General features: G+C 68.1%; 56 protein-coding genes, 1 tRNA gene and 1 pseudogene (1 of these 58 running past the window's edge). 26 read left to right on the top strand and 32 right to left on the bottom strand.

The annotated features are described in order from the left end of the window. Nucleotides 1-927, top strand: the end of a protein-coding gene (locus tag EAO27_RS17485) for a PBP1A family penicillin-binding protein (RefSeq protein WP_242780636.1). 1,179 nt of this gene lie to the left of the window's left edge; only the last 927 of its 2,106 coding nucleotides appear in the window; its start codon lies beyond the left edge, outside the window; it ends in the stop codon at nt 925-927. Here the strand turns inward: EAO27_RS17485 and EAO27_RS17480 are convergent. The 4 genes from EAO27_RS17480 to EAO27_RS17465 form a co-directional block, all read right to left on the bottom strand. Continuing rightward, a complete protein-coding gene (locus EAO27_RS17480; RefSeq protein WP_242772400.1) occupies nt 909-2,603 on the bottom strand; it encodes a sulfatase-like hydrolase/transferase in 1,695 nt (564 codons plus the stop codon). The genes EAO27_RS17485 and EAO27_RS17480 overlap by 19 nt on opposite strands. 81 nt (nt 2,604-2,684) lie before the next feature. Then, nucleotides 2,685-3,416 carry a M48 family metallopeptidase gene (locus EAO27_RS17475; RefSeq protein WP_242772397.1) on the bottom strand — a complete coding sequence of 244 codons (732 nt, stop codon included), beginning with the start codon at nt 3,414-3,416 and terminating at the stop codon, nt 2,685-2,687. Then, complete coding sequence (locus tag EAO27_RS17470; RefSeq protein ID WP_242772395.1) at nt 3,397-3,843, bottom strand: YcgN family cysteine cluster protein; 447 nt, start codon at nt 3,841-3,843, stop codon at nt 3,397-3,399. The genes EAO27_RS17475 and EAO27_RS17470 overlap by 20 nt, the downstream gene beginning before the upstream one ends. Continuing rightward, complete coding sequence (locus tag EAO27_RS17465) at nt 3,831-4,481, bottom strand: SCO family protein (RefSeq protein ID WP_242772391.1); 651 nt, start codon at nt 4,479-4,481, stop codon at nt 3,831-3,833. The genes EAO27_RS17470 and EAO27_RS17465 overlap by 13 nt, the downstream gene beginning before the upstream one ends. Before the next feature lie 91 nt (nt 4,482-4,572). Between EAO27_RS17465 and EAO27_RS17460 the strand changes: the two genes are divergently transcribed. The 4 genes from EAO27_RS17460 (at nt 4,573) to EAO27_RS17445 (ending at nt 7,566) form a co-directional block, all read left to right on the top strand. Next, a complete protein-coding gene (locus EAO27_RS17460; RefSeq protein ID WP_242772388.1) occupies nt 4,573-5,178 on the top strand; it encodes an ankyrin repeat domain-containing protein in 606 nt (201 codons plus the stop codon). A 66-nt stretch (nt 5,179-5,244) separates the two neighbouring features. After that, on the top strand, nt 5,245-6,522 hold the full coding sequence (ribB, locus tag EAO27_RS17455) for a 3,4-dihydroxy-2-butanone-4-phosphate synthase (protein WP_242772385.1): 1,278 nt from the start codon (nt 5,245-5,247) through the stop codon (nt 6,520-6,522). After that, nucleotides 6,522-6,947, top strand: coding sequence for a 6,7-dimethyl-8-ribityllumazine synthase (gene ribH / locus EAO27_RS17450; protein ID WP_242772382.1), 426 nt, complete (start codon nt 6,522-6,524; stop codon nt 6,945-6,947). The genes ribB and ribH overlap by 1 nt, the downstream gene beginning before the upstream one ends. Continuing rightward, nucleotides 6,940-7,566, top strand: coding sequence for a hypothetical protein (locus EAO27_RS17445; protein WP_242772379.1), 627 nt, complete (start codon nt 6,940-6,942; stop codon nt 7,564-7,566). The genes ribH and EAO27_RS17445 overlap by 8 nt, the downstream gene beginning before the upstream one ends. A 245-nt stretch (nt 7,567-7,811) precedes the next feature. On the opposite strand, the gene EAO27_RS17440 is transcribed toward EAO27_RS17445, so the two are convergent. After that, nucleotides 7,812-8,897, bottom strand: coding sequence for an alkene reductase (locus EAO27_RS17440; protein WP_242772376.1), 1,086 nt, complete (start codon nt 8,895-8,897; stop codon nt 7,812-7,814). A gap of 128 nt (nt 8,898-9,025) precedes the next feature. Between EAO27_RS17440 and EAO27_RS17435 the strand changes: the two genes are divergently transcribed. The 6 genes from EAO27_RS17435 (at nt 9,026) to EAO27_RS17410 (ending at nt 13,952) form a co-directional block, all read left to right on the top strand. After that, the gene (locus EAO27_RS17435; RefSeq protein WP_242772373.1) at nt 9,026-9,910 is read left to right on the top strand and encodes a DMT family transporter; all 885 of its coding nucleotides are present in this window, start codon (nt 9,026-9,028) and stop codon (nt 9,908-9,910) included. 5 nt (nt 9,911-9,915) lie between these two features. Further along, complete coding sequence (locus EAO27_RS17430; protein WP_242772371.1) at nt 9,916-10,581, top strand: COQ9 family protein; 666 nt, start codon at nt 9,916-9,918, stop codon at nt 10,579-10,581. A 57-nt stretch (nt 10,582-10,638) separates the two neighbouring features. Continuing rightward, the gene (locus tag EAO27_RS17425; RefSeq protein ID WP_242772369.1) at nt 10,639-10,899 is read left to right on the top strand and encodes a ferrous iron transport protein A; all 261 of its coding nucleotides are present in this window, start codon (nt 10,639-10,641) and stop codon (nt 10,897-10,899) included. After that, nucleotides 10,896-12,758, top strand: coding sequence for a ferrous iron transporter B (locus EAO27_RS17420; RefSeq protein WP_242772367.1), 1,863 nt, complete (start codon nt 10,896-10,898; stop codon nt 12,756-12,758). Before EAO27_RS17425 ends, EAO27_RS17420 begins: the two co-directional genes overlap by 4 nt. A gap of 32 nt (nt 12,759-12,790) precedes the next feature. Continuing rightward, the gene (ssb, locus tag EAO27_RS17415; protein ID WP_242772365.1) at nt 12,791-13,351 is read left to right on the top strand and encodes a single-stranded DNA-binding protein; all 561 of its coding nucleotides are present in this window, start codon (nt 12,791-12,793) and stop codon (nt 13,349-13,351) included. A 130-nt stretch (nt 13,352-13,481) separates the two neighbouring features. Further along, a complete protein-coding gene (locus tag EAO27_RS17410; RefSeq protein ID WP_242772363.1) occupies nt 13,482-13,952 on the top strand; it encodes an MmcB family DNA repair protein in 471 nt (156 codons plus the stop codon). Here the strand turns inward: EAO27_RS17410 and EAO27_RS17405 are convergent. The 6 genes from EAO27_RS17405 to EAO27_RS17380 form a co-directional block, all read right to left on the bottom strand. Further along, entirely contained in the window at nt 13,949-14,383 is a 435-nt protein-coding gene (locus EAO27_RS17405) for a GFA family protein (protein ID WP_242772361.1), read from the bottom strand. The genes EAO27_RS17410 and EAO27_RS17405 overlap by 4 nt on opposite strands. Before the next feature lie 29 nt (nt 14,384-14,412). Continuing rightward, nucleotides 14,413-15,039, bottom strand: coding sequence for a riboflavin synthase (locus EAO27_RS17400; RefSeq protein ID WP_242772356.1), 627 nt, complete (start codon nt 15,037-15,039; stop codon nt 14,413-14,415). A 6-nt stretch (nt 15,040-15,045) separates the two neighbouring features. Continuing rightward, nucleotides 15,046-15,990 (bottom strand): bifunctional diaminohydroxyphosphoribosylaminopyrimidine deaminase/5-amino-6-(5-phosphoribosylamino)uracil reductase RibD, encoded by a 945-nt coding sequence (gene ribD / locus EAO27_RS17395; RefSeq protein ID WP_242780634.1) that lies wholly within the window; start codon nt 15,988-15,990, stop codon nt 15,046-15,048. 38 nt (nt 15,991-16,028) lie between these two features. Beyond that, nucleotides 16,029-16,505 carry a hypothetical protein gene (locus tag EAO27_RS17390; RefSeq protein ID WP_242772353.1) on the bottom strand — a complete coding sequence of 159 codons (477 nt, stop codon included), beginning with the start codon at nt 16,503-16,505 and terminating at the stop codon, nt 16,029-16,031. Nucleotides 16,506-16,789: 284 nt separating this feature from the next. Next, the gene (locus tag EAO27_RS17385) at nt 16,790-17,251 is read right to left on the bottom strand and encodes a thioesterase family protein (RefSeq protein ID WP_242772351.1); all 462 of its coding nucleotides are present in this window, start codon (nt 17,249-17,251) and stop codon (nt 16,790-16,792) included. Nucleotides 17,252-17,258: 7 nt separating this feature from the next. Then, nucleotides 17,259-19,085 carry an aminopeptidase P family protein gene (locus EAO27_RS17380; protein ID WP_242772346.1) on the bottom strand — a complete coding sequence of 609 codons (1,827 nt, stop codon included), beginning with the start codon at nt 19,083-19,085 and terminating at the stop codon, nt 17,259-17,261. Nucleotides 19,086-19,300: 215 nt separating this feature from the next. Between EAO27_RS17380 and EAO27_RS17375 the strand changes: the two genes are divergently transcribed. Both EAO27_RS17375 and EAO27_RS17370 read left to right on the top strand, forming a co-directional pair. Continuing rightward, a complete protein-coding gene (locus EAO27_RS17375; RefSeq protein ID WP_242780631.1) occupies nt 19,301-21,322 on the top strand; it encodes a S9 family peptidase in 2,022 nt (673 codons plus the stop codon). 11 nt (nt 21,323-21,333) lie between these two features. After that, nucleotides 21,334-21,705, top strand: a complete 372-nt coding sequence (locus EAO27_RS17370) for a hypothetical protein (RefSeq protein WP_242772343.1) — start codon at nt 21,334-21,336, stop codon at nt 21,703-21,705. A gap of 191 nt (nt 21,706-21,896) precedes the next feature. On the opposite strand, the gene EAO27_RS17365 is transcribed toward EAO27_RS17370, so the two are convergent. The 8 genes from EAO27_RS17365 to EAO27_RS17330 all read right to left on the bottom strand — a co-directional run bounded on the left by EAO27_RS17365 (nt 21,897) and on the right by EAO27_RS17330 (nt 28,984). Then, complete coding sequence (locus EAO27_RS17365) at nt 21,897-22,238, bottom strand: hypothetical protein (RefSeq protein ID WP_242772340.1); 342 nt, start codon at nt 22,236-22,238, stop codon at nt 21,897-21,899. Beyond that, a complete protein-coding gene (locus EAO27_RS17360) occupies nt 22,235-22,849 on the bottom strand; it encodes an HAD family phosphatase (protein WP_242772337.1) in 615 nt (204 codons plus the stop codon). Before EAO27_RS17360 ends, EAO27_RS17365 begins: the two co-directional genes overlap by 4 nt. A 97-nt stretch (nt 22,850-22,946) precedes the next feature. Then, a complete protein-coding gene (ykgO, locus tag EAO27_RS17355) occupies nt 22,947-23,072 on the bottom strand; it encodes a type B 50S ribosomal protein L36 (RefSeq protein WP_003046794.1) in 126 nt (41 codons plus the stop codon). Between the two features lie 116 nt (nt 23,073-23,188). Then, nucleotides 23,189-24,211 (bottom strand): UDP-glucose 4-epimerase GalE, encoded by a 1,023-nt coding sequence (galE, locus tag EAO27_RS17350; protein WP_242772334.1) that lies wholly within the window; start codon nt 24,209-24,211, stop codon nt 23,189-23,191. A gap of 93 nt (nt 24,212-24,304) precedes the next feature. Then, nucleotides 24,305-25,762, bottom strand: coding sequence for an RNA polymerase factor sigma-54 (gene rpoN / locus EAO27_RS17345; protein ID WP_242772331.1), 1,458 nt, complete (start codon nt 25,760-25,762; stop codon nt 24,305-24,307). A gap of 15 nt (nt 25,763-25,777) precedes the next feature. Then, a complete protein-coding gene (gene lptB, locus EAO27_RS17340) occupies nt 25,778-26,593 on the bottom strand; it encodes an LPS export ABC transporter ATP-binding protein (protein WP_242772323.1) in 816 nt (271 codons plus the stop codon). Between the two features lie 135 nt (nt 26,594-26,728). After that, nucleotides 26,729-28,123 carry a phosphomannomutase/phosphoglucomutase gene (locus tag EAO27_RS17335; RefSeq protein ID WP_242772306.1) on the bottom strand — a complete coding sequence of 465 codons (1,395 nt, stop codon included), beginning with the start codon at nt 28,121-28,123 and terminating at the stop codon, nt 26,729-26,731. A gap of 39 nt (nt 28,124-28,162) precedes the next feature. Further along, on the bottom strand, nt 28,163-28,984 hold the full coding sequence (locus EAO27_RS17330) for a division plane positioning ATPase MipZ (RefSeq protein ID WP_242772304.1): 822 nt from the start codon (nt 28,982-28,984) through the stop codon (nt 28,163-28,165). 83 nt (nt 28,985-29,067) lie between these two features. Here EAO27_RS17330 and panC point away from each other — a divergent pair, with 83 nt between their 5' ends. Together panC and EAO27_RS17320 are read left to right on the top strand one after the other, a co-directional pair. Continuing rightward, entirely contained in the window at nt 29,068-29,907 is an 840-nt protein-coding gene (gene panC, locus EAO27_RS17325) for a pantoate--beta-alanine ligase (RefSeq protein WP_242772301.1), read from the top strand. Nucleotides 29,908-30,048: 141 nt separating this feature from the next. Further along, complete coding sequence (locus tag EAO27_RS17320) at nt 30,049-30,363, top strand: hypothetical protein (RefSeq protein WP_242772294.1); 315 nt, start codon at nt 30,049-30,051, stop codon at nt 30,361-30,363. A 144-nt stretch (nt 30,364-30,507) separates the two neighbouring features. Here the strand turns inward: EAO27_RS17320 and EAO27_RS17315 are convergent, their stop codons facing one another. Genes EAO27_RS17315 through EAO27_RS17300 form a run of 4 tightly spaced genes read right to left on the bottom strand, consistent with a single transcriptional unit; the run spans nt 30,508 to nt 33,053 of the window. After that, nucleotides 30,508-31,659, bottom strand: a complete 1,152-nt coding sequence (locus EAO27_RS17315; protein ID WP_242772291.1) for a GNAT family N-acetyltransferase — start codon at nt 31,657-31,659, stop codon at nt 30,508-30,510. Between the two features lie 7 nt (nt 31,660-31,666). Continuing rightward, nucleotides 31,667-32,131, bottom strand: a complete 465-nt coding sequence (locus tag EAO27_RS17310) for a RidA family protein (protein WP_242772288.1) — start codon at nt 32,129-32,131, stop codon at nt 31,667-31,669. A gap of 14 nt (nt 32,132-32,145) precedes the next feature. Further along, a complete protein-coding gene (locus tag EAO27_RS17305) occupies nt 32,146-32,784 on the bottom strand; it encodes an HAD family hydrolase (protein ID WP_242772278.1) in 639 nt (212 codons plus the stop codon). Next, nucleotides 32,781-33,053 carry a DUF3572 family protein gene (locus EAO27_RS17300; RefSeq protein ID WP_242772275.1) on the bottom strand — a complete coding sequence of 91 codons (273 nt, stop codon included), beginning with the start codon at nt 33,051-33,053 and terminating at the stop codon, nt 32,781-32,783. Before EAO27_RS17300 ends, EAO27_RS17305 begins: the two co-directional genes overlap by 4 nt. 90 nt (nt 33,054-33,143) lie before the next feature. Between EAO27_RS17300 and EAO27_RS17295 the strand changes: the two genes are divergently transcribed. Continuing rightward, nucleotides 33,144-33,506: a response regulator gene (locus EAO27_RS17295; RefSeq protein WP_242772272.1), complete on the top strand. Its 363-nt coding sequence runs from the start codon at nt 33,144-33,146 to the stop codon at nt 33,504-33,506. Between the two features lie 16 nt (nt 33,507-33,522). Here EAO27_RS17295 and EAO27_RS17290 read toward each other — a convergent pair whose 3' ends face one another. Further along, nucleotides 33,523-34,896, bottom strand: coding sequence for a glutamate--cysteine ligase (locus tag EAO27_RS17290; RefSeq protein WP_242772269.1), 1,374 nt, complete (start codon nt 34,894-34,896; stop codon nt 33,523-33,525). 87 nt (nt 34,897-34,983) lie between these two features. Here EAO27_RS17290 and EAO27_RS17285 point away from each other — a divergent pair, with 87 nt between their 5' ends. Beyond that, complete coding sequence (locus tag EAO27_RS17285; protein WP_242772259.1) at nt 34,984-36,915, top strand: CshA/CshB family fibrillar adhesin-related protein; 1,932 nt, start codon at nt 34,984-34,986, stop codon at nt 36,913-36,915. A 27-nt stretch (nt 36,916-36,942) separates the two neighbouring features. Here EAO27_RS17285 and EAO27_RS17280 read toward each other — a convergent pair whose 3' ends face one another. Beyond that, nucleotides 36,943-37,692: a 16S rRNA (uracil(1498)-N(3))-methyltransferase gene (locus EAO27_RS17280; protein ID WP_242772257.1), complete on the bottom strand. Its 750-nt coding sequence runs from the start codon at nt 37,690-37,692 to the stop codon at nt 36,943-36,945. Between the two features lie 202 nt (nt 37,693-37,894). Between EAO27_RS17280 and EAO27_RS17275 the strand changes: the two genes are divergently transcribed. From EAO27_RS17275 to ubiA, 4 genes are all read left to right on the top strand, one after another. Further along, nucleotides 37,895-39,814, top strand: a complete 1,920-nt coding sequence (locus tag EAO27_RS17275; RefSeq protein WP_242772254.1) for a pilus assembly protein — start codon at nt 37,895-37,897, stop codon at nt 39,812-39,814. Next, nucleotides 39,811-40,407, top strand: coding sequence for a TadE family protein (locus EAO27_RS17270; RefSeq protein WP_242772251.1), 597 nt, complete (start codon nt 39,811-39,813; stop codon nt 40,405-40,407). Before EAO27_RS17275 ends, EAO27_RS17270 begins: the two co-directional genes overlap by 4 nt. Beyond that, nucleotides 40,404-41,063 (top strand): hypothetical protein, encoded by a 660-nt coding sequence (locus EAO27_RS17265; RefSeq protein ID WP_242772248.1) that lies wholly within the window; start codon nt 40,404-40,406, stop codon nt 41,061-41,063. Before EAO27_RS17270 ends, EAO27_RS17265 begins: the two co-directional genes overlap by 4 nt. Before the next feature lie 72 nt (nt 41,064-41,135). Further along, a complete protein-coding gene (gene ubiA / locus EAO27_RS17260; RefSeq protein WP_242772245.1) occupies nt 41,136-42,044 on the top strand; it encodes a 4-hydroxybenzoate octaprenyltransferase in 909 nt (302 codons plus the stop codon). Nucleotides 42,045-42,075: 31 nt separating this feature from the next. Here the strand turns inward: ubiA and smc are convergent, their stop codons facing one another. The 4 genes from smc to EAO27_RS17240 all read right to left on the bottom strand — a co-directional run bounded on the left by smc (nt 42,076) and on the right by EAO27_RS17240 (nt 47,780). Continuing rightward, nucleotides 42,076-45,519, bottom strand: coding sequence for a chromosome segregation protein SMC (gene smc / locus EAO27_RS17255; RefSeq protein WP_242772242.1), 3,444 nt, complete (start codon nt 45,517-45,519; stop codon nt 42,076-42,078). Nucleotides 45,520-45,683: 164 nt separating this feature from the next. After that, complete coding sequence (locus tag EAO27_RS17250) at nt 45,684-46,424, bottom strand: thioredoxin domain-containing protein (protein ID WP_242772239.1); 741 nt, start codon at nt 46,422-46,424, stop codon at nt 45,684-45,686. 49 nt (nt 46,425-46,473) lie between these two features. Further along, a complete protein-coding gene (locus EAO27_RS17245; RefSeq protein WP_242772236.1) occupies nt 46,474-47,205 on the bottom strand; it encodes a thioredoxin domain-containing protein in 732 nt (243 codons plus the stop codon). Nucleotides 47,206-47,213: 8 nt separating this feature from the next. Further along, complete coding sequence (locus EAO27_RS17240; RefSeq protein WP_242772234.1) at nt 47,214-47,780, bottom strand: DciA family protein; 567 nt, start codon at nt 47,778-47,780, stop codon at nt 47,214-47,216. A gap of 26 nt (nt 47,781-47,806) precedes the next feature. On the opposite strand from EAO27_RS17240, the gene EAO27_RS17235 reads away from it, so the two are divergent. The 4 genes from EAO27_RS17235 (at nt 47,807) to EAO27_RS17220 (ending at nt 51,329) form a co-directional block, all read left to right on the top strand. After that, on the top strand, nt 47,807-48,871 hold the full coding sequence (locus tag EAO27_RS17235; protein WP_242772230.1) for an A/G-specific adenine glycosylase: 1,065 nt from the start codon (nt 47,807-47,809) through the stop codon (nt 48,869-48,871). Further along, nucleotides 48,868-50,154 (top strand): serine hydrolase domain-containing protein, encoded by a 1,287-nt coding sequence (locus tag EAO27_RS17230; RefSeq protein WP_242772227.1) that lies wholly within the window; start codon nt 48,868-48,870, stop codon nt 50,152-50,154. Before EAO27_RS17235 ends, EAO27_RS17230 begins: the two co-directional genes overlap by 4 nt. After that, on the top strand, nt 50,154-51,023 hold the full coding sequence (gene nudC, locus EAO27_RS17225; protein ID WP_242772216.1) for an NAD(+) diphosphatase: 870 nt from the start codon (nt 50,154-50,156) through the stop codon (nt 51,021-51,023). The genes EAO27_RS17230 and nudC overlap by 1 nt, the downstream gene beginning before the upstream one ends. A gap of 72 nt (nt 51,024-51,095) precedes the next feature. Next, on the top strand, nt 51,096-51,329 hold the full coding sequence (locus tag EAO27_RS17220) for a hypothetical protein (protein ID WP_242772214.1): 234 nt from the start codon (nt 51,096-51,098) through the stop codon (nt 51,327-51,329). Between the two features lie 342 nt (nt 51,330-51,671). On the opposite strand, the gene EAO27_RS17215 is transcribed toward EAO27_RS17220, so the two are convergent. From EAO27_RS17215 to EAO27_RS17205, 3 genes and pseudogenes are all read right to left on the bottom strand, one after another. After that, complete coding sequence (locus EAO27_RS17215; RefSeq protein ID WP_242772211.1) at nt 51,672-52,094, bottom strand: DUF2497 domain-containing protein; 423 nt, start codon at nt 52,092-52,094, stop codon at nt 51,672-51,674. Nucleotides 52,095-52,172: 78 nt separating this feature from the next. Next, nucleotides 52,173-53,652: pseudogene (locus tag EAO27_RS17210) on the bottom strand (TolC family outer membrane protein). Nucleotides 53,653-53,701: 49 nt separating this feature from the next. Next, nucleotides 53,702-54,364 carry a protein-L-isoaspartate O-methyltransferase gene (locus EAO27_RS17205; protein WP_242772208.1) on the bottom strand — a complete coding sequence of 221 codons (663 nt, stop codon included), beginning with the start codon at nt 54,362-54,364 and terminating at the stop codon, nt 53,702-53,704. Nucleotides 54,365-54,587: 223 nt separating this feature from the next. On the opposite strand from EAO27_RS17205, the gene EAO27_RS17200 reads away from it, so the two are divergent. Further along, a tRNA-Cys gene (locus tag EAO27_RS17200) sits at nt 54,588-54,661 on the top strand. The last annotated feature ends 535 nt before the right edge of the window (nt 54,662-55,196 follow it).

The following is a 55,196-nucleotide window of genomic DNA, read 5'->3' as shown; positions in this document are numbered from 1 at the left end:
CTGCGCAGCGCCTTTGCCTATTCGGTGAACACCGTCGCGGCCAAGCTGGGCGACGAGGTCGGCTATTCGACCGTTGCCAATATGGCGCGGCGTTTCGGCATCACCACCCCGATCAACACCCAGCCGTCGATGGTGCTCGGCACCTCCGACGTCCGCGTGATCGACATGACCGCCGCCTTTGCCGCGATCGCGCGCAAGGGCGTGTCGGCGGTGCCCTATGGCATCACCAAGGTGACCACCGCCGACGGGCGCCTGCTCTACCAGCGTCCCGCCGAGCGCGGCACCGTGCTGGTCGACAATTGGGTCGCCGCGGGGATCACCGACCTGATGCAGAGCGCGGTCGCCACGGGCACCGGGCGCGCCGCGCAGATCGGCCGGCCGGTCGCGGGCAAGACGGGAACGACGTCGAGCAACAAGGATGGATGGTTCCTCGGCTTTTCGAGCGGGCTGACCACCGGCGTGTGGATGGGGCGCGACGATGCCAAGGCGGTCGGCGGATTGCAGGGGGGGCGCGCCCCGGCCAAGGCCTTTGCCGACTTCATGCGCGTCGCGGTGGCGCGGCGCCCGGTCGAGCAGTTCGACACCGACGTAAAGCTGCCCGACTGGCAGCTCGAGGACGAAGAGGACGCCTATCTCGGCGAGCCCGGCGAAGGCGGGATGGTCGACGAGAATGGCATGCCGATCGAGCTGCCCTATGACAGCCGTCCGCCGGTCGAGGGCGATCCCGCGCCCGAGACGGTCGAGCCCCCCGTGCTCGACCAGCGCTGGCTCGACGAGCAGACCGGGCGGCGCTCGTCCGATGCCAATGGCGCAGCCAAGGCGCCGGCCCCGGCGCCGCGCAATCCGCCGGCGGTCAAGGTCGCGCCGCCGAAGATGGTGCCGCCGCGTGACGGCACGGGCGAAGCGAATCAGGGGGCGGCGGCGTAATCGCCGCGCGGGGGACGCGCCACCAATGCGCGGCGCACCGGGACCCATTGCGGCTGGCGTCCGAGCCGTGCGTTGAACAGCGCGTTGAAGGTCGCCGGGTCGGGGTGCGGCGAATCGAGCCCCTCGCCATAGCGCGCCCGGACCGCGCGCGGATCATAGCCCATCGCCGCGAGCAGGGTCGGAAAGATGCGGTAGTGGCTCGATGCGTCGAAGCCCCGTTTCGCCGCGGCCGTCCAGCGGCCTGACCCGCCGATGACGACCAGCGGTACGGCGCCCTCCTCGGCGGCGGGTGACGAGCTGCAATGGGTCGTCGTTCCGCGATCGCCGCGCTCGTGCAAATTTTGGCCGTGGTCGGCGGTGTAGACGATCAGCGCCCCGTCGAGCCGCGCGCGGGCGAACAGGCGGTCGAAGAAGCCGCCGACGGTCCACGCCACGGTGTTGCGATAGGCGTTGCGATAGAGGCGCCAGCGTTCGGCGCCGCTGTAGAGATTTTCGGGCAATCGCATTTCGGTCACGAGCGCGGTTTCGTCGCGCGGCAGTGCCGGTGCATAGATTTGCGCGTCGGCGGGATATTTGCCGGCGACCGGAAAATGCGCTCCCATCTTGTTGATCAGGATGAAATCGCGGCGCGCGTTGCCGAGCAGCGCGATCAGCGCATCGGCGGCGGCCATGTCGCGCTCGACGACGGGGGTGTCGCCGAACTGGACGAAATGGTCGATATCGCGCCGTTCGGCGTCGTCCATCCCGTTCTGATATTCGCCGCCGACGCGCTGCGCATCGATATAGGTCGTGCTGTATCCCGCCTGTCTGGCATAGGCGAAGATCGACGGCATCACCGCATTGACCTGTTGATAGGCGTCGCGCGTGCCGCCGTAACGCAGCGTCAGATTGCTGCCATAGCTGCAGTGGGTGATCGATGCGGCGATCCCGAAATTGCCGACCGCAACCCCCGGCGGCGGCGCGGCGAGGCCCGATCGCACCCCGGCGGGGTCGTTGATGTCGAGATAGCGGCCCGCGATGCTTTCATCGACGATCAGCACGATGTCGCCGTCGTCGGCCGGGCGGCCCGGATCGAGGCGGACCGGCTGGCGCGACAGCGCGGGCAGCGCGGCCGCCTCGATCGAATAGAGCGCGGCATAGGCGGTTCCGGTCCAGGCGACGGGCAGCCCGCGCGCGCCTTCGCCGCCGCGCACGAACAGCATGGCCGACAGGATGGCGAGACCGGCAAGCGGCGCGGCGAGGGTCGCGGCCCGCGGGACGGGGCGCCGCGGCCCGGGTTTCAGGCCGATGCCGACGAACAGCAGCAGCGCGCCCGCGGCCGCCCGCGCGATCGAGCGACCATGTTGCGCCATGGCGTCGCCCGCGAACCCCGCCGAATGGATCATGGTGATGAAGGCGTCATAGCTCATCGCGTCGGCAGTGGCGGCCTGGAAGCTGCCCACCAGCAGCGCCGCGAGCGCGAGGATCGACGCCCATCCCCATCGCAGCAGCGGCGACCGCACGAAAGCCGCGCACCACAGGGCGGCGGCGAGCAGGGCATAGAGGCCGGCGTAGATCAGGAGCTGCGGCGACGGGCCGAGCGCCGCGACGCGCGCGCCGATCTCGGGATAATCGAACGCAAGGCCGAGCAGCAGCAGGACCGACTTGACCGGGGTTCGCGCTTCAGTCGCTCTCATCGTTCCCGTTCACCGCCGCCGCCTGCATGAGCGCGCCTCGATAGCGCCCACCTCTTGCGATTTGGTTTCGCGCGCGCCGCGTCAGCCGAAGCGGTAGCGATGCAGGCCACGGCCTTCGCGACGCAGCCAGTCGCGCGCCGCGGCGACGTCGCCGTCGTGCAGTTCGTCGACGAGCGCGTGGAAGGCGCGGCCATGGTCCATATGCCTGAGGTGCGCGACCTCGTGCGCGACGGTCGCGCGCCGGACGTGGTCGGGCGCCATCACCAGCCGCCAGCTGTAGCGCAGATCGCCGCCGTGGGTGCAGCTGCCCCAGCGGCTGCGCGGATCGCCGACGCCGACGCGCCCGACGACCAGCCCGGCGCGCGCCGCGATCGCGCGGCTCTCGCGCTCCATCAGGTCGAGCGCCTGCGCCTTGAGCCAGCGCTCGACGCGGCGCCCGACGCTTTCGGCGGGGCCGCCGAGGCTCAGCCGGTCCTCCTCGATGCGCAGCGTGCGCGGCAGCGCCGGGTCCCACCCGACCAGCCGGCCGATGCCGAACAGCGGCACGGTCGTGCCGGGGCCGACCATCACCGGGAGCACGGCCTTGCCGACCTGCTGCGCCAGCCAGTCCTGCTGCTCGCTTGCCCAGCGCAGCGCCTTGGCCGCATTGCCGCGGTGCGGCAGCGTCAGCCGCAATTCGGCGCGCGCGGCGTCGAAGACGAGCCGGTAGCGGCGCGACCGGGCGTGGCGGACGATGCGCACCGGCCACGGATCGTCGCCGACGAAGATCTGCGGTCCCTCGGCGGCGGCGAGGTCAGACGACGCGTTCGACAAGGTGATTTTCCAGGGGGCCGGCAACCTGTTCGCCGACCGTCCAGCCGACGATCGATTCGCCGGCGCGGTGCACCGCGTCGCGGTCCCCCGAGATCAGATAGTGCCAGCCCGGCAGCGGCCGCCCTTCGGCGCGCAGGCGATAGGCGCAGCTTTGCGGCAGCCATTCGATTTCGGGCGCGCTCGCCTTGGTGAGCGTCAGGCAGTCGGGAACGTGGCGGCGGCGATGCTTGTAATCGCCGCAGCGCGCGGTGCCGAGGTCGAGCAGGCGGCAGGCGACATTGGTCGGGTAGATGCGTCCCGTGTCCTCGTCCTCGATCTTGTGCAGGCAGCATTTGCCGCAGCCGTCGCACAGCGCTTCCCACTCGCCGGCGTCGAGGCTGGCGAGCGGTGCTTCCCAGAATTTGCGCGCGGTGGTCACTTCACCCATCTGGCAAGGTCGGCGGCGACCTTGTCGGGGGCGCCCTCGTCGACGTCGGTCGAGGGATCGTCGAGCGGCACCAGCGCGAGCGGCTTGCCCGCCGGGTCCATCAGGAAGGCGAGCTGGCTGTGCGCCATCAGATAGCGGTCGGGGGCCGACCCCTCGACTTTGTGATAGGTCACGACAAAGGCCTTGGCGACCGCCGCGATCTGTTCGGGGGTGCCGGTCAGCCCGAGCAGCCGCGGGTGATAGCGCGCGACGAAGGGCTTGAGCGCTTCGGGGGTGTCGCGCGCCGGATCGACGGTGATGAAGAGCGGCTGGATCCTGGCGCCGCGCGCCGGGTCGCTCTTTTCGAACTGCGACAGCCCGCGCATCAGTTTCTGGAGGTCGACGGGACAGATGTCGGGGCAGAAGCTGTAGCCGAAATAGACGAGGCGATACTGACCGGCGAAGTCGGTATCGCTGACCGTCCTGCCATTCTGGTCGGTGAGGGTGAACGGGCCGCCGATGCGCGCGCCGGCGAGCGGCGGCTGGCTATTCTGCGCTGGGGCGGCCGGTCCGGCGTCGCACGCGGCGAGCGCGGCGGCGGTCGTGAGGATCAGGCTTGCGCGAAACGCCTTTTGGCCGATAATTGCGATGTTCATCATGGGGCCAGCCTTGCGGGGCCAGGCGCCGAAAATCAACCTTTGTCGTTGCCCCGGGGGGAGGCGCCGGCCGTTTCTGCAAGGTTCCGTTACCATGGTCCGTCGTGCCCTCTTTCGTCTTGCCGCGCTGTCGCTGCTCGCCACCTCGCTGTCGCCGGCGCAGGCGCAGTTCCGCGGCGGCTATGCCTTTTTGCAGGCGGTCGAGAGCCGCGACGGAACCAAGGCGACCGATGCGCTGAAGGGCGACGCCGCGCTGGTCAACACGCGCCACCCCGAGACCGGCGAAACCGCGCTGGCGATCGTCGTGAAGCGGCGCGACACGACCTGGCTGGCCTTCCTGCTCGGCAAGGGCGCCGATCCGTCGATCGCCGATCGCCAGGGGGTGACCCCGCTGATGCACGCCGCGCTGCTCAATTCGACCGAGATGGCGGAGGAGCTGCTCGACGGCAAGGCGCCCGTCGACCAGACCAACCGGCGCGGCGAAACCGCGCTGATCCTCGCGGTGCAGGCGAAGAACAGCGGTGTGGTGCGCCTGCTCGTGCGGCGCGGCGCCAATCCCGACAAGGCCGATCATATCGCGGGCATGTCGGCGCGCGACTATGCGAAGCGCGACGACCGCAGCGGCCAGCTGCTCGCGATGCTCGACGCCAGGGCCGACGCGCCGGTGCGCGAACTGGGGACGACCTTCGGCCCGAAATGAGCCGCGCCGTGCGTTCAATGTGATTTGTTGATTGACAATCACATCTCAATGTGAAAACTGCGGTGCATGTCCACGCAACTCATCGAGCGCATCCGCGCCATCGTCGATGACGGCGCCATGTCCCGTTCGGGACTCGCGCGCGCCGCCGGTCTTCACGCCAACAGCCTGCGCGACCTCGATTCGCCGGGTTGGAACCCCACGGCCGATACGCTGCGCAAGCTTGAAAACTGGCTTGCCCACGGCAGCGACCTGTCGCCGATGGCGACCCCCGAAGACATCATCGCCGAGGCGCGCAACGGCCGCATGTTCATCCTCGTCGACGACGAGGATCGCGAAAATGAGGGCGACCTGGTTATCCCGGCGCAGATGGCGACCCCCGACGCGATCAACTTCATGGCGACGCACGGCCGCGGGCTCGTCTGCCTGACGCTGACCAGGGCGCGCGTCGACGTGCTCGGGCTCGAATTGATGAGCCGCCAGAACGGCACCCGGCACGAAACCGCCTTCACCACCTCGATCGAGGCGCGCGAGGGGGTGACGACGGGAATTTCGGCGGGCGACCGCGCGCGCACCGTGTCGGTGGCGATCGACGGCGCCAAGGGCCGCGACGACATCGTCACGCCGGGCCATGTCTTTCCGCTGATCGCGCGCGACGGCGGGGTGCTCGTCCGCGCCGGCCATACCGAGGCGTCGGTCGACATCGCGCGGCTCGCGGGACTGAACCCCTCGGGGGTGATCTGCGAGATCATGAACGACGACGGATCGATGGCGCGGCTCGACGACCTGATCCCCTTCGCGCGGCGTCACGGGCTCAAGATCGGCACCATCGCCGACCTGATCGCCTATCGCAGCCGCACCGACCGGCTGGTCGAATGCGTGTCCGACGAACCCTTCGAATCGGACTATGGCGGCGACTGGCGGCTCAAATCCTATCGCAACAAGATCGACGGAACGGTCAATCTGGTGCTCCAGAAGGGCGCGGTCGATCCCGGGGGCGTGACGCTGGTGCGCATGCATCCGGTGTCGCTGTTCGACGATCTGATGGGGCGTCCGGGCGCGCGCAAGCGCCGCCTGCAGCGCTCGATGGAAGCGATCGGCGAGGCCGGCGCCGGGGTGATCGTGATGCTGATGCGTCCGTTGCCGGGTTCGGCCGACGCCGAAGCGCTGCCTCCGCCGACCGGCGGCATGGATCTGCGCACCTATGGCATCGGCGCGCAGATCCTCGCCGACCTTGGCGTCCATGCGATGGAATTGCTGACGCCGTCGCACAATAATCTCGTCGGCCTCGAAGGCTATGGCCTATCGGTCGTCGGCGAACGTTCGATCCCCGGGGAGGCCGCATAATGGCGCATGTTCTGATCGTCGAAGCCCGTTTCTACAGCCACCTCAACGACATGCTGCTCGACGGCGTGCGGAGCGCGCTCGAGGCCGAAGGGCACAGCCACGAAACGGTGACCGTTCCCGGTGCGCTCGAAGTTCCCGCGGCGATCTCGCTCGCGGCCGACAGCGGGCGGTTCGACGCCTATGTCGCGCTGGGGGTGGTGATCCGCGGCGAGACCTATCATTTCGAAGTCGTCTCGAACGAGAGCGCGCGCGGCATCATGGCGCTGACGCTCGATGGCCTTGCGATCGGCAACGGCATATTGACGGTCGAAAATGAAGAACAGGCGCTTGCGCGCGCCGACAAGACGCGCAAGGATAAGGGTGGCGAAGCGGCGAAGGCTGCGCTCGCGATGCTGGCCCTGAAGGAACAATTCGGCATTGGTTGATCGACCGCCTCCCAGCCGCTTTTCCGTCGTCGAGCGCGGCGGGCGGCTGGTGGTCATCGACCGGCAGACCGGCCAGACCCCGGCGAGCGCCGCCGAGCGCATGGCCGAATATGACCGGCGCATGGGGAATGAGCCGGTGCGTCCGGCGCCGCGCGCGACCGAAACGGCGCGCCCCGCCGCTGCGCCCGCGCCGCCTCCACGCGAGGGAGCGCCGCGGCCTGCGGCGAATTCGATGGCGGCCAAGGTCGCCGACATGAACGGCAAGCGCCCGTGGAAGGAGGCGCCGCAATCGGCCGCGAAAACCGAAGCGGCGCGCATTCCGCAACGTCCGCCGGCCGCGGCCCGGGCCGGTGCGGGCGGACGCAAGACGATCGTCACCGGAAAATGGTGGGATGCCAAGGGGCCGCGCACGATCGAACTCGGGCCCAAGGGGCAGCAGGTGCTGAGCGGCGGCTTCGTCACCCTCTTCTTCGTCGCGCTGATCGCGGCGGTCGTGGCGCTGCTGATCCAGCCGGTGCTGCTGTTCGTCGGCGCCTTCCTGCTGTTCCGTTTCGGCAGCGCGGTGCTCGGTCCGATCGGTGCCGGGATCGTCGACAAGGCGCTCGCCGAGCGCAACTAGAGTGCGTTCGGTTTTGATCGAATCAAAACCGGCACTCCAGATTTCTGTTCTGCTCTGTTTTCCGGGTCGTCAGGCGAGTCCAGCTGACTTGAAACGCTCTGGAAACGGATTCGCCCTGCCGCGCGGTGGCGGCGAGGGGCCATCCAAAACATGGTGGAGGGGCACGGCGTTGCGCCAAAGCCCCTCCGTCAGCGCTCGCGCCGCTGCCGCCTCCCCATGGCTTCGCCACGGGGAGGATAGGACGCTTAGGCGACCTGCAAGGCCGGGTAATCGGTATAGCCTTCGGCGCCCGGCGAATACCAGGTCTGCGGATTGTCGGCCGACCATCCGGCCCCGGTCCGGATGCGCTCGACAAGGTCGGGGTTGCCGATGAAGGGGCGGCCGAAGGCGATCGCGTCGGCGATGCCGCTGGCGAGCGCCTCCTCGGCGAGGGCGACCGTATAGTCGCTGTTGAGGATCAGCGGACCGGTGAAGGCCTTGCGGATCGCGGGCGATTGTTTGGGGACATCGGTTTTCCCGAACGTACCGTCGGGACCGGGTTCGCGCAGTTCGAGGAAGGCGATGCCGAGCGCGTCGAGCGCGGCAGCGGCCGCGGTGAAAAGCGGTGCCGGATTGCTGTCGTCGACCCCCTGCGAATCGCCGTTGGGCGACAGGCGCACCGAGACGCGATCCGCGCCCCACACGCCGATCAGCGCTTCGGTGACTTCGCGCAGCAGGCGGATGCGGTTTTCGACGGGGCCGCCATAGTCATCGTCGCGCAGATTCGCATTGTCGCGCAGGAACTGGTCGATCAGATAGCCGTTGGCGCCGTGTAGCTGGACCCCGTCGAAACCCGCCTTTTTCGCATTTTCCGCGGCCCTGGCATAATCGGCGATGACGCGGGGGATTTCATCCAGCTCGAGCGGGCGCGCGACTTCGAGGTCGCGGCGGCCGACCGGGGTGTGGGCGCGGCCGATTCCCTGCGTCGCCGATGCCGACACGGGCTGCTTGCCGTCGTTGAACACCGAATGGACAAGGCGCCCCATGTGCCACAGCTGCGCGACGATGCGCCCGCCGGCTTCGTGGACCGCGTCGGTCACGGGTTTCCACCCCTCGACCTGCGCCTCGGTCCACAGGCCCGGGGCCGAAGGCCAGCCGAGGCCTTCCTGCGAAATCCCCGTCGCTTCCGAGATGATCAGCCCCGCCGAGGCGCGCTGGCGATAATAGTCGCGCGCCAGTTCGTTGGGCACGAAGCCGGGGCCGGCGCGGCCGCGGGTGAGCGGCGCCATGATGATGCGGTTCGGTGCGGTGATGGCGCCCAGCTGGATCGGATCGAAAAGCGATGCGGACATAAATTTCTCCTCGGCATCTTTTAGAGCGGCGCCCGCCGGGGCTTGCCGCTATGGGCAGCGAAGCTATGGACGGGCGCCGCGATGCGCAAGCATGGGTAGCAAAAGAAAATCTAAGTGCGAGGCAAGCGGTGATCGACGACAGTGCAGCGACACAGCCCGGACGCTGGGCCTTTCTGGCGCTGCTCGGCGGCAACCTGGCGCTGGCCTTCGGTGCGATGCTCGTGCGCTTCGCCGATACCGGCCCGGTCGCGTCGGGATTCTGGCGGCTCGCGCTGGCCCTGCCGCTGCTCCTCTTGCTCGCACGGCGCGAGGGCGGCGGCTGGCCGTCGTCGCGCAACCTGTCGATCGCGGTCGGTGCCGGAGTCTTCTTCGCGCTCGACCTGGCCGCCTGGCATCTCGGCATCCTCCAGACCAAGGTCGCCAATGCCACGCTGTTCGGCAATGCCGCGAGCCTGTTGCTCGTGATCTGGAGCATCATGCTCGCGCGTGCGCTGCCGCGCGGATGGCAGGCGATCGCGATCCTGCTCGCCTTTGCGGGGTCGATCCTGCTGATGGGGCAAAGCTACGAACTGTCGCCCGACTATCTGGTCGGCGATCTCTTGAGCCTGCTCGCGGGGGCGCTCTACACCGGCTATGTCCTGCTGATGCAGCGGGTGCGCGGCGATATCGGCCCCTGGTCGGCGCTCAGCATTTCGGCTGCGACCGGGCTGCCGATCCTCTTTCTGACCTCGGCGGCGCTGGGCGAGGCGTTCCTGCCGACCGACTGGACACCGCTGATCTCGCTCGCGCTGTCGAGCCAGATCGTCGGGCAGGGGCTGCTGATCTGGGCGCTGCCGCGCTTTTCGCCGCTGATCATCGGGCTCACCCTGCTCGTCCAGCCGGCGGTCGCCGCGCTGGCGGGGTGGATCGGTTTCGGCGAGACGCTGACCGCGGTCGACGTGGTGGGCGGGGTGATGGTCGGCGCGGCGCTGGTGCTGATCCGGTTGCCGAGCCGCGCCGAACGGCCTATCTGACGGACATGGCTGTCCTCCTTCCCGCCGACCCGACGCTCGACGAGATTCGCGCTGCGCTCGCGCCGCTGATCGTGCAAAATGCCGCCTTCGACGGCTTCGGCGAGGCGGCGCTGCGCGACGCCGCGGGGCGCGCCGGGGTCGATCCCGACGTCGCGCGGCTCGCCTTTCCCGGTGGCGCGCGCGACATGGTCGATGCCTGGTTTGCCGATGTCGACGCGGCGATGGCGGCGCAATGGCCCGCCGAGCGGCTGGCGGCCCTCAAGATTCGCGAGCGGATCACCACGCTGGTCGAGGCGCGGATCGACCTGCTCGCGCCGAATCGCGAGGCGCTGCGCCGCGCGCTGGCGCTGCTGGCGCTGCCGACCAATGTGCCGTTCGCCGCGAAGCTCGGCTGGCGCGCCGCCGACGCCATGTGGCGTCTCGCGGGCGATACGGCGACCGACTATAATCACTACAGCAAGCGCGCGATCCTCGGCAGCGTCTATGGCGCGACGATGGCGGTGCTGCTCAACGACGAGAGCGAGGGACTCGCCGACACGCGCGCTTTCCTCGCACGGCGGATCGACGGGGTGATGCGTTTCGAAAGCTGGAAGCATCGCCGCGCCGCGCGCAGCATCGAACGCCCGAGCCTCGCGCGCTTCGTCGGGCGGCTGCGCTACCCGGGGCGGTAATCAAAAATTACAAAGGAGGGCTGGCGCTCCCCTGTCGTTATTGATAATCGCTCGCAAATGACTGCTTTGCTCGAGAACAGGCTGGATCGGGCGCCCCTGGGCGTCGCGGTCCGGATCGCGCGCGTCGACTGGGATGCGATGTCCGACGACGAAGGGCGCCGCCTGCGCGAATTCGGCCTGATGGAAGGGTGCGAAGTCACCCCGCTGCACCGCGGCAGCATCTTTTCGCGCGATCCGCTCGCGCTCGTCGTCGGGCGCATGAAGGTGATCATCCGCGCGCGGCAGGCCGCGGCGATCGCGGTCGAGGCGGCGGCATGACTGGCGCGATCCCTTCGATTGCGCTCGTCGGCAATCCCAATGCCGGCAAGTCGAGCCTGTTCAACGCGCTGACTGGCGCGCGGCAGAAGATCGCCAACTATCCGGGCGTCACCGTCGAACGGAAGACTGGCCATGCGAATTTCGCCGACGGACGCCCGATCGCGCTGATCGACCTGCCCGGCACCTACAGCCTGACGCCGTCGAGCCTCGACGAGGCGGTGACGCGCGACGTCATCCTCGGCCGGCGCGAGGGCGAGGCACGCCCCGACGCGCTGGTCGTCGTGCTCGACGCCGCGAACCTCGACAATCACCTCTGCTTCGCGCTCGAACTGCTCGCGCTGGGGCTGCCGACCGTCGTCGCGCTCAACATGGTCGACCTCGCCGAACGCGACGGGCTGACGCTCGACGCGGCGCGGCTGTCGCAGGAACTCGGCGTGCCCGTCGTGCCGACGGTCGCGGTGCGCAAGCGCGGCCTTGCCGAACTGCTCGAAGCGGTCGACGGCGCGATCCGGTCGCATGCCGCGCGCGGTTCCGCGGTGCCCGCGGAGACGAACGATGCGACGCTGCACCAGCGTGCCCGCGCGATCGCGCGCGCGGCGATCCTCGACGAGACGCAGGTGCGCCGCTGGACGCAGCGGATCGACAATGTCGTGCTGCACCCGATTTTCGGGCTCGTCATCCTGCTCGCGCTGATGTTCGTGATGTTCCAGGCGGTCTACGCCGCCGCCGAGGCGCCCGCCGACTTCCTCGAGGGCGGGATCGGCGTGATCCAGCAATGGGTGGTCGCGACCTTCCCCGACAATTTCCTGCGCGGGCTTGTCGTCGAGGGGCTGCTCGCCGGGGTCGGCGCGGTGATCGTCTTCCTGCCGCAGATCCTGATCCTCTTCCTCTTCATCCTGCTGCTCGAGGCGTCGGGCTACATGACCCGCGCGGCATTCCTCATGGACGGGCTGATGGGCAAGGTCGGCCTGTCGGGGCGCGGTTTCATCCCGCTGCTGTCGAGCTTCGCCTGCGCCGTCCCCGGCATCATGGCGACGCGCGCGATCCCCGACGAAAAGGACCGGCTGACGACGATCCTGATCGCGCCGCTGATGACCTGTTCGGCGCGGCTTCCGGTCTATGCGCTGATCATCGGCGCGTTCATCCCGGCGCAGACCGTCGGCGGCTCGCCGGTCGGGCTGCAGGGCCTCGTGCTGTTCGGGCTCTATCTGTCGGGAATCGTCGGTGCGCTGGTCGTCGCCTATGTGCTGCGCCGCACGGTGGCGAAGGGGCGCTCGGCGGGCTTCATGATGGAAATGCCGCGCTACCAGATGCCGCGGCTGCGCGACATCGCGATCGGCCTGTGGCAACGCGCGTGGATCTTCCTGCGCCGCGCGGGGACGATCATCGCGATGACCACCGTCGTCCTCTGGCTGCTGCTCACCTTCCCGCAGGCGCCCGAGGGCGAGAGCCAGGTCGACTACAGCGTCGCGGGACGCATCGCGAGCGGGCTCGAGGTCGTCGTCAAGCCGATCGGTTTCAACCACGACATCGCGCTCGCGCTGATTCCCGCGATGGCGGCGCGCGAGGTCGCGGTATCGGCGATGGCGACCGCCAATGCGATCGACGCGGGCGACGACGAGGAAGCGGTCGCGCAGTCGCTCGGCGAGCGGCTGCAGGGCAAGTGGAGCCTCGCCACCGCGCTCGCCTTCCTCGCCTGGTTCGTCTTTGCACCGCAGTGCATTTCGACGATCGCGATCACGCGGCGCGAGACCAACGGGTGGAAATGGCCCATGTTCATGGTTGGCTATTTGTTCGCGCTCGCTTATGCCGCAGCAGGCATCACTTACTGGACGGCGGTCGCTTTCGGGCTCGGCTGATCGTCCTCTCAATCAGCGGGAACGGAACGGCAATGGCTGGCAGCGTCAACAAGGTAATTCTCATCGGCAATCTGGGCGCCGATCCCGAAATCAAGTCGTTCCAGAACGGCGGCAAGATCGCCAATATCCGCATCGCGACCAGCGAACAGTGGAAGGACCGGATGAGCGGCGAGCGCAAGGAGCGCACCGAATGGCACAATGTCGTGATCAACGGCGACGGGCTGGTCGGGGTGGTCGAACGCTATCTGAAAAAGGGCTCGAAGGTCTATATCGAAGGCAGCCTGCGTACCCGCAAATGGCAGGATCGCGACGGCAACGACCGCTACACGACCGAGGTGGTGATCGCGGGCATGGGCGGCAATCTGACCATGCTCGACGGCGCCCCCGGCGGCGGTGGCGGTTCGCGTGGCGGCGGCGGCGGTGACGACTGGGGCAGCGGCGGCGGTGGCGGTGGCTGGAACCAGGGCGGCGGGTCGTCGGGCGGAAGCTCGGGCGGCGGCTGGAATCAGGGCGGCGGCGGGTCGTCGGGTGGCGGTTCGGGCGGTGGTCGCCCGCCGTTCGACGACGATCTGGACGACGACGTTCCCTTCTGAGCGCCCGACGCGGCAGCTGATTTTTCACCGCAGCCCCGAGCCTGTCGAAGGGCGCTTCTCGGGATAGGCGCCCTTCGACAGGCTCGGGGCTGCGGTTGGGGAATGATGGCTTTTACCACGTATCGATCCGATGGCCGGTGATCTGTTGACCGCCGCCGATGTCGCGCGCGGCGTGTGCCGGCTGTTCGCGCAGCAGGGGCTCGTCGCGATTCCCGAAGTGCCGCTGCCCAACGGGCGGCGCACCGACCTCACCGCGATCGATGCCCGCGGCCATATCACCATCGTCGAGATCAAGGTCAGCCGCGCCGACCTGCACGGCGACGGCAAATGGCCCGACTATTGCGACTGGTGCGACCGCTTCTATTGGGCGCTCGCTTCGGGGCTCGACCCCGCGATCCTCGACACCCCTGACTACCGTCCCGAAACGTCGGGACTGATCGTCGCCGATCGCTATGGCGCCGCGGTGGTCCGCGAAGCCGCGAGCTGCACCCTCGCGCCCGCGCGGCGCAAGGCCGAACTGCTGAGGATCGGGCGGCTGGCGATGCGGCGATCGATGCTGGCGGCCGACCCCGAGCTGGCGGCGGGATGGACCGAAGGCTAGGCGGAATCGATCCGCGCCGAATCGAAACCCGCCTCATATTGCGGCGCCGAATCGGTGATGCACACCCAGGGCGCCTTCGAGCCGACGAAGATATGCGCGGCATAGCCGCGAAACCCGGGATCGTCGTCGAGCAGCCCCGCGGGGACAAAGAAGAATTTGCCGTCGCCAGCGGGCAGCGGCACCGGGCTGCCGCACCGGCCGCAGAAATGCGCCGCCCAGCCGCCGCCGTCGGGAACGGCGAAGCGCCGGATCCGTTCCTCGCCTGCCAGCCAGCGAAAGGCCGCGGCGGGTGCGTAGAAGACCGCATTGCCGTCGGTGCCCGATACCTTGCGGCATTTCGAGCAATGGCATTGCCCGGCGGGTCCGATTGTCCCGTCGATGGCGAAGCGGATGCCGCCGCACAGGCAGGATCCTCCTGTCGTCCCGGTCATGCGGCCGCTCTCCCTCGTCGATGCGCGTCCTATCCGCGTGCCTGCATCCGCGCGAGATAGCGTGCGAGGATGTCGATCTCGAGATTGACCGGGCGCCCTGCCACCGCCTCGCCGAGCGTCGTTAGCGCCTGTGTGTGCGGAATGATGTTGAGCGTGAAATGCGCGCTGCCGTCGGCCTGGTCGGCGACATTGTTGACGGTCAGCGATACGCCGTCGAGGGTGATCGAACCCTTTGGCGCGATATGCGGCGCCAGCGTCGCGGGGGCCGACACGGTGACGGTGACGCTGTCGCCTGCCGGCGCGACCGACACGATCCGCCCCACCGCGTCGACATGGCCGGTGACGATATGCCCGCCGAGTTCGTCGCCGACCCGGAGCGCGCGTTCGAGGTTGAGACGGCGGCCGGCGTCCCACATGCCGGGCGCGGTGCAGGCGAGCGTCTCGGCGCTCGCGTCGACCGCGAACCATCCACCCGGGCCGTTGCTGCCTTCGTCGACCCCCTTGTCGACCACCGTCAGGCACGCGCCCGAACAGGCGATCGAAGCGCCGAGATCGATGCCGTCGACGTCGTAGACGGTGCCGATGACGAGCCGCGTATCGCCGCGATCCTCGCGGTTGCGGATGGTGCCGATGTCGGTGATGATGCCGGTGAACATAGGTCGCTATTCCCTTCGCGTCCGCTCGTAGACGTCGAGTTGGTCGCTGCCAAGCGCGCGGCTGTCGGCGAGGCGCCAGCGGCCGTGCGCCGTGTCGAGACCGGCCAGCCCGATGTCGCCGAGCGCGGCGCGGCCGGCGCCGATCAGGATCGGCGCCCGATAGAGCAGCAGCCGGTCGACGCGGTCGGCAGCGAGGAAGGTGGCGGCCGCGCCGGCGCCGCCCTCGACGAGCAGCGAATCGATATCGGGGATCGCTTCGGGCGATGCCACCGCGGTCCAGCCGTCGGGGGCCTCGCCGCGGGTGAGCAGAAATTTGCGCGGGCTGCGGTCTTCGAGCCCGGGCAGACGGACGTCGAGGCGCGGCGAATCGGCGTCGAGCGTGCCGCGACCGACGAGGATCGCCTCGTGCTTCGCGCGTTCGAGATGGCCGTGCGCGCGCGCGCGCGCGCCGGTGATCCATCGGCTTGTCCCGTCGGCCAGCGCGATGCATCCGTCGAGCGAGGTCGCGAGCTTGAGGGTGACGAAGGGTCGTCCGGCGGTGCGCCGCGTCCACCAGGGCGCCATCGCGGCGCGCGCGGCGGCGGGCGCGAGGTTGAGGACGGTCTCGATTCCCGCCGCCTGCAGCCGCGCGATCCCCCGCCCGTCGGTGCGCGGATCGGGATCCTGCGCGGCGATCACGACGCGCGCGACCCCGGCGGCAACCAGCGAATCGGCGCAGGCGGGGCCGCGCGGACTCGCGTGGGCGCAGGGTTCGAGGCTGACATAGGCGGTCGCGCCGCGCGCCATTGCGCCGGCGGCGGCGAGCGCCATCGCCTCGGCATGCGGACGGCCGCCGGGCTGGGTCCAGCCGCGCCCGACGACCCGGCCCTCGCGGACCAGCAGGCAGCCGACATTGGGGTTGGGCGCCGACGCGGGGCGCCCGCGCAGCGACAGCGCGATCGCGGCCGCCATCCAGTCGGCGTCGGCGGGCGGGCGCGGCATCGCGAAGGTCAGTCGGGGTTCTTCGGGGCGACCGCGGCGGGCTGCGGTCCGCGGGCCGCGCGTTCGGCGAGCGTCGAGCGCGTCTGGACCGGCGCCGGTTTTTTCTTCGCTTTGGCCGCGGCTTCGTCGCCCAGCGTTTCGCGCGTCACCTTGTCGGCTTCGGCCGAATCATATTCGACCCCCATCATGTCGGCGAGGCGCTGATATTCGGCGCGCTTCTCGGCGTTGCGGCGCGTCGTCTCCTTCGCGCGGGCGACCCAGTCGGCGCGAATCTCGGCATCGCTGCGCTTTGCCGACCAGTTTTCGAAATAGATGATCTGCGCCTTGGGCTCTTCATAGGGGATCAGATATTGCGACACGCCGCTGAACACGACGTAGGTCAGCGCGATTGCGACCCCCCAGATCGCCCAGCGATGCGGGCGCGGTTCGCGGATATAGCCCCAGAAATCGGAGAGGCCGCCGCCAAGGTCGGGTTTGCTGAACATGCGCATGCGCATAATTTAGGCGATGTCGCGGCAATTTGCGAGGGGCGACGCGAATGCACCGTGTGCAACCCCGGCGACAGTGATTGCAAAAAATGCAACTACGGATGCTTATTTCGCAGTTGCGGAATCGATTGTGCAGTGCAATATCACACTTGCCTTTTAGGCATCCTCTCCCAAAACTTTCACGGGCCGCCCCTCGGGGCGGCCCTTTTTTTGCGTCTCCGGTTTGGGCGTTGAACAGCGCCTCCACCTGTTTTCAATGTGATAGGGCGCCGGCGAACCGATCAGGCCTGTATGGGGGTGCGTTTTTCGAACCGACGCACCTCGGCGATGAAGCTCCCCGGCAGCGGCGTCGGTTGTCCGCTGTCGAGATCGAGATGGGCATAATCGATCTCGATGTCGGTGAGGCGCTCTTCTCCCCGGAAAATACCGCAATGGAGCGTGAAACTGTCGCGCCCGAAGCGGCTGACGCGCGCGGCGATGGTGATCAGCTCGTCGAGCCGCGCCGGGGCATGATAATCGATCTCGCAATGCGTTTCGCGGATATCTGTACCATATTGGTGAAAATAGGGCCCCGGCTGCCCCTCGCCGAGCGCGCGAAAATATTCGGTCACGCCGATGTCGGCGTAAACGAGATAATGGCCGTTGAAGACGATATTCTGGCCATCGATCTCGTTGAAGCGGACGCGCACCGTCTCGTGGACGCGGAAATCGCCGAGCGGCACCTCGCTGCGGGGGGATGTCATCGCGCGATCAGGCGGCGAGCGCGGCGGGGGTGCGGTCGAGCGGTGCGCAGGCGGTCGCGAGCCAGTCGCGATCGCCATCGTCCATCCCCGGAGCCAGCTTGTCGAACGTCGCGGCGTGATAGGCGTCGAGCCAGTCGGCTTCGGCCGCCGACAGCAGCGACGCGTCGACGAGATCCTGCGCGATCGGCGCAAAGGTGATCGTCTCGAACCCCAGCATTTCTTCCTCGGCGCCGTCGATCGCGAGCGCGGTCACGATCACCAGATTCTCGATCCGGATGCCGAAATGCCCCGCCTTGTAGTAACCCGGCTCGTTCGAGAGGATCATGCCCGCGTGCAGCGGCTCCTCGGTCCCGGCCTGCCCGCCCGACGGCTTGGCGATGCGCTGCGGTCCTTCGTGCACCGCCAGATAGGTGCCGACGCCGTGCCCGGTGCCATGCGCATAATCGACCCCGTCGGCCCAGAGATATTGCCGCGCGAGGATGTCGAGCTGGCTGCCGCGCGTCCCCCTGGGGAAGCGTGCGGTCGCGAGCGCGATATGCCCCTTGAGCACCTGGGTGAAGCGGCGGCGCATCTCGGCGGTAGGCTGGCCGATCGCGATCGTTCGCGTGATGTCGGTCGTGCCGTCGGCATATTGGCCGCCCGAATCGACGAGATAGAGCGTGCCGGTCTCGATCGCGCGGTTGGTGGTTTCGTCGACCTTGTAGTGCGGCAGCGCGCCATTGGGGCCGGCGGCCGAGATGGTGTCGAACGACAGGTCCCTGAGCGCGCCGCCCTCGTCGCGGAAGGCACGCAGCTTCGCCGCGGCGCCCAGTTCGTCGAGCCCGCCCTCGGGCGCGACCGCTTCCATCCACCGGAGGAAACGCGAGACCGCGACGCCGTCGCGGATGTGCGCGGCGCGGGTGCCGCCCAGTTCGACGCTGTTCTTGATCGCCTTGGGCAGCACCGCGGGGTCGCGGTGGCGTTCGATCTCCGCGCCCGCGGCTTCGAGCGCGGTAAAGATCGCCGCGACCGCGCGGTCGGGATCGACCGCGACCTTCTTGCCCGCAAGGTCCGCAAGCGCGGCCTCGAAAGCGTTGCGATCGTGGATGCGGACGCTGTTGCCGAGGTGCGCGCGCACCGCGTCGGTGATCTTTTCGGGCGCGATGAACAGGTCGGCGGTCGCGTCGGCATGGAGCAGCGCAAAGGCGAGCCCGACCGGCGTGTGGCTGACGTCGGTCCCGCGGATATTGAAGGTCCAGGCGATCGAATCGAGCGCGGTCATCACCGTCGTGTCGAGCCCCTTGGCCTTCAGCCAGTCGGCGATGATTTCGCGTTTCTCGACCGCGCTCTGGCCGGCCAGTGCGGCGTCGTGGACGCTCACGACGGCGTCGCTCGGCGCGGGCTGGTCATCCCACGCGGCGTCGAGCGGATTGGCGTCGACCGCGACGAGCGTGGCGCCCCTGGCCTGCAGCGCCTTGTCGAGCGCGCGCGCCCAGTCGATGCCGTGCAGCCAGGGGTCGTAGCCGATCGTCTGCCCCGCGGCGACATTCGCGCCGAGCCATTCGGCGATGCTCGACTGCGGCACCCCGACATAGTCGAAGAGCGCGCCGTCGACCTGGTCGCGGACCTGCACCGTGTAGCGCCCGTCGACGAACACCGCGGCCCTGGCGGGCAGCACCACCGCGGTTCCCGCCGAGCCGCCGAAGCCGGTCAGCCATGCCATGCGCTGCGCATAGTCACCGACATATTCGCTCATATGTTCGTCGCTGATCGGCACGATGAAGCCGTCGAGGCCGCGGGCGGCCAGTTCGGCGCGGACCCGCGCGAGGCGCTCGGCATGAACGGGGCTGGACATGGTTGCTTCCTTATTCCTACATCGCTGGCGATCCTGCCCACCGGGGGCGGCTCCGCGGGAGTTTTTCGATGCGCGCTATTTGGATGTTTATGGCGGCAATTGCCACCCCGCTTGTCGCGATCCCCGGCGCTTTGGCCGAAGAGAAAGAGAGTGCATTGACCAACGAGACCCCCGCGCCGTCCGCGGCCCCCGTCGCCCAGCAGCGCCCGCACGAAATGGTGCTGCACGGCAAGACGCTGTCGGATCCCTGGCACTGGCTGCGCGACCCGAGCTATCCGGTGGTCGATGACGCCGACATCCTCGATTATGTGAAGGCCGAGAATGCCTGGTTCGACGCGGCGATGAAGCCGCACGCCGAACTGGTCGAAACCCTTTTCCAGGAGATGAAGGGGCGCATCAAGGAGGCCGATTCGAGCGTGCCGCAGAAGGACGGCGACTGGCTCTACTGGGTCGAATATGAAGAGGGCGCCGAATATAAGAAATGGTATCGCAAACCCGCATCGGGCGCCGGCGATACGCAGCTGATCCTCGACGAGGTCGCGATGGCCGAGGGCAAGGAATATTTCCGCCTCGCCGAAGTCTCGGTCAGCCCGAACGGCAAGCTGATGGCCTATTCGTTCGACGACAATGGCTCCGAACGCTTCGAGGCGCGCATCCGCAACCTCGAGACCGGCGCAATGCTGCCCGACGTCATCCCGGGCACGCTGTCGTCGCTCGTCTGGACGTCGGCGGGCGACGCGATCCTCTATGGCCTCGCCAACGAGAACTGGCGCACCGACAATGTCCGGCTGCACAAGCTCGGCACGCCTGTGGCCGACGACAAATTGCTCTACAAGGAAGCCGACATCGGCTTCGGGGTCGGGATCGGCAAGACCGCCGCAGACAATTATATCGTGATCGCGACGGGCGACAACGAGACGAGCGAGGTCTACCTGCTCCCCGCCGACAATCCCGAGGCGAAGATGCAGCTCGTGTCGGCGCGGAAGAAGGGCCGCGAGTACAGCGTCGATGAGCGCGACGGCACGCTCTACATCCACACCAACGACGAACATCCCAACTTCCGCGTCGCCACGGCGAGCATCAGGGCGCCGGGTGACTGGAAGACGCTGATTCCCGGATCGGACCATAGCTACATCACCGGCTTCTCGGTGTTCCGCGACTATTTCGTGCTCGAAAGCCGCGAGGACGGGCTCGATCAGGTCGATATCCGCAAATATGATACGCCGCTGACCCCCGGCCGGATCAAATTCCCCGAGGCGACCTATGTCGCGGGGCTCGGCGACAATCCCGAATATCATCAGGACAAATTGCGCATCGACTATGAATCGATGGTCACTCCCGACACCGTCTATGACTATGATCTGGCGAGCGGAAAACTCGAAACGCTGAAGGTACAGGAAATTCCTTCGGGTTATGATTCGACGCAATATGTAACCGAAAGGGTGAATTTGCCGAGCCGCGACGGCAAGACGATGGTTCCCGCCTCGCTCGTGTACAAGAAGGGCACGAAGCGCGACGGCAGCGCGTCGATGCACCTCTATGCCTATGGTTCCTACGGTTACCGCGTCCCGCCGGGCTTTTCGACGACGCGCCTCAGCCTTGTCGATCGCGGAATGATCTATGCGATCGCGCACGTTCGCGGCGGCGACGATATGGGCCGCGGCTGGTATCTCGCGGGCAAGACGACCGAGCGCAAGAACACGTTCAACGACTTCATCGACGTCGCCAAAGGCCTGATCGACAAGAAATATACGAGTGCCGGCAAGATTTCGGTCGAGGGCCGCTCGGCGGGCGGACAGGTGATGGGGGTGGTCTACAACGAGGCACCCGAACTGTGGGGTGCGGTGCTCGCGGGGGTGCCCTTCGTCGATGTGATCAACACGATGGTCGACGAAACGCTGCCGCTGACCCCCGGCGAATGGCCCGAATGGGGCAATCCGATCACCGACAAGGCGGCGTTCGACTATATGCTGAGCTACAGCCCGTACGACAATGTCACCGCGAAAGCCTATCCGCCGATGCTGGTGTCGGCGGGGCTCAACGACCCGCGCGTGACCTATTGGGAACCGGCGAAGTGGGTCGCGAAGCTGCGCGCGACGCGAACCAACGACACGACGCTGCTGCTGCGCACCAATATGGGCGCGGGACACGGCGGCAAGTCGGGCCGCTGGGGCGCGCTGCGCGAGGATGCCGAGGAGTTTGCGTTCGTACTGACCCAGCTGGGGGTGGAGAAATAGGGCGAACAGCGATGTTTGAAGGACGCGAATGGTACGGAGTTCCGGGCGCGCTGCCCGGAACGCTTGATGAGCTGCGTAAGGCTGCCCCGGTTGGGATCCCGGCCAGCTACTTCACGCTTCTGTCCTTCAGTGATGGCGGCGAAGGGTCACTGCCAGTTTCGCCGCTCTATTTTTGCCTCGATTCAGCCGAAGAGGCGATAGAAAGGCTGCGGAGCGGCGGCAGTTTTGAGCGATCAGAGGCGGACGTCCTGTTTGTCTTCGGCGGCAATGGCGGGGGGCGAGTATCTCGCAATCGATCTACGCCAAAATCTGCCGTCGCCTGTTGTTACGGTCGATATGGTGGCAGGACTCAAGAGCGCAGTATTTGTCGCATCCAGTTTTGACAAATTCCTGGAAATGGTCGGATTGGGGACATTGTAGACTGCCCTTTGCGAATACGCGCTGCCCCCGCTTCCGCTTGCCCTGAGCTTGTCGAAGGGCCGTTCTTTCTTTCAACGGTGAAGAAGAAGAACGGTGCTTCGACAAGCTCAGCACAAACGGGTTTAGAGATGACGCGAATTTAACGCACGATGCTCTAAATGTCCTCTCCGAGCTGCTCGCGCCAGGCCTTCGCTTGTTTCGGCTCGCCGGGGGCGTTCGATGGAACCGGCCCGCGCGACGCCTCGAACGCTTCGTGCAGGGCGAACGGCTGGAGGCCGAGCTGATCCCGCATCCGATCGATTTCCTGACCGCGGTCGCACAGGTCGGTCACGACGGGCGCCCATTTCTCACGGGTCCAGCGGTCCTGATTGTGCCCGAACAGGCCCCATGATCCTGCCGCGACCTTGCGTAGCGCTTCGATCAGCACGAGCCGGTACTCGGCTTCCAGCTCTTCGCGGCGCCCATCGAGGCGTGCAAGGCGGTCCGCCCGACTCACCGGAAGGGCAGATATCCGCGTGCTCCCAGCTCGCGCTCCAGCGTGGCTGCGTCCTTGAACACATGCCCGGCAATCCCGACCGATTCGCTGCCCGCGATGTTCTTCGCAACATCGTCGATGAACAGCGCGCCCGCGGGGTCGATGCCGAATCGCTCGATCGCGAGGGTGTAGATCGCGGGGTCGGGCTTCATCAGCTTCTCGGTACCCGAGACGATGATGCCCCGGAAGCGGTCGAACACCGGCTGGGTCGGGCGGAAGGCTTCCCAGAAGTCATGGCCGAAATTGGTGATCGCGAAGAGCGGCACGCCCGCGGCGTCGAGTCGTTCGACGAGTTCGAGGCTGCCCGGCACGGGACCCGGGATCGTCTCGTTGAAGCGCGTCGCATAGGCGTCGATCAGCGCGCCATGATCGGGGAATTCGGCTTTCAGTTCGGGAAGCATCTCGGCGAGCGGGCGGCCGGCGTCGTGCTGGAAATGCCACTGCGGCGTCACGACATGGGTGACGAACCATTCGAGCTCGCCTTCGTCGGCGATCAGCTTTGCGAACAGGAAGCGCAGGTCCCAGTCGAAGAGGACACGCCCGACATCGAAGATCACGCAGCGGTCGATCATTTCGCCTCCGGGTACGCGAAAGCGCCGCCGGAAGGGTCCGACGGCGTTACGCTGTTCAGCAAAAGCAAACGGGGCGGAAACGCCCCGCGCAAGGGCATCAGCCCTGGCGCGCCTTGAAACGGCGGTTGGTCTTGTTGATCACATAGGTCCGGCCGCGACGGCGGATCACGCGGTTGTCCCGGTGGCGGTCCTTCAGCGACTTCAGGCTGTTGCGAATCTTCATGGTTCTTGTCCGATAAACTTGGCGTTGCACGCGAAGCGGCGCAACTATGGCGAAGCAGCCCGAAAGTCAACGGGGGTTGGGGGCAAAACATCGCCGCGTACGCGGCGGGGGACCTATCAGGCCGCGCCGCGCCGTTCGACCAGCGCGCGTTCCCACGCCAGCGCGTGGGCGACGATCGTGTCGAGGTCGGCATAGCGCGGCTGCCAGCCGAAGGCGGCGCGAATCGCGCCATTGTCGGCGACGAGCGCGTCGGGGTCGCCCGCGCGGCGGGGCCCCATGCGCCGCTCGATCGGGCGATTCGTCGCCTTGTCGACCGCGTCGAGCACTTCGAGCACCGAAAAGCCGCGGGCATAGCCGCAGTTGAGCCTGTGGCTGGTGGCCGGGTCGGCGATCAGCGCGTCGAGCGCGAGCAGATGCGCCGCGGCAAGGTCGCTGACATGGATATAGTCGCGCACCCCGGTGCCGTCGGGGGTGTCGAAGTCGGTGCCGAAGACGTCGACATGGCTGCGCTGGCCCAGCGCGGCCTCGACCGCAACCTTGATCAGATGCGTGGCGCCCGCGGTCGACTGGCCGCTGCGCGCCGCGGGGTCGGCGCCCGCGACGTTGAAATAGCGCAGCGCGCAATAGTTGAAATCGTGCGCCGCTGCGACGTCGGCCAGCATCGCCTCGGTCATCAGCTTCGACATGCCATAGGGGTTGATTGGCCGCTGCGGCGCGTCCTCGCGCACCGGCACGCTGTCGGGAATGCCATAGGTGGCGGCTGTTGAGGAGAAGATGAAGTGGCGCACTCCCGATGCGACGGCGCTGGCGATCAGCGACCGGCTGCGCGCGCTGTTGTTGTCATAATATTTGAGCGGGTCGGCGACCGATTCGGGCACCACGACCGACCCCGCGAAATGCATGATCGCGCCCACCCCCTGTTCGGCGACGATGCGCGCGACGAGCGCGGCGTCGGCGATATCGCCCTCGTAGAAGGCCGCGCCGGCGGGCACCGCCCAGCGAAAGCCCGTGACGAGATTGTCGAGCACGGCCACCCGCCAGCCGGCATCGAGCAGCGCGAGCACCGCATGGCTGCCGATATAGCCGGCGCCGCCGGTGACGAGGATGGTGAAGGGATGGGGCGGGGAGGTTTCGGTCACGGGGGCGCGGCTCCTTTGCGCGGAAAAACTAGGCGCGGCGTGGTTAGCAATCGGTTAGCGGGGGTCCGGTCCGCCCCCGGGCTCGGCGGATGTTCATCCCGCGAGCGCCTTCTGCCGGCGCCGCTGCACCGACGAGCCATACCCCATCGCCTCGCGATATTTGACCACGGTGCGGCGCGCGATGTCGTGGCCTTCGGCGGACAATTTCTGGGCGATCGTCTCGTCGGACAGGATCGCCTTGGCGTCCTCGGCCTCGATCATCGCCTTGATCCGGCTCTTGACCGCCTCGGCCGACACCGCGCCGTCGCCTTCGGTTGCCGAGATACCCGACGAAAAGAAATATTTGAGTTCGAACAGCCCGCGCGCGCAGCTCAGATATTTGTTGCTGGTCACGCGGCTGACGGTCGATTCGTGCATGCCGATGTCCTCGGCGACCTGGCGCAGCGTCAGCGGGCGCATGTGCGACACGCCGTGGAGGAAGAAGCCCTCCTGCTGCTTGACGATCGCGCTTGCGACCTTGACGATCGTGCGCTGGCGCTGGTCGAGCGCGCGCACGAGCCAGTTGGCGCCCGCGAGCTGTTCGGAGAGCCACGCCTTGCTCTTTGCGGCCGCGCCCTGCGTCAGTTCGGCGTAATAGCGGCGATTGACGAGCAGGCGCGGCAGGGTTCCGCCGTTGATCTCGACCGCCCAGCCTTCGGCGGTCCGCCGGATGTAGAGATCGGGAACGACCGCCTGCGCGGCGCCGCCGCCGAAGCGCAGCCCGGGCTTGGGGTCGTAGCCGCGCAGCTCGCGGATCATGTCGGCGAGATCCTCGTCGTCGACGCCGCAGATGCGTTTGAGCTGCGGAAAGGCGCCCTTGGCGACGAGATCGAGGTGCGCGATCATCGTCGCCATCGCAGGGTCGTAGCGGTCGGCCTCGCGCGCCTGGATCGCGATGCATTCGGCAAGGTCGCGCCCGCCGACCCCCGAGGGGTCGAAGCCCTGCACGCCGGCGAGCACCGCTTCGACCAGCGCGAGCGGCACCCCGAGCCGCTGCGCGAGGTCGGCGAGGTCGGCGCGCAGATAGCCCGCCTCGTCGATCAGCGCGACGAGCTGTGCCGCGACCATCGCCTCGATCCCGTCGAAGCGTTCGCCGACCTGCGCGAGCAGATGGTCGTGGAGCGTGCCTTCATGGTCCGCGAAACTGTCGAAATCGATGCCGTCGCTATCGCCGCCCGACAGGCCGACGCTGTCGCTCGCGCTGTCGTGGTGGAAGCGTTCCTCGGTGAAGTCGACGTCGAGGTCGTCGCGCGTGCCGCTGTCGGCCGCTAGCGCTTGATCGGCGTCGAGCGACCCGGCCTCGATCGCGGGCGCGTCGCCGGGGGTGTCGTCGGGGCCGGTGTCGCCGTCGGGCGGCGCGGTGTCGAGCAGCGGATTGCCCTCGAGCGCTTCGGCCAGATAGGCGTCGAGCTCGAGGTTCGACAGCGCGAGCAGCTTGATCGCCTGCTGGAGCTGCGGCGTCATCACCAGCGATTGCGACTGGCGGAGATCGAGGCGCGGACCCAACGCCATCAGCGTGTCACCGCATCACAGGGAGAAACCCTCGCCGAGATAGAGGCGCCGCACCTCGGGGTCGGCGACGAGCTCGGCGGGCGATCCCGCGAGCAGCACCTTGCCGTCGTAGATGATGCAGGCGCGATCGACGAGGTCGAGCGTCTCGCGGACATTATGGTCGGTGATCAGCACCCCGATGCCGCGCGTCTTGAGGTCGGCGACGAGGTCGCGGATGTCGCTGATCGACAGCGGGTCGATGCCCGCAAAGGGTTCGTCGAGCAGGATGATCGACGGGTTGGCGGCGAGCGCGCGCGCGATTTCGGCGCGGCGCCGTTCGCCGCCCGACAGCGCCATCGCCGCGGCGCTGCGCAGCCGGGTCAGCCCGAATTCGTCGAGCAGCTCCTCGAGCCGGCGTTCGCGCGCGATCCGGTCGGGTTCGGCGAGTTCGAGCACCGCGCCGATATTCTGTTCGACCGTCATGCCGCGAAAGATCGAGGTTTCCTGGGGCAGGTAGCCGAGGCCGAGGATTGCGCGGCGGTACATCGGCAGCGCGGTGATGTCGGCGCCGTCGAGCATGATGCGCCCGGCGTCGGGCTTCACCAGCCCCATGATCGAATAGAAGCAGGTCGTCTTGCCCGCGCCGTTGGGGCCGAGCAGCCCGACGACCTCGCCCTTGCCGACCGACAGCGACACGTCGGAGAGCACGACGCGCTTGTCGTAGCTCTTGGCGATCGAGATGACCGCGAGGCCGTTGCCCGCCGCCGCATCCTGCTGGACGTGCGAGACATGCTCGGCGACGCCGTGGTCGCCGGGGGCGGGGGGCGTGGCCAGATTGGTTTCGTCGGTCATGCGCGGTGGATTAACCGAGGAGCGGCGGTAGCGTCAATCTGGCAAGATTTTTGCAGGGTGGAATTGCGGCGGACGGCGATCTGATCCCTCTGGTTGCGCGCCATCGGGGGGGATTCCCAACGCCGGCGCCGGCACTCAATGACCGACCGTTTCGCCGCGCACGACCCCCGACAGCGCGAGCTGTTCGTCGATCGCCGCCATCAGCCGCGCGAGCGCCGCCTCGTCCTTCGCCTCGGCGCGGGCGACGAGCACGTCCTGGGTGTTCGACGCGCGAAGCAGCCACCAGCCGTCGTCGGTGAGCACGCGTGCGCCGTCGGTGCGGTCGACGCGGGCCCCGGCTTCGGAGAGGCGCGCGAGAACTTCGTCCACAATGGCGAATTTCCGGACCTCGTCGACCTGAAAACGCAGCTCGGGGGTGTTGACCATCGGCGCCATCGCACCGCGCAGGTCGGTGACGCTCGCTCCCAGCTTGGTGGCCGCCTCGATCAGCCGCACCGCGGCATAGGGCGCGTCGTCATAGCCGTAATAGCGGTCGGCGAAGAAGATATGCCCGCTCATCTCGCCCGCGAGCGGAGAGCCGGTTTCCTTCATCTTGGCCTTGATCAGGCTGTGCCCGGTCTTCCACATCAAGGGCTGCCCGCCGAGTTCTGCGACGCGGTCGAACAGCGCCTGGCTCGCCTTCACGTCGGCGATCACCGTCGCGCCCGGGCGGTCGGCGAGCACCGCGGCGGCGTAGATCTGGAGCAGCTGGTCGCCCCAGATCACCCGGCCCTCACCGTCGATCGCGCCGATGCGGTCGCCGTCTCCATCGAAAGCGACGCCGAAATCGAGGTTCCTCTCGGCGACGAGCCCCCGCAGGTCGGCCAGATTCTTCTCTTCGGTCGGATCGGGATGGTGGTTCGGAAAATGGCCGTCGATGTCGGTGTAGAGAAGGAAATGCTCGCCGGGCAGCCGCGCGGTGAGCTTTTCGATCACCGTGCCCGCGGCGCCGTTGCCGGCGTCCCAGCCGATGCGGTACGCGCCGCCGGCGAAACCCTCGACCAGCCGGTCGACATAGGCGTCGACGATGTCGATGTTCTCCGACGATCCCTCGCCGCTTTCCCAGTCACCCGCCGCGGCCATGGCGCCGATGCCCGCGATGTCGGCGCCGTAGAAGGGGCGTCCCTGAAACACCATCTTGAAGCCGTTGTAATCGGGGGGATTGTGGCTGCCGGTTATCTGTATGCCGCCGTCGACCTCTTCGGTTGACGCGGCGTAATAGAGCATCGGGGTCGGGCCGAGCCCGACGTTGAGTGCGTCGACGCCCGCGGCGTTGATCCCTTCGATCAGCGCGTCGGCGAGCCTCGGTGACGAGAGGCGCCCGTCGTAGCCGACCGCGATGCGGCGCCCGCCGGCGCGCGCGATCAGCGTCGCGAAGCTGCGCCCGATGGCGTAGGCGTCGGTCGCCGACAGCGTGTCGCCGACGACGCCGCGAATGTCATATTCGCGCAGCATCGTCGGGTGGAAGGCATGCGTCGTGATCGGGGTCATGCTCGGCTCTCGCTTTGGTTTCGGGAAAGGGGAGAAGGATCAGGCCGCGGCGAACAGGTCGCCGTCGGGGTGCAGCCGTTCGCGCGCGGGCAGGTTGAGTCCCGCCATCGCTTCGCGCAATTCCTGCCGCGCGACGACATGGCCCATTCCCATGCCGCCGAGATGCGCCTTGTCGAGCAGGGTGAGCCCGGCCGGGAAGAGTTCGCGGTAGATGACGCGCTCGCCGAGCCCCGGAATGACGCGGAAACCGACGCGGCGTGACAGCTGGTTCAGCGCCTCGCCGACGCGGCGCATATTGTGCGCGTCGACGTGCTGGAGGCGGTTGCGCAGGATGATCCAGTCGATCGTCCGCCCGTCGCTCTTGGCGCGCGCCTTGCGCGTGTCCCAGATCAGCTCCGAATAGAAGCTGGGGCGGGTGACCTGAAAGCTTTCGGGATCGACCTGGCCGATCAGGTCGAAGTCGATGAAGCTGTCGTTGATCGGGGTGACCAGCGTGTCGGCGCTGGTCGCCATGTGGCGTGCGAAGACGTCGTCGCGGCCGGGCGTGTCGGCGATGAAATAGTCGGCGCCCGCGCTCAGCCGCGCGACCTGTGCGTCGAGTTCCTCGATCGTCGACCCTTCGAACACCTCGAAGCGCGGGATCGGCAACGCTATCTCGCGCCGTTTCATCGTGTTGGTGCGGTTTTCGAGATAGCGGTGAAAGGTGCGCTGGCGCGGGTCGAGATCGAGCCCCGCGACCCGCCAGCCCTGGCTCGCCAGCGCCACGGCGAAATGCACGGCGCAGGTCGATTTGCCCGTCCCGCCCTTTTCATTGGCAAAGATGATGCGGTGCGGCGCGGGCATCGGCACGGGGGTCGTCATGGGCGTTGCGATTTTCCTGTCGGCGCGGCATGGCTGCCGCGTGGGGTGGCGTTGGCGTCGCCAATATCGGAGGGCAGGCGAGCGTGCAAATCATCCGTGACATCGCCATGCTGCATCGTGCCGTTACGGCACTGAAAGCGGACGGCAAGGCCGTGGCGCTGGTTCCGACGATGGGCGCGCTGCACGACGGGCACCTGTCGCTGGTCCGCATGGGCAAGCGCGTCGCCGACCATGTCGTCGTGTCGATTTTCGTCAATCCGACCCAGTTCGGGCCGAACGAGGATTTCGCCGCCTATCCGCGCGACGAGGCGCGCGACGCGGCGCTGCTCGCGCAGGAAGGCGTCAGCCTGCTCTGGGCACCCGATGTGGCGACCATGTATCCCGCGGGCCACGGCACGCATGTCGAGGTCGCCGAACTCGGTGCCGACTATTGCGGCGCGGCACGGCCGGGGCATTTCGACGGCGTCGCGACCGTGGTCGCCAAATTGTTCAACCAGGTGCGCCCCGACATCGCGATCTTTGGCGAGAAGGACTGGCAGCAGCTCGCGATCATCCGTCGCATGGCGCGCGACCTCGATTTCGGGCTCGATATCTTGGGCGCGCCGATCGCACGCGACGCCGACGGACTCGCGCTGTCGTCGCGCAACGCCTATCTTTCGCCCGAGCAGCGCGCGGCGGCGACCGCCTTTCCGGCGGCGCTCAAGGCCGCCGCGGCGGCGATCGCGGGCGGCGCCGACGTCGCGCAGAGCCTCGCCGCGGCCGAGGCGGCGATCCTCGCAGGCGGGTTCGACAGCATCGATTATGTCGCGCTGGCCGATGCCGCCAGCCTCGAGCGGCTCCCCGCCTTTCGCGCCCCGGCACGGCTGCTGGCGGCCGCGCGGATCGGCAAGACGCGGCTGATCGACAATCACCCGGTGGGGTGACGGAAGGATAAATATCCGTTTTTACGATATTTTTTCGGTTATCCCCGAAAAAATGCATTTGTCGTTAACGTTTTGTTGACCATGATCCGCAAGGTTCGGTCCCGAGGTCTCCATGTGGGGTGGAGGCGACAGGGGGTTATCATGGCGAACAGTCTGAAGTCCGCACAGTTTCTGATCGAAAGCCGGCTGCTCGATGCCGCACGCGGCGACGCCAATGCCTATTTCGATCTCGGCATCGCTTTCTCGACCGGCAGCGGCGGGGTCGATGTCGATCTGATCCAGGCGCATAAATGGTTCAACCTCGCGGCGCTCGGCGGCAATCGCGAAGGCCAGCAATGCCGCGCCGACCTGTCCGACGAGATGAGCCGCGACGAGATCGCCGAAGCGCAGCGCCAGGCGCGCGCCTGGCTCGACGAGACCGCCCGCCGCCCGGCGGCACGGCGCTTCGCGGCCTGAAATTTCGCACAAAGACACAAAGACACGAAGAGGTTGGCTTGGGCCGTCAGGCCCCCTGCTTCTCCCGAGTTGAGGGAGAGGGCCGCATCGCAGCCGCCGCGGCATCTTCGTGCCTTGATGCGAACCAAATTCCCGCCGGTCGCGCTAATCCGCTCGCCTGAATGGCAGATGCCCTTCTAGCCATTCCATTTCGGCTTCCTCGGCGCGGCGTTCCGTTTCCAGATAATCGGCGACCGCGCGCCGAAATCCCGGATCGGCGATAAAATGCGCCGACCAGGTGGCGACGGGCCCATAGCCCCGCGCGAGCTTGTGGCCGCCCTGCGCCCCCGCTTCGACCCGCGCCAGCCCGCGTTCGATCGCAATGTCGATCGCGCGATAATAGCAAAGCTCGAAATGGAGATAGGGGATGTCGGCGAGGCAGCCCCAGTAGCGGCCGTAGAGCGTGTCGGCGCCGACGAAATGCATCGCCCCCGCGACCGCGCGGCCATCGCCGTCATAGGCAAGGACGAGGATGATGTCGTCGGCCATCGACGCGCCCATCAGGTCGAACGCCTCGCGCGTCAGATAGGGCTGCCCCCATTTGCGTGCGCCGGTGTCCTGATAGAAAAGCCACATCGCGTCCCAATGGTCGGGCCCGATCGCGGCGCCGGTCACTTGCTCGATGCGCAGGCCCTCGACCGCGCGCGCGCGTTCCTTGCGGAGCTGCTTGCGCTTGGCGGCGTTGAGCGTTGCGAGGAAATCGTCGAAGCCTGCATAGCCCGCATTGGCGAAATGGAACTGGATGTCGCGGCGCAGCAGCCAGCCCGCGCTTTCGAACAGCGGCAGCTGCGCCGGATCGACGAAGGTCGTGTGCGCCGACGACAGCCCGTTCTGGCGCACCACCGCTTCGGCGGCACGGATCAGCAGCGCGGCGTCGGCATCGCCGTGCGCGAGCAGTCGCGGCCCCGGCACCGGGGTGAAGGGCACCGCGATTTGCAGCTTGGGATAATAGTCGCCGCCCGCGCGCGTCCACGCATCGGCCCACGCGTGGTCGAAGACATATTCGCCTTGGCTGTGCGCCTTGAGATAGGCGGGCGCCGCGGCGACGAGCGCGCCGGCGTCATCCTCGACCAGCAGGGGCGCGGGTTGCCAGCCGGTGCCCGCCCCGACGCTGCCCGATTGCTCGAGCAGCGACAGGAAGGCGTGGCCGACGAACGGGTTGCCCCCGCCGGCGAGCGCGTCCCACGCACCGGCATCGAGACCGGCGATGCCGGTGCCGAGCGAGATTGTCCGTGGGGGCGGGTCGGCCTCGGCCATGCGGTCCTTACGCCGGACGCACCGCGACGATCGCGTCGACTTCGACCGCGGCGCCGAGCGGCAGCACCGCGACGCCGACCGCGCTGCGGGCATGGCGCCCCGCGTCGCCGAACAGCGCTTCCATCAGCTCCGACGCGCCGTTGGCGACCTTGGGCTGCGCGGTGAAATCGGGGCTGCTGCTGACGTAGACGCCGAGCTTGACGATCCTTTCGACGCGCGACCAGTCGCCGCCGACCGCCTGGCCGATCTGCGCCGTCAGCATGACCGCGCACAGGCGCGCGGCGTCATAGCCCGCCGCTTCGTCGAGGTCGGTGCCGAGCCGGCCGGTGACCAGCGCCCCGTCGCGAAAGGGGAGCTGTCCGCTGATGTGCAGCAGGCCGCCGTGCTCGACGACGGGCACATAGGCGGCGACCGGCGCGGCGGGCTGGGGCAGGGTGAGGCCGAGGTCGGCGAGTTTGGCGGCGATATCCATGGGCATGTTCCTTATCACTGTTCGGGAGCGGGAGCGGCGACATTTTCGGCAAGGCGCGCGAGGATCCAGTCGCGCGCCGCCGCCCATTCGTCGATGCGCGCGTGCGCATGGCGGGCGGGGGCGATCTTGCCGGCGATCGCGGGTTCGCCGACGAGGTGGAGACGCCACACGTCGGGGGCCTCGATCGCGACCGAATGATGATGGTTGGCAAGGTCGTCGATGAACAGCGCGATCGACGGCCGATATTCCTCGACCAGACGGCGCACCGGTTCGCCCTTGCCGCCACGGCTGCCGATCACCGGGGCATGAAAGCCGTGCGCCGCGAGCTGGTCGATCCGGCCCTGCTGATGTTCGGGGCCGACGTTGGTGAGAACGACGATGTCGGCCTGTTCGGCAATCGCCGCCATCGCCGCGAGCGCGCCGGGGATCGGATATTGCCGCCCCATCTCGGCGCGGAAAAATCCGTCGAGCAGCGGCCAGACCTCGCTCGCCTCGAGCGGGGTACCGCATTCCTTGCGCTTCAGCGCGTTGGCGAAGCTCGCGTCCTCCATGCGGAACAGCACGCCATGTTCGGCGTCGCACCACTGGGCGAAGGGCACGACCATGTGCAGCAGCACCTCGTCGCAATCGGTGATGACGAGCGGGCGGGTCATGGGGCGGTCCTTTCGTGGCCTTCGAGCCGGTGCGCGGCGGCGGCCAGCGTTTCGGGTTTGATATCGAGCGCGTCGGCGCACGCGACAAGGTCGGGTTCGTGCGCAGCGAGAAAGGCGAGAATCGCGGCAAGCGTCGCGCGGTCGCCGAGCCCGGCGCGCAGCGTCTCGGGGCTCAGCCCGGTCGTGCCGAGCAGCCGCTCGGCGCGCGGTTCGTCGGTCAATATCCAGCCCAGCGCGTTCAGCGCCAGCGCTTCGTCCGCATCATGCAAGACCAGTCGTCCTTCGTCGGGAGGGCAATTGTATCGTCGCGCCGATTCGCCTAAACCGGCCGCCGACGCAAGGTGGGGAAGCGAATAATCATGGGCAAGACCGTCCTGGTCGTCGAGGATAACGAACTCAACCTCCGCCTCTTCTGCGACCTTCTCAACGCCCATGGCTATAGCGCGCACCCGGTGCGCGACGGGCGCGACGCGCTGGCGAAGGCGCGCGAGCTGGCGCCCGACCTGATCATCATGGATATCCAGCTGCCGCACGTCAGCGGGCTCGAACTGATCGGCCAGATGAAGGCCGACCTGACGCTGCGCGCGGTGCCGATCATGGCGGTGACCGCCTACGCCGGCAAGGGCGACGAGGAACAGATCCGCGCCGCGGGTGCCGAGGCCTATGTCTCGAAACCGATTTCGGTGATCAAGTTCATCGAGAGCGTCGGGGCGTTCGCCTGACGCGCGGCGCCGTGCGTCAGAAGCTCAGCTCGTCGTAGATTTTCGACAGGTCGTGGCCCCACGGCCCCTCGTAGCGGTCGAGCAGGTCGTGCGCGGGCGATTTGCCGTTCTTGGCGATGCGGCGGAGCGGTTCGAGGAAGCCGACCTCGCTGTCGCCCATCGAATTGACCTCGCCGCGTGCGGCAAGGCCCGCCGCCGCGATGTCGAGCACGCGGTGCGCAAGCTCGCCGACGGTGCCGCCGCCGGGCGCGGGCGCGTCGAGGCCTTCGCTCGGTACCGCGTCGCGCAGCGCCTGCTGCTCGTCGATGTTCCAGCCCTTGACCAGATCCCAGGCGGCGTCGAGCGCGCCCTGATCGTAGAGCAGTCCGACCCACAGGGCGGGCAGCGCGCAGATGCGGTTCCACGGGCCGCCGTCGGCGCCGCGCATTTCGAGAAAGCTCTTCAAACGCACTTCGGGGAAGGCGGTCGAGAGATGGTCGTTCCAGTCGGAGAGGCGCGGGAGTTCGCCGGGCAGCGCGGGGAGTTCGCCCTTCAGGAAGTCGCGGAAGCTCTGCCCCGCGGCGTCGATATATTTGCCGTCGCGGAAGACGAAATACATCGGCACGTCGAGCATATAGTCGACATAGCGCTCGTAGCCGAAGCCGTCTTCGAACACGAAGGGCAGCATGCCGGTGCGTGCGGGGTCGGTGTCGGTCCAGATGTGGCTACGGTACGACATATAGCCGTTGGGCTTGCCCTCGGTGAAGGGAGACGAAGCGAAGAGCGCGGTCGCGAGCGGCTGCAGCGCGAGGCTGACCCGAAATTTCTGCACCATGTCGGCCTCGCTCGCATAGTCGAGGTTGGTCTGGATCGTGCAGGTGCGCAGCATCATGTCGAGCCCCATGCTGCCGACGCGCGGCATATGTTCGAGCATGATCTTGTAGCGGCCCTTGGGCATGACGGGCAGTTCGGCGCGGGTCTTGTCGGGCCACATGCCGAGGCCGAGGAAGCCGAGCCCGAGTTCGGCGCCGACCTCTTTCACCTGTTTGAGGTGACGGCCGGTCTCGGCGCAGGTCTGGTGCAGATTTTCGAGCGGCGCGCCCGACAGTTCGAGCTGGCCGGCGGGTTCGAGGCTGACGGTGCCGTCGCTGCCCGCGAGCGCGATGACCTTGCCGCCCTCGATCACCGGCTCCCAGCCGAAGCGTGTGAGCGCCATCAAGAGGTCGTGGATGCCGCCGGGCTCGTCGTAGGAGGGGGCGCGATGATCGGCGGTGCGATAGACGAATTTCTCGTGCTCGGTGCCGATGCGCCAGCGTTCTTTGGGCTTCTCGCCCTTGGCCATGGGGACCGCGAGCTGGTCGCGGCTTTCGATGATGGGATCGTTTTGATCTGAAACCGTCCGCGTGCTCATGCCCGGGAATTAGGGTGCCGCGCGAAAAATGCAATCGGGCGAAACGCGGTTGACCACGGATTAACCTTTCCGTGGCATTCGAACCGCATGACGAGGGACCAGACCGTCCCGCGGACCGGTGGGTGGCGGGACGCGGACTGGCCGGCGTGCGCATGGCTTGGCGCGCGCCTTTTCCGCCCCATTCTGGCATGCCTGCTGCTGGCGGCCGCGATGCTGCTCGGCGCCGCGCCGGCGCACGCGCAAAGCTGCGCGGCCGCGACGGGTCAAGGCACCGCGCCTGCTGGGTGGGAGACCTATTGCTGGCTCAATCTCTCGGGCTACAACGACACGACCGCGCGCAGTGCGGCGGGGCAGAATATGAGCTTCACGCTCACCGACGGGTCGGTGCTCAGTTTCAACCTGCGCGTGACGCCGACCTCGGGAAGCGCGTTCAGCGCGGTCGCGGCACCCTCTTGGAGCGGCGCGGCGGTCGGCAATTCGGCCTTTCTCGGCATTCCCGGGCGCCCGGTCCTCTATTCGACCGCCGCCGGAACGCGCACGATCACGATCAGCGGCATCGCGGTGACGCCGCCGGCGGGCGCTTCCTCTTCGGTCTACAGCTTCGTCGTCGCCGATGCTGAATCGTCGAACGAGGGCGAATCGCTCGTCTTTTCGACCAACGGCGGCGCGTGGCAGCTGCTCGATCAGGTGCCGCCGACGAGCGGGACGAGCTATCCGTCGCGATCGGGGGTCGGCACGTCGACCTTCACCGTCACCGGCGCCACGGGCACGGTGGGCGCCTATATCGTCGGGTCGAACAGCCCGACGACGGTGACCGCGCAGGTCACCTCGGGCGGCCTGCAAGGGGTGATGTTCGCGGTGCGCTTTGCGTCGATCCGCCTGTCGAAACAGATCGTCGGTGCGCGCGTCGATGCGAGCGACCAGTTCCTGTTCCGCGTCCGCACGACCGGATCGGCGAGCGACCTCGCGCAGGGGGTGACGAGCGGGACGGGCAACGGTCCCTTCGCCGCGGCGCCGGTCAGCCTCGCTTCGAGCCTGTCGGTCACGCTGAGCGAGGAGATGGCGACGGGCAGCGCGAGCGCGCTGTCGCGCTATCGCTCGACGCTGAGCTGCACCAACGGCAATTCCGGGTCATCAACGATGCTGCCATCGGGGGTGCAGACAACCTCCTACGCCCTGCCCCCGCTCCAGTTCGGCGACGCGATCGCCTGTACCTTCACCAACATCGCCTATCCGCACCTTCAGCTGCGCAAGGCGCTCGGCAGCGGCGGGCGGCGCTATGCGGGCGACCAGTTCGCGGTGCGCATTCTCGACGGCACGACGGTCGTGGCGACATCGACCACCAGCGGTACCGGGACGACGGTGACGGGGGGCGATACCGGGCTGGTGCAACTCGCGGCGAGCACCGCCTATGCGCTCGACGAGGCAGCGGCGGGGACGAGCGACCTCATCCGCTACGATGCAACGATGGCGTGCAGCAACGGCTGGAGCGGGTCGACGACGACGCTGCCCGGCGCCGCGCCGGGGACGATCACGCTCCAGATGGGCGACATCGTCAGCTGCACGATCACCAATGTCCGCACCACGGGCGGCGAGCTGGCGATCGCCAAAAGTTCGGCGCCGGTGTCCGATCCGGTGAACGGCGCCGTCAATCCTAAGCTGATTCCCGGCGCGATCGTCGAATATGCGATCACCGTCACCAGCATCGGCACGGGATCGAACAGCAACCGCGCGAACAATATCATCCTTGCCGACCCGCTGCCGCCCGGCGTTGCATTCCAGGTCGGGTCGGTGAGTTTCGCCAACGGATCGCCGACCAGCGGGCTGAGCTTCGGCAGCGCCAATGTGAGCTATTCGAACCAGCCCGGCGGTGGCGCGCCATATAGCTACACCCCCACGGGGAGCTACGATCCCGCGGTGACCGGGCTGCGGATCGCGCCGTCGGGCAATATGAGCCACGCGACGAGCGCGACGAGTCAGCCGAGTTTCACGATCCGTTTCCGCGCGCGCGTCGAATAGGCGCTTTCGGGACATCGGGCCGGGCCATCAGGCGGCGGGCGACCAGTCGCCGTGGCGCGCCATCCAGATGCCGGTCGCGGCGATCGCGGCGGTTTCGGCGCGCAGGATGCGCGGCCCGAGCGTCATGCGCCGCATCGCGGCGTGCGCCAGCAGCGCTTCGCGCTCGCGCGGCGTGAAGCCGCCCTCGGGGCCGGTCAGGATCGCGGCGGGGGCCGGCGCGTCGAGGTCGGCGAGCGGCATGCCGCCCGCCTCGTCGGCGAAGAGGAGCGCGCGGTCGGCGGGCCAGTCCGCGAGCAGCGCGGGCAATTTGACCGGGTCGGCCAGCGTGGGAAGCGCGGTGCGGCCGCATTGTTCGCACGCCTCGACGATCTGCGCGTGGAGGCGCTCCTGCTTGACGCGCTCGACGATCGTGCGTTCGGTGATCACCGGCTGGAGCCGCGCGACGCCCAGCTCGGTCGCCTTTTCGATGATCCAGTCGAGCCGCGCTTTCTTCACCGGCGCGAAGCAGAGCCAGAGGTCGGGCACGCTCTCGCGGTCGCGCATGTGGCGCTCGATACGCAGCGTCAGCGCGCGCTTGCCCGCGTCGGCGATGGTTGCGAGCCATTCGCCGCTGCGGTCGTCGAAGAGCAGCAGCGGATCGCCTGCCTTCATCCGCATGACGTTGAGCAGATAATGTGCGGCGGGGCCGTCGACGACCGGCGCGGCATCGGGCGCCAGCGGCGTGTCGAGGAAGAGGCGGGGGGTGCTGGCGGGTGGCCAGGCGGGGGTGGCGGGCATGACGAAGCGATAGCAGAGTGCGACAAAATGCACAGCCCGCGCCGCCGCGCGACGATTGCGTCCCGAATCGGGTCAGAAGCCCGCCCCGTCGCCCCTCCCGCCGCCCCGCGATTAGCCATTTGGTAAGCAGTTCCATCCTAGGTGCAGCATACCAGCCACGTATCTGTTGGGGCGATGTGGCGGTCGAAGAGGGGTTGTGACCATGCGAGGGACCTTTCGCCGTATCCTGAACGGTTTCCGGAAGCTACTGCGCGACCAGCGCGGCAACGCGATGATGCTGACTGCCGCGGCGATCGTCCCGGTGATCGGGATCGTCGGGTCGGGGATCGATATCGGCCGCGCCTATATGGCGCAGCTCCGCCTGCAGCAGGCGTGCGACGCGGGCGTGCTCGCGGGACGCCGCGCGATGGCGGCGGGCGGCTATACCGACGCGGCAAGGGCCGAAGCGAACAAGATGTTCGCCTTCAACTTTCCGACCGAAACCTATGGCAGCACCGACATCAGTTTCACCTCGCAGCCGCTGGGTACCGCCGACGTGTCGGGCGCCGCGAGCGCGACGCTGCCGACCGTGCTCATGTACATCTTCGGCAACAGGGAGTTCGACCTCGCGGTGACCTGCACCGCCAAGCTCGAAATCTCGAACGTCGACGTCATGCTCGTGCTCGACGTGACGGGGTCGATGGCGCGCGCGAACGGGTCCGATACGGTCACCAAGATCGCGGGCCTGCGCAGCGCCTCGATGGACTTTTTCGACACGCTGACCAACGCCGACATCGGCGACGGCCAGCTGCGCTTCGGCGTCGTCCCCTACAGCTCGACGGTCAATGTCGGGCAGATCCTGCTCGATGCCGACCCCGACTGGCTGGCCGACGAGGTCACGCTGCCGTCGCGCACGCCCAATTTCAAGATCACCTTCGGCAATGCGTCGAGCGAGGTCAGCGACACCTATACTGACGGCACCACGTCGTCGGGGACGTGGAACAATGGTTCGAACGTCAATACCAGTTTCTGTACCAACGCTTCGGCCCCGCCGCCCGACACGACCCCGACGACGAGCGGCACGCCGACGCGCAACCAGACCGCGCAGTTCACCGACGGCGACGGCAACCGCATCACGACCTATGATGCCAGCCAGAAATATACCTATTACAACTATCGCTACGTCACGTCGGGCAAGAACTGCAAATTGCAGCAGCGCACGATGACCTTCACGCGCACCTACACCGAAACGGTGACCGAACAGCCGATCCAGACGTTCCAGAATTACACCTACCAGAACCGTTCGTTCGACGTCACCGGGCTGAAATCGGGCTCGCCGCTGGTGACCAACACCGGCACCAATGGCGCCAACGTGTCGGTCAACTGGAACGGTTGCATCGTCGAACGTGCGACGACCCCCTTCGGGCCGACGACGACCGCCCCCGACGAAGCCTATGATATGGACATCGACATGGTGCCCGACGACAATGACGACAGCAGCAAATGGCTGATGTTCTTGTCCGAAGTGTCTTTCGGCCGCTCGTCGGCAACCGATTCGACGAGCACGACGAACAGCTCGAGCTTCGCGGCGCGCTCGTCGAGCAGCGACTATGGTGCCTGCCCGGTCGCGGCGATGAAACTCAAGAAGGTCAGCAAGACCGACCGGGCCGACTTCGAACGCTACATCAACGCGCTGCAGCCCAAGGGCTATACCTATCACGACGCCGGCATGGCGTGGGGGGCGCGCCTGATCTCGCCGACCGGGTTGTTCAAGAGCGAAAATGCGACCGCGACGAACAACCGTCCGATCAGCCGCCACATCCTGTTCATGACCGACGGCGACATGACCGCGCCGCGCGACAATCTGTCGCACCAGGGCGTCGAGCAGGTGATGAAGCGTATCGGTGCGACGAGCAACGATGATGCGGTCGCGCGCCACAACAACCGCTTCGTCCAGCTGTGCCGCCGCGCGCAGCGGCTGGGCATCACTATCTGGGTCGTGTCCTTCGGGGTTGGGACCAACACCTATCTCGACAACTGCGCCTCGTCGGGCAAGGCGTATGAATCGGACGATTCCGAGGAACTCAACGACAATTTCCAGGCGATCGCGCGGCAGATTTCGAAGCTGAGGCTGTCGCAGTGACGCGCCGGCATGCCCTGCTGCGGCGCCTGCGCCGCGACACCCGCGGCGTGGCGCTGGTCGAGTTCGCGCTCACCGCGCCGGTCTTCCTCCTCATCCTGATGGGGATCTTCGACTTCTGCTGGCAGATGTACGCGCAGCAGGTGCTGCAGGGCGCGGTGAGCAAGGCGGGTCGCGATTCGACGCTCGAGCTTTATGTGAGCAACCAGAGCGCGCTCGACACGCTCGTGCGCGACCAGGTGAAGCGCGTGTTCAAGGACGCCGAGGTCAAGTTCGAGCGCAAGACCTATGACAGTTTCGACCAGGTCGGCATGGAAGAACGCTACACCGACGCCAACAAGAACGGCAAATACGACCTCGGCGAATGTTTCGAGGACGTCAATCGCAGCGGGTCGTGGGAGGCCGACCGCGGCCGCACCGGGAACGGCGGCGCCGACGACGTCGTGCTCTATACCGCGTCGATGGAGTTCGATCGCATCCTGCCGGTGTGGCGGATGCTGGGGCAGGACGAGAAGACGACGCTTCGCTCGTCGACCGTGCTGCGCAACCAGCCCTATGCCACGGGCACCGACTCGATCCCGGATCCGTGCACATGAGCCGCCCTATCCGCCTGTTGTGCCGCACGCGCCGCGTGGCGCGGCGCCTTTTGCGCGACGTCCGCGCGGTGGTGATGATCGAGATGGCCTTTGCCATTCCGTTGCTCGTGCTGATCGGTTTCGCGGGGCTGGAGATCGCCAATCTCACGCTGATGAACACGCGCGTCAGCCAGATGGGACTGGCCGCGGCCGACAATGCCTCGCGCATCGCCGCGGGCAGCAGCCTCGCGCTGCCGCAGGTCCGCGAGACCGATATCAACGAGGTGCTTGCCGGGGTCGACAAGCAGGGCGGTAACATGGATTTCAAGGCGCATGGCCGGATCATCCTGTCGAGCCTCGAGCGGAACAGCGATGGCGGGCAATGGATCCACTGGCAGCGCTGCTATGGTGACCTCAAGGAAAGCTCGGCCTATGGCGTCGAGGGCACCGGCGCGACCGGCAAGGATTTCCCGGGCATGGGCAAGGAAGGCCAGGAGGTGCAGGCGGCGGCGGGCAGCTCGGTGATGTTCGTCGAGATCGTCTATGAATATCAGCCGATGCTCTATGGCAAATGGCTGGGCAAGCGGACGATCCGCTCGACCGCGGCGTTCAACGTGCGCGAGACGCGCGACATGACGCAGGTCTACGGGCCCGGCACCAAGGCGAGCTGCACCTGACCGGCGCGCGGATGCGCGACCTCCAATCAGCCATTTATCGCGGGCGCTGCGGCTGCTAAGGCGCGCGTGCCGATGACCGCGACCCATCCTCCCGACAGCCAGCATCAGGGGTTCCTCGCCCTGCTTCCCGCCGGAGCGCGACCCTATGCGCTGCTCGCGCGCCTCGACCGGCCGATCGGCTGGTGGCTGCTCTACTGGCCCTGCGCCTGGGCGCTCGCCCTCGCCGGCGGGGCGGTCAGCCACTGGCCGCTGTTCCTGTGGATGCTGCTCGGCGCGATCGCGATGCGCGGGGCGGGCTGCGTCTATAACGACATCGTCGACCGCGACCTCGACGCCCGGGTCGCGCGTACCGCGACGCGACCGGTCGCGAGCGGGGCGGTATCGCTGCGCAACGCGTGGCTGTGGACGATCCTGCTGTCGCTCGTCGGGCTGGTCGTCCTCATCCAGTTGCCGCTGCGCGCGCAGCTGATCGCGCTGCTCAGCCTTGCGCTGGTCGCCGCCTATCCCTTCATGAAGCGCATCACCTGGTGGCCGCAGGCGTGGCTGGGGCTGGTCTTCAGCTGGGGCGCGCTCGTCGGCTGGGCGGCGGTCGGACCCGAGCCGGGGGCGGCGCTGCCCTTGCTCTATGCCGGCTGCATCGCGTGGGTGATAGGCTACGACACCATCTATGCCCTGCAGGATATCGAGGACGACGCGCTGGTCGGGGTGAAATCGAGCGCGCGCGCGATGGGCCGTCACGTCAAGGCGGGCGTCGGCCTCTGCTATGCGGTGGCGCTCGGTTGCTGGGCGGGCGCGCTGTGGAACGTGCGGCCCGATCCGCTGGTGTTCGTCGCGCTGATCCCCGCCGCGCTGCACCTGACGGGACAGGTGGTGACGCTCGACCCGGCGAACGATGCTGATGCGCTCACCAAGTTCCGCAGCAATCGCTTTGCCGGGCTGCTCATCTTTGCGGCGATGCTGGTGGTGGGCAACGCGCCCTAGGACACGCGCGTGGCCGAACCGCGTTTCGGGGCTATTCCGCCGCGAGCAGTTCCTCGGCCCCGCCGAGGTCGACCGAGACGAGGCGGCTGACGCCCTTTTCGATCATCGTCACCCCGAACAGGCGGTGCATGCGCGCCATCGTCACCGCATTGTGGGTGACGATCAGATACCGCGTGTTCGTCTCGCGGCTCATCCGGTCGAGCAGATCGCAGAAACGCTCGATATTGGCATCGTCGAGCGGCGCGTCGACCTCGTCGAGGACGCAGATCGGCGCGGGGTTGGTGAGGAACAGGCCAAAGATCAGCGCGACCGCGGTCAGCGCCTGCTCGCCGCCCGACAACAGCGTCAGGGTGCCGAGCCGCTTGCCCGGGGGCTGCGCCATGATCTCCAGCCCGGCTTCGAGCGGGTCGTCCGAATCGACGAGTTCGAGATGCGCCTGGCCGCCGTTGAACAGCGTGGTGAAGAGGCGCTGGAAATGGGTGTTCACCGTCTCGAAGGCGGCGAGCAGGCGGGCGCGGCCTTCGCGGTTCAAATTGCCGATCGAGCCGCGCAGACGGTTCACCGCCTGTTGCAGCTCCTCGATCTCGGCGGCGTTCTTCTCGCGTTCGACATCGAGTTCGGCGAGCTCGTCGGCGGCGACGAGGTTGACCGGGCCGAGCCGTTCGCGCTCGGCGATCAGCCGGTCGTGCTGCGCCGATTCGGCGCTGACCTCGCCGACATTCGCGCTTTCAAACCCCGCCTTTTGGGGCAGCAGGGGCGGCGGGCATTCGAACCGCTCGCCCGACAGGCGGCCCATCTCGATACGGCGGAGTTCGGCATTTTCAGAGCGCGCGACCGCGCCGGCACGGGTCTCGCGCGCGCTCGCGAGGGTTTCGCGGATCGTGCCGAGCGCCGCCTCGGCTTCGCGCAGCGCCGCCTCGGCCTCGCGCTCGTGCGTTTCGGCCTCGGCGACGCTCGTGCGCAGGCTTGCCTGCTTCTCCTCGGCTTCGCTGCGCTGCCGGCCCAGCCTGTCGGGAAGGTCGGCGAGCTTGGCGGCTTCGGCGGCAAGCGCTTCGGCGCGCTTTTCCATTTCGGTCACGCGGCGCGCCGCCTCGCCTGCGCGCGCCTTCCAGCTCTTGATCTCGGCGGCCACGACCGCCTGGCGCTCGCTCAGCGCGGCAAGGGCGCGCTCGTGTGCCGCGAGCGCATCGCGCGCGGCTCCGGCATCGGCGCGCGCGCGTTCGGCCGTCTGATCCTGCGCATCGAGCGCGGCGCGTGCGATCGCATCATCGGGCAGCGCGGCGAGCGCGGCTTCGCGTGCGGCAAGTTCCTTGTCGGCGTCGGCGCGGTCGTCGGCGAGTTCGGCGCGGCGCCGGTCGAACAGGCTCGCGGCGTCGCGATGGCGATCGAGCGCGGCCTGTGCCTGGTCAGCGGCGCGCAGCATGGTGCGGCGGCGCTCGTCGGCATCGGACAGCGCGCGCCGTGCCGCCGACACCGCGTCGGTTGCGGCGGCCAGTGCGGCCGCGGCGACGGCGCGGCGGTCGCCGAGTTCGACCATGCCGAGTTCGACCTGCGGCCGCTGCGCGGCGAGTTCGTCGAGGCGGTTCTGGCGGGTCAGCCGTTCGGTTGCGGTGGCGCCGTCGCCGCGCGCGACAAAGCCGTCCCAGCGGCGCATCACCCCGTCGCGCGTCACGAGGCGCTGGCCGACCGCGAGCGGCTGGCCGTCATCGTGATCGGCGACGGCGACCTGCATCAGGCGCCGCGCGAGTGCGGCGGGCGCGGTGACGACGTCGGCGAGCGCGCTGGTGCCGGCGGGCAGCGGTGGATCACCCCTGGCCCGCTCGGCGCCGCGCCAGCTGCGGGCGGCGTCTGCGTCGGTGCCCGCATCGAGATCGTCGCCGAGGGCCGCGGCAAGCGCGGCTTCAAAGCCGGGCGCGGCGCGGAGCTGGTCGAGGATCGGGTTGGCGTCCGATTTCGCGGCGGCGAGCGCGCGGGCGAGCGTCGCCGCCTCGCTTTCGAGCGCGGCGAAGGCCGCGCGCGCTTCGGCGAGGGCGGCGTCGATCCCGGCAAGCGCGCCGGCAGCGGCTTCGCGGTCCGCCTCGGCCGCGTGCAGTGCCGCCTCGGCGGCGCCGATCGCCGTTTCGGCGTCGGTTGCCGCGCTGGCCGCGTCGGCCTGGCGCTGCGCGAGTTCGGCGCTGTCGCCGAGGGCGGCAACCTCGGCCTCGACGCGCGCGGCCTCGCCGGCGATGCGGCGCACCGCGGCGTCGGCGCCGTCGCGCGCGGAGAGTGCGATGCGGCGATCGGCGGCTTCGCTGGCGGCCTGCGCGCGCGCCTGCGCCAGCGCGACTTCGGCATCGCGCAGACGCGTCTGTGCCGCCTGGCTCGCTTCGACCAGCGCCGCCTGGCCGGCTTCGTGCGCGGCAAGCTGCTGCGCAAGCGCCTTGGTCTCGGCATCGAGCTCGGTGAGCGCGCCATGCGCCTCGCGCGCGAGTTCGCCTTCGTGCGCGCGATCGTCGGCGATGCGTTTCTGCTGGACCGCAAGATCGTCGAGCCGCTGGCGCGCCGCGCGCTCCTCGCCCGCCAGCCGAACCTGCGTTGCGGTCACGTCGGCGAGCGCGTCGCGCTGGGTCTGCGCCGCGGCGCGGGCGTCGGCGACGCGTGTCGCGACCTCGGTCTGCGCCTTGGCAACGGTGTCGAGTTTGTCCTGCGCGGCGCGGACCGCCGCCTCGGCGGCGTCGGCGTCGCGGCGCGCCTGATCGGCGGCGGCGGCGGCGTCGCGCCAGCGCGCATAGATCAGCCGCCCTTCGGCGATGCGGATGTCGTCGCTGAGCTTCTTGTATTTCTCCGCCGCGCGCGCCTGCCGGCGCAGCGCATTGGCGCGCACCTCCATGTCGGCGACGATTTCGGACAGGCGGCCGAGGTTGGTCTCGGTCGCGCGCAATTTCTGCTCGGCGTCCTTGCGGCGCACGTGGAGGCCCGCGATACCCGCGGCTTCCTCGAGCATCGCGCGGCGGTCGGTCGGTTTCGCCGCGATGACGTTGGCGATCTTGCCCTGGCTGACGAGCGCGGGGCTGTGCGCGCCGGTCGCGGCATCGGCGAAGATCAGCGCGACGTCCTTGGCGCGCACGTCGCGGCCGTTGGCGCGATAGGCGCTCCCTGCACCGCGTTCGATACGCCGGATGACTTCCAGATCGTCGCCGTCGCTCGAATCGGAGAGGCCGGCGACGAGCGCGCCTTCGGTGTCGCAGTGCAGCGCGACTTCGGCGAAGTCGCGTGGCGGGCGCGACGTCGTGCCCGCGAAGATGACATCCTCCATCCCGCCGCCGCGCATCGACTTGGGGGAGGATTCGCCCATCACCCAGCGAATCGCCTCGAGCAGGTTCGACTTGCCGCAGCCGTTGGGGCCGACGACCCCCGTCAGCCCGGGTTCGATGCGCAATTCGGTAGGTTCGACGAAGCTTTTGAAGCCGGTAAGGCGCAGGCGCTTTATCTGCACGAAGCGGCTCCGTGCAGTCGGGCGAATCGGAGCTGGTGCAACCTGGCTGTCACATATCCCCCTGGAACGCCGTCATGCCGCGTGCGCGGGGGAGTCGCAAGGGGGCGGGGAACGGCGTGCGGCGCGGCTTCGCCCTTCCCCCGAGAGGGAGGGGCGAGTTTTGATCAGCGTGCGCCCATCGTGCGCAGGCGGTCGCGCAGATCGGGCCACGTGCCGACGCCCTCGGCCAGCTGGCCGTTGAGGATGAAGGCCGGGGTACCGGGGATCGTATATTGCTCGTTCGCGGCATTGACGCCCTTTTCGAGCTTTTCGATGTTCGAAACGTCCGAAAGGCAGGCGTTGATCTGTTCGGCGGTCATGCCGCGCGACTGGAAGAAGGTGTCGAGCTGGGTCGCCTTGGCGAGCGCAGGAAAGCGCTGCGCGGGCGGCAGCGCCATCGCGGCGGCATAGCCCTGTTCGTTCGCCTGGGCGTTCTTGAAGATCTCGGCCTGCGCCGCCATCGTGTTTTCCATCAGCGGGAAATAGCGTTCGGCGGGGGCGCAGCGGATGACCGCGGCGGCGGTCGCGTCGATCGCGTCGCGAACATAGTTGCGCAGTTCGAAGCTGACGCGACCGGTGTCGACGAAGTCGCGCTTGAGTTCCTCGTGGCTGGCGTTCGAGAAATCGGCGCAGTGCGAGCAGGTCAGCGACGCGAATTCGACGACCTTGATCGGAGCATCGGGGTTGCCCATCAGATAGCCGCCCTCGGGGGTGACGGCGACGGTCTGCGACCAGCTCTTGCCCGCGGGCGCGGCGACCTTGGCGATCACCGACTGTTCCTTGGCGGGATCGGTCTTGCTGTCGCCGCAGGCGGCGAGGGCGAGAGCGCCCAGCGAGGTCAGAAGGGCGGTACGCAGCAGGGTCATGTCTTGTCTCTCCACGGATCGGGGAATGGCGGGCTTTCGGGGGCCTTGATTAGGAGGCCTTGAGCGCGAGGTCGAGTTTCGATTTGATCGCGGGCCAGGCGGTGACTTCGGCATTGCGGCCGTTGATGAAGAAGCTCGGCGTGCCGGTGACGCGGTCGGCGTTGCGGCCGATGTTGGACATGCCGGTCAGTTCGGCCTGCGCGACGCCATCGTCGAGGCAGGCGTTCTGCTGCGCCGCGGTGTAACCGCGCGCGGTCATCAGCGCGGTGAGGCCGGTATCGGCGGCGATCTTGCGCGCGCGTTCGCCCGTCGATCCCTCGAACCAGCTCGCCTTCTGCGCGTCGGTCGCCTTGGTGATCCGGGCGAGGATCGCGGGCTGTGCGGCGAAGATCGCCTGATGGTTGCCGCCGAACGCCTTGCCCCCGCCGCAGCGCGCGAGGAGCGCCGCCGTCATGTCGACCGGATCGCGCACGAGGTTGCGATATTCGACCTGGACGAGGCCCTTGTCGACATAGAGCGTCTTGAGCGGCACCGCCGCGGCCTTGGCGAAGTCGCCGCAGACATGGCAGGTGTAGCTGAAATATTCGATCAGCTTGACCTTCGCATCGGGGTTGCCGACGCTGTAGGCGCCGATCGCGGTCGTCGACACGGTGCTCGACCAGCGCGGCGCCGCCGCCGGCTTGGCGGGGGCCGCCGCGGTGCACAGCAGCAGCGCGGCCGAGCCGAGAGCGCCGAGTGCGGCGCGGCGCGCGAAAGCGGTTCGGAAAGAATATGCGACCATCGATATCCTCAACTGATGCGGGGGAGCTTGGGCGGCGTCGCGAGCCCGGCGGCCATCCGTTCGAGGACGGTCCGAAGCTCGGGGTCGCCAATGTCGCGCAAACTGTCCCCCAGTTCGGCGGGTACGGGCTTGAGCATTGCTGGCGGCTGAACGGGCGCGGCGGGGGTGACCTGGCCGTGCGTCATGCGCACCTGCGCGATCGCGGCATAGCCGAAGAAGCGATTGACCGCGGCGATGATGTCGGGCGCGACATGCTGGAGCATCGGGGCGTGCGCGCCGCTGATCGTCAGGTGCAGCGTGCCGCCCGCCTTTTGCCCGGCGGGAAAGCGGATCATTGCCGGCTGGGTGACGTCGGCAAGGCGGTCGCCGACGATCTCGCGCCAGCGGCTGACCACCGACGACTGGATGAAACCGAATTTGCGGAAAGCGGTGCGGCCGATTTCGGGAACGAGGTCGGAGATGGCGCGCGCCTCGCCGCCGCGCGGCCGTTCATAGGGGCGCGCGGGCGGCTTGGCGGATTTCGCCTTGCGTTTCGCCTTGGGCTTGTCGCCGTCCTGCCCCGTCTCTTTCGTCATCCCCGGCGCCATGCCATAGGCGGGGGGTGAGCGTCCACCATCCCGAACATGACGACGGCTTCGCGGCGCGGCTGCTGGCCTGGTACGACCGCGCCGCGCGTGCGCTGCCCTGGCGCGTGCCGCCGGGCAGCGATGCGGTGCCGGACCCCTATCGCGTGTGGATGGCCGAGGTGATGCTGCAGCAGACGACGGTTGCGGCGGTCGCGGGCTATTTCGAGAAATTCACTACGCGCTGGCCGACGGTCGCCGACCTTGCCGCCGCCGCCGATGCCGACGTGATGGCGGCGTGGGCGGGGCTCGGCTATTACGCGCGCGCGCGCAATCTGCTCGCCTGCGCGCGGGCGGTGGCGCTCGATCTGGACGGGAGCTTCCCGGACAGCGAGGCGGCGCTCCGCGGGCTGCCGGGGGTCGGCGACTATACCGCTGCGGCGGTCGCCGCGATCGCTTTCGGCCGGCCGGCGGTCGTGGTCGATGCCAATATCGAGCGGGTGATCGCCCGCCACCGGTTGATCGAGACGCCGCTGCCCGCTGCGAAGAAGGCGATCAAGGCAGCGCTGGCGCCGCTGGTCCCGGCGGACCGGCCGGGCGATTTCGCGCAAGGCCTGATGGACCTCGGCGCCACCATCTGCACCCCGCGCAGCCCCGCGTGCGGCATCTGTCCGCTGATGGCCGATTGCTGCGCGCGCGGACGCGCCGACATCGAACGGCTGCCGGTCAAGCCGCCCAGGAAGGCGAAACCGCACCGCCACGGCACCGCCTGGTGGATCGAACAGGCGGGGCGGCTGTGGCTCGTCCGGCGTCCCGACAAGGGTATGCTGGGCGGGATGCGGGCGCTGCCGGGAAGCGAATGGAGCGATGCGCGTCCGCGCGAATCGGGGCTGGTGTCGGTCGATCACGGCTTCACCCACTTCGACCTGACGCTGACGCTCGTTCGCCGCGACCCCCCGCCCGAGGGCTCCCCCGAAGGCTCTTCCGAAGTCGGGGATGCCGCAGCGGAAGGCGAATGGTGGCCGATATCGAACCTTGACGCGGCGGGGTTGCCGACGCTCTATCGCAAGCTGGCCGACAAGATGCGGGAGAGAGACGAATGAACATGATGGTGACGCGCCGCGCCCTGCTCGGCGGGCTGGCGCTCGGCGGCGGCGCCGCGCTGCTGCCGCAGGCGGCGTGGGCGTGGAAGGCCGATAGCACCGCACTCTATCCGGCAACCAGCGCGTTCATCCGGGGCTTCGTCGACCGCCGCGAGCTCGCGGGCACGCTCGCCGCGATCGGCAAGGGACAGGCCGAGGCCAGCTTCTTCGGCGCCGGGGTGCAGTCGCTGAGCGACGGCGTGCCCGTCGGCCCCGACACGCTCTGGCGGCTCTATTCGATGACCAAGCCCGTCACCGGTATCGCAGCGATGCTGCTGATCGAGGACGGCAGGATGAAGCTCGACCAGCCGATCGCCGATTTCCTGCCCGCCTTTGCGAACATGAAGGTCCAGAATACGCCCGATGGGTCGATCACCGACGTGCGGCCGGCGAAGGGACCGATCACGGTGCGCCAGCTCCTGACGCACACCGCGGGGCTCGGCTATAATATCATCCAGAAGGGGCCGATCAAAAAGGCCTATGACGATGCGGGCATCGTCGGCGGGCGGGCGAGCCGTCTGCCGATTCCCGGATTGGCCCCGGTCACGCCGGCGCCGAGCCTGGCGGCGATGGCCGACCGGCTTGCGGCGCTACCGCTGGTCTACGAACCCGGGACGAAGTGGAGCTATTCGATCAGTCTCGACCTGCTCGGGCGCGTGATCGAGGTCGCGTCGGGGCAGAGCTTCGACGCCTTTCTGAAAGCGCGGCTGTTCGATCCGCTCGGCATGGCGAGCACGGGCTTTTCGGTCGCGGCGAAGGATGTCGCGCGCTTCACCAGCAATTATGCGGCCTTCGGCGGCGCGCTGATCCCCTTCGATCCGGCGACCAGTTCGATCTATCTCGACCAGCCGCCCTATCCCTTCGGCGGTGGCGGGCTGGTGTCGAGCGCGCGCGATTACGACCGCTTCCTCGCGATGCTGCTCGGCGAGGGCGAAACGAACGGCGTGCGCGTGATGAAGACCGAGACCGCGCGGCTCGCGATGTCGAACCTGATCGACCACAGCGTCGACCGCAAGGGCAGTTTCATCGACGGACAGGGCTTCGGGGCCGGGGGGCGCGTGTCGCTGCCGACCTCGCCGGGGGGCGAAGGCATTTTCGGCTGGGCCGGCGCGGCGGGGACGATCGGCTTCGTCCATCGCGGGCTCGGCTATCGCGTCGGGGGCTATACGCAGATCATGCCGCCCGAGACGGTGAGTTTTCAGGGCAAGTTCGGCGAGACCGTCTTTCAGGATGTGATGCGCTGATGCCGCTACCGCTCGGGTTCACCGGGGCGCGGCTCGACCGCGCCGACCAGATTCGCACCGACGCCGCCGCCTTTGCCGCGGCCGCGGCCGATCCGCGCGCGACGTGCCTCGCGCTCGACGGGATCGATTTTGTTCCGGGCGAGCGCGGCGGGCTGCTCTGGGAGCCGCTCGACGCGCGCGACGATCGCGCGCTGATGCTGCTGGGCATCGACGATGCCGGCGCGCCGCGCTTCGTGCGCGAGGCGGAGGCCGGTGCGCGCGTCGACGCGCGCTCGCGCACGGTGATGCGGTTGCTGCCGTTGCTATCGACCGAGGAGGCGGCGCTCTACGGCGGTGCGCGCAGCCTCGTGGACTGGCACGCGCGGCACCGTTTCTGCGCCGTGTGCGGCGCCGCGACCGACCTGTTTCGCGGCGGCTGGGGGCGCAAATGCGGCGCGTGCGGCGCCGAGCATTTCCCGCGCGTCGACCCGGTGGTGATCATGCTCGCCGAATATGAGGATCGCGTCCTCGTCGGGCGCCAGCCGGGCTTCCCGCCGGGTTTCTTCTCGGCGCTCGCCGGTTTCGTCGAACCCGGCGAATCGCTCGAGGAAGCGGTCGCGCGCGAATTGTTCGAGGAAGCGGGCATCCATGTCTCCGACGTGTCCTACGTCGCCAGCCAGCCCTGGCCTTTCCCGTCGTCGCTGATGATCGGCTGCCGCGCGGTGGCGGCCGGGTCGGCGCTGACGCTCGACACGACCGAGATCGAGGCGGCGATGTGGGTCGACCGCGCCGAGGTGCGCGCGGCGCTGGCGGGCGATATGGGCGCCAGCTTCGTGGCGCCGCCGCCGCTGGCAATCGCGCGATACTTGCTGGAAGATTGGGCGGGATAGGCAGGACGTTCTAATCGCGGGCGGCAGGTGACGACCGGTTGCGGACGTTCAGCTTCTTGGTAAACTGGCGGAATGTTGAAGCCTTCGCGCTTGTTGAAGTGGGGCGTTGCCTTGCTTCTAATATCGGTCATCAGGATCGTTGCGTTTCCGATCATCGAGCCTGCCGACCGCGAAGATCCAGGACTGTGGTTCAATCTCTATAGCTATTCGGTACTCATCTGGATTCCCGCGGTCGTCATGATCGCGCTCTCCGCTATCGTGCCCGTCTGGCACCGCGTTATTCTATGGGTGGAAAACGGGAGATAGCCGCTCACCACCCCAAAACGGTCAGCGCCTTCAAATAGGCCTTTCCTAGATTGTCCGGCTGTGCCCGCCTTCGTCCGGCGCTCATGTTGGGCGGATAAAAGCGGTCGCTGCCCGGCTTGCCGATACGACCACGGCGCGCCGTGCCGGGAGCGTCCAGCCCGGCACGAGGCCTAAATCGGGGAAGCGCGCAGGGCTGAACTTTACTGACCTTTGGAAAGGCCGCGCGGTCCTTGCGCCGACCGGAGCCAATGCGCGACGACGACAGAAGGCCGTGGCGGTTTATCACCCCATAGCGGTCCGCGGGCCGAGCCGGGACTGCTCCTGTACGGCAATCGTGCGGGCTTAGAGCCGGCGGCCGGTAATCCGGCTGATTTCCTTGGCGACCATCGCCTCGACGAGCGGGGGCAGGTTGGTGTCGAGCCAGTCCTTGAGCATCGGGCGCAGCGCGTCGAGCACGACGTCCTCCATCGTGCGGCCCGCGGCGGACGGGCCGGCGGGTGCGGTGTTCGCGGCGGGGGCGACCGCGGCGGTCAGCGCATCGAGCGACTGGCGCGCCGCGTCGGCGCTTGCCGCCGAGACCAGTTCCTCGGCGGGGCCGGGCGCGGCGTCGCTTTCGTCGGCTTCCTCGTCATGGAGTTCGAGCACGTCCTCGGGCATCGCGGCCACGCGGGCTTCGCGGCCGCCGGGGGCGTCGTCGCGTGCGATCACGCGCCGAATCGACGACAAAATGTCTTCCATCGAAGGTTCACGCGACATGTCGCCCATTACGGCCCCCTACGGTCCGCCCGGAAAGACGGACGGTTAACCATCTTCTTACCGGCGCGGGGCAAGGCTTGCCAAGCCTTATTGTTTGGGCAGCGGGTCGGCAGCGGGCACCCCGGCGTCGGCCGCCGGGACGGAGCGTGTATCGGTCGCGACCTGCTGCGGCCGGGGATCGTCGTCCCAGTCGAACACCTTGCCGCGCACGCGCTGGTAGTTGACGCCGGGGTCGTAGAGCGCCCCCCCCCTCGATGCCGAGGTCGCGCGCTTCGGCCTTGCCCATCGCCGCGAGCAGCGAGAAGGCGGCGACATAGGAATTGCGGCGCGCCGAGACGAGCTGGACCTGGGTGTTCAGATATTCCTGCTCAGCGTTCAATATTTCGAGGATCGAGCGCGTGCCGACGCTGTTCTCGGCGCGCACCCCCTCGAGCGAGAGCGCGTTGGCGCCGACGGCCTGCTGGGTCGCGGTGATGATGCGTTCGTTCGCCTGCCAGGCGGCATAGGCGCCGCGCGTCTGCGCGATGACGCCGCGTTCGACCTCGACATAATTCTCGATTGCCTGACTCGTCCGCGACTGCGCCTGACGCACCTGCGCCGCGGGGCGGCCGCCCTGGAAGATCGGGACCGTCAGCGACAGGCCCGTGGTTGCCCGGGTGGTCGTGTTCCGGATGCTCGGGTTTCCGGGCGGAATGGAGTTCAGGAAATTGTCGTAGCGGCTGCCGAGGGTCGCCGACAGCTTGGGCATCCGGCTGGCGCGCGCGACGCCGATGTCCGAGCGATTCGCGTTGATGAGCTGGTTCGCGGCCTCGATGTCGGGATTGTTGGTGAGCGCGATCGCGACGGCTTCCTCGGCGGTCGTTGGCAGGTTCGGCAGCTGTGGAGGCTGCTCGAGGTCGACCGGCGCGTCGCCAACGAGGCGGATATAGGATTCACGGCTGGCAATCAGATTCGATTCGGCGGTGCGCAGGTCACCCTCGGCGAGCGCGAGCCGGGCCTCCGACTGGGCGACGTCGGTGCGCGTGAGGTCGCCGATCTCGAAGCGATCGCTCGTCGCCTGCAAATTGGTGCGCAGCACCGCGACATTCTTCTGGTTAAGCTGCACGATCGCCTGATCGCGGATCACATCCATATAGGCGCCGACGGTCTGGGCAAAGATGCTCGCCTCGGTCGCGCGGAGGTCAGCCTGGCCCGCTTCGACGCGATATTTGGCTGCTTTCACCGCATTCTTGACCGCGCCGCCCTGATAGATGGGAACTTCGACCTGGCCGCCGATGGCGAGCGAGCGCTTGGGCGAGAAAAGCTCGTTGGTGGGGATGACGAGACTTTCCTGATAGTCGACACTGGCGCCCGCGTTCGGCAGGCCGCCGGCGCGCTGGATCGGCACATTCTCGTCGTTCGCGCGCTGGCCGGCGCGCGCCGCGGTCAGCGTCGGGTTGTTCTCATAGGCCTTGGACAGCGCCCCCTGCAGCGTTTCGGCCTGCACCCCCGACGTCAGCGCGAGCGTGCCGAGCGCGAGTCCGGCGAGCCAGCGGGCACGGAGCGTTTTCGTCGTGATATCGTGCATCGTCATGGTCGCCTGGAACGAGGGGGAGGGGCGCTTCGAATCGGAAACCCTAGAAGCGGAAGCCCTTGGCTGCCGCAAAGCCGGGGAGCGGCGCGACGTCCATGTCGGCGAAGCTGCGCAGCGCGACGGTGGTGCCGGTCTTGACACCCTGGACAAGCCGCGTGACCGCGCCGTCGCGCGTCGCCGCGACGATACGGCCGCCGTCGGCGAGCTGGTCGGCGAGTGCCTGCGGCAGCGCGTCGATCGCGCCGTCGATGATGATGCGGTCGAACGGCGCCTTGCCGGGCGCGCCCGCGGCGAGCGGACCTTCGATCCAGTCGATCGCGCCCGATGCGGTTGCGGCCTTCGCCATTTGGAGGAGGCCGGTTTCCTCTTCGACGGCATGGATCTGGACGCCGAGCTGCGCGAGGCATGCGGCGGTGTAGCCGGTCGCGGCGCCGATCAGCAGCACGCGCATGCCCGGGCGCAGCATCGCCGCGACGAGCAGGCGGCCGGTAACCAGCGGTGCGTTCAGCGTGCGGCCGTTCCCGAGCGGGACGGCACGGTCCATATAGGCGACGCCCGTAAAGGCGGGCGGTACATACGCCTCGCGCGCGATCGCGCCCATCGCACCGATGACGGCGGGGTCGATCACATCGTTGGTGCGGAGCTGGCTGTCGATCATCGCAGCGCGCATCTCCGCGGCACTCACCTCGTTCAATTTGGTCGCCATCCGCGCAAGTCCGATTCCTGGAGTGAAACCCGTTGCGGACAGCCCTAGCCCAAGCGAGGCTGTATTGCAATAGTAATACAGCCGGGATGCCCGCTGCGCCGCGCATAGCGGTCCGGCCGCGCGCCGCCAAGCCCTGCAACGGCGAATCCTTGACAAGGCAGGGAAAGCCCATCACTAGCGCAGGCCCCACCCGGCGCATCCCCTGGATGGCCGATCGGCATGAGGCCCGATGGCGGAGTGGTGACGCAGCGGACTGCAAATCCGTGCACGCCGGTTCGATTCCGGCTCGGGCCTCCAGATTCTGTCCGTGCCTGGTCACGAACAATTGAAGAACTCATGTTTTCTGCTGGTTTTGGCGGTTCGCCGGTTGTCGGCGATCGCTTCTGATTGCCCCTGATTTTGAATGATTGGGGTCTTGTTCGGGGGCCTTTTCCCCGCTCCCCATATTTGAGATCCTCAACGGTGTGGGCCCGCATGGAATTCGCAATACGAGGGCGAAGGAGCGGCCGCACAAGCTTGCGGCCTCTCCCGGCTTTGCCTTCGGGTACCCCGACTTCTTCCTGTCACCCCGGCTATCTCGGCCGGTGAACCGCGAGGGGGCTACACCGGTTCAGCAGGCATCGGGCGTAGCCATGGGGAGCATCTCGCTCCGCTCGGAGGCAAACCCGCATGGAACGGCATCGCGATATCGGCGTGAGGAACGGGTTCGAACCGTCAATCATCCTCAGCCGGTTTGCGGCGTGCGCTGACGTATAGGGCTGACGTATAAGATAGCGGAGTTGAATGGCAGTTTTTCGATGATCGCGCCCGCAGCCGTCCGCCAGCTTCCGAT

Source organism: Sphingopyxis sp. YF1, from assembly GCF_022701295.1.
In the GTDB taxonomy this organism is placed as follows: Bacteria; Pseudomonadota; Alphaproteobacteria; order Sphingomonadales; family Sphingomonadaceae; genus Sphingopyxis.
This window is presented reverse-complemented; position numbering and strand designations above follow the sequence as displayed.

Bases quoted from the DNA above. Each gene is read 5' to 3' on its own strand.
- EAO27_RS17285 (WP_242772259.1), top strand. From the start codon at position 34,984: ATGACGAGGGACCAGACCGTCCCGCGGACCGGTGGGTGGCGGGACGCG.
- ribH (WP_242772382.1), top strand. From the start codon at position 6,522: ATGGCGCATGTTCTGATCGTCGAAGCCCGTTTCTACAGCCACCTCAAC.
- EAO27_RS17405 (WP_242772361.1), bottom strand. From the start codon at position 14,383: ATGACCGGGACGACAGGAGGATCCTGCCTGTGCGGCGGCATCCGCTTC.
- EAO27_RS17240 (WP_242772234.1), bottom strand. From the start codon at position 47,780: ATGACGAAAGAGACGGGGCAGGACGGCGACAAGCCCAAGGCGAAACGC.
- ribB (WP_242772385.1), top strand. From the start codon at position 5,245: ATGTCCACGCAACTCATCGAGCGCATCCGCGCCATCGTCGATGACGGC.
- EAO27_RS17460 (WP_242772388.1), top strand. From the start codon at position 4,573: ATGGTCCGTCGTGCCCTCTTTCGTCTTGCCGCGCTGTCGCTGCTCGCC.
- lptB (WP_242772323.1), bottom strand. From the start codon at position 26,593: ATGACCGACGAAACCAATCTGGCCACGCCCCCCGCCCCCGGCGACCAC.
- nudC (WP_242772216.1), top strand. From the start codon at position 50,154: ATGCCGCTACCGCTCGGGTTCACCGGGGCGCGGCTCGACCGCGCCGAC.
- EAO27_RS17250 (WP_242772239.1), bottom strand. From the start codon at position 46,424: ATGACCCTGCTGCGTACCGCCCTTCTGACCTCGCTGGGCGCTCTCGCC.
- EAO27_RS17400 (WP_242772356.1), bottom strand. From the start codon at position 15,039: ATGTTCACCGGCATCATCACCGACATCGGCACCATCCGCAACCGCGAG.
- EAO27_RS17330 (WP_242772304.1), bottom strand. From the start codon at position 28,984: ATGACGACCCCCGTGCCGATGCCCGCGCCGCACCGCATCATCTTTGCC.
- EAO27_RS17380 (WP_242772346.1), bottom strand. From the start codon at position 19,085: ATGTCCAGCCCCGTTCATGCCGAGCGCCTCGCGCGGGTCCGCGCCGAA.
- EAO27_RS17425 (WP_242772369.1), top strand. From the start codon at position 10,639: ATGACTGCTTTGCTCGAGAACAGGCTGGATCGGGCGCCCCTGGGCGTC.
- EAO27_RS17205 (WP_242772208.1), bottom strand. From the start codon at position 54,364: ATGGCGACCAAATTGAACGAGGTGAGTGCCGCGGAGATGCGCGCTGCG.
- ssb (WP_242772365.1), top strand. From the start codon at position 12,791: ATGGCTGGCAGCGTCAACAAGGTAATTCTCATCGGCAATCTGGGCGCC.
- EAO27_RS17280 (WP_242772257.1), bottom strand. From the start codon at position 37,692: ATGCCCGCCACCCCCGCCTGGCCACCCGCCAGCACCCCCCGCCTCTTC.
- EAO27_RS17295 (WP_242772272.1), top strand. From the start codon at position 33,144: ATGGGCAAGACCGTCCTGGTCGTCGAGGATAACGAACTCAACCTCCGC.
- EAO27_RS17215 (WP_242772211.1), bottom strand. From the start codon at position 52,094: ATGGGCGACATGTCGCGTGAACCTTCGATGGAAGACATTTTGTCGTCG.
- rpoN (WP_242772331.1), bottom strand. From the start codon at position 25,762: ATGGCGTTGGGTCCGCGCCTCGATCTCCGCCAGTCGCAATCGCTGGTG.
- EAO27_RS17385 (WP_242772351.1), bottom strand. From the start codon at position 17,251: ATGACATCCCCCCGCAGCGAGGTGCCGCTCGGCGATTTCCGCGTCCAC.
- EAO27_RS17275 (WP_242772254.1), top strand. From the start codon at position 37,895: ATGCGAGGGACCTTTCGCCGTATCCTGAACGGTTTCCGGAAGCTACTG.
- EAO27_RS17465 (WP_242772391.1), bottom strand. From the start codon at position 4,481: ATGATGAACATCGCAATTATCGGCCAAAAGGCGTTTCGCGCAAGCCTG.
- ubiA (WP_242772245.1), top strand. From the start codon at position 41,136: ATGACCGCGACCCATCCTCCCGACAGCCAGCATCAGGGGTTCCTCGCC.
- EAO27_RS17470 (WP_242772395.1), bottom strand. From the start codon at position 3,843: ATGGGTGAAGTGACCACCGCGCGCAAATTCTGGGAAGCACCGCTCGCC.
- EAO27_RS17265 (WP_242772248.1), top strand. From the start codon at position 40,404: ATGAGCCGCCCTATCCGCCTGTTGTGCCGCACGCGCCGCGTGGCGCGG.
- EAO27_RS17430 (WP_242772371.1), top strand. From the start codon at position 9,916: ATGGCTGTCCTCCTTCCCGCCGACCCGACGCTCGACGAGATTCGCGCT.
- EAO27_RS17390 (WP_242772353.1), bottom strand. From the start codon at position 16,505: ATGTTCAGCAAACCCGACCTTGGCGGCGGCCTCTCCGATTTCTGGGGC.
- EAO27_RS17315 (WP_242772291.1), bottom strand. From the start codon at position 31,659: ATGGCCGAGGCCGACCCGCCCCCACGGACAATCTCGCTCGGCACCGGC.
- EAO27_RS17370 (WP_242772343.1), top strand. From the start codon at position 21,334: ATGTTTGAAGGACGCGAATGGTACGGAGTTCCGGGCGCGCTGCCCGGA.
- ykgO (WP_003046794.1), bottom strand. From the start codon at position 23,072: ATGAAGATTCGCAACAGCCTGAAGTCGCTGAAGGACCGCCACCGGGAC.
- EAO27_RS17410 (WP_242772363.1), top strand. From the start codon at position 13,482: ATGGCCGGTGATCTGTTGACCGCCGCCGATGTCGCGCGCGGCGTGTGC.
- EAO27_RS17335 (WP_242772306.1), bottom strand. From the start codon at position 28,123: ATGACCCCGATCACGACGCATGCCTTCCACCCGACGATGCTGCGCGAA.
- EAO27_RS17440 (WP_242772376.1), bottom strand. From the start codon at position 8,897: ATGTCCGCATCGCTTTTCGATCCGATCCAGCTGGGCGCCATCACCGCA.
- ribD (WP_242780634.1), bottom strand. From the start codon at position 15,990: ATGGCGGCCGCGATCGCGCTGTCGCTGCGCGGGCGCCCCGCGTCGGCG.
- EAO27_RS17310 (WP_242772288.1), bottom strand. From the start codon at position 32,131: ATGGATATCGCCGCCAAACTCGCCGACCTCGGCCTCACCCTGCCCCAG.
- EAO27_RS17245 (WP_242772236.1), bottom strand. From the start codon at position 47,205: ATGGTCGCATATTCTTTCCGAACCGCTTTCGCGCGCCGCGCCGCACTC.
- EAO27_RS17320 (WP_242772294.1), top strand. From the start codon at position 30,049: ATGGCGAACAGTCTGAAGTCCGCACAGTTTCTGATCGAAAGCCGGCTG.
- EAO27_RS17220 (WP_242772214.1), top strand. From the start codon at position 51,096: ATGTTGAAGCCTTCGCGCTTGTTGAAGTGGGGCGTTGCCTTGCTTCTA.
- EAO27_RS17360 (WP_242772337.1), bottom strand. From the start codon at position 22,849: ATGATCGACCGCTGCGTGATCTTCGATGTCGGGCGTGTCCTCTTCGAC.
- EAO27_RS17480 (WP_242772400.1), bottom strand. From the start codon at position 2,603: ATGAGAGCGACTGAAGCGCGAACCCCGGTCAAGTCGGTCCTGCTGCTG.
- EAO27_RS17230 (WP_242772227.1), top strand. From the start codon at position 48,868: ATGAACATGATGGTGACGCGCCGCGCCCTGCTCGGCGGGCTGGCGCTC.
- EAO27_RS17305 (WP_242772278.1), bottom strand. From the start codon at position 32,784: ATGACCCGCCCGCTCGTCATCACCGATTGCGACGAGGTGCTGCTGCAC.
- EAO27_RS17375 (WP_242780631.1), top strand. From the start codon at position 19,301: ATGGTGCTGCACGGCAAGACGCTGTCGGATCCCTGGCACTGGCTGCGC.
- EAO27_RS17420 (WP_242772367.1), top strand. From the start codon at position 10,896: ATGACTGGCGCGATCCCTTCGATTGCGCTCGTCGGCAATCCCAATGCC.
- EAO27_RS17290 (WP_242772269.1), bottom strand. From the start codon at position 34,896: ATGAGCACGCGGACGGTTTCAGATCAAAACGATCCCATCATCGAAAGC.